This is a genomic window from Ruegeria sp. PrR005, assembly GCF_010500245.1.
Lineage (GTDB): Bacteria > Pseudomonadota > Alphaproteobacteria > Rhodobacterales > Rhodobacteraceae > Ruegeria_B > Ruegeria_B marisflavi.
In genome coordinates this window covers 54,730-110,411 of the sequence record NZ_JAAGOX010000005.1, presented here as the reverse complement: position 1 = coordinate 110,411, position 55,682 = coordinate 54,730, and the positions used below count along the sequence as shown (strand labels likewise).

General features: G+C 62.9%; 53 protein-coding genes, 2 tRNA genes and 1 pseudogene (2 of these 56 only partly in view). 24 read left to right on the top strand and 32 right to left on the bottom strand.

Annotation, left to right across the window (positions count from 1 at the left end; translation table 11 throughout):
- On the top strand, positions 1–1,250 hold the 3' portion of the coding sequence (locus G0P99_RS04050) for a ComEC/Rec2 family competence protein (protein ID WP_164127969.1). The gene continues 781 nt to the left of window position 1, outside the view; 1,250 of the gene's 2,031 nt are visible here — the last part of the coding sequence; its start codon lies off the left edge, out of view; the stop codon is at positions 1,248–1,250.
- On the opposite strand, the gene lexA is transcribed toward G0P99_RS04050, so the two are convergent.
- The 6 genes from lexA to G0P99_RS04020 form a co-directional block, all read right to left on the bottom strand.
- The gene (gene lexA / locus G0P99_RS04045; protein WP_164127967.1) at positions 1,244–1,936 is read right to left on the bottom strand and encodes a transcriptional repressor LexA; all 693 of its coding nucleotides are present in this window, start codon (positions 1,934–1,936) and stop codon (positions 1,244–1,246) included. The two genes, G0P99_RS04050 and lexA, sit on opposite strands and share 7 nt — an antisense overlap.
- Before the next feature lie 78 nt (positions 1,937–2,014).
- The gene (gene glp / locus G0P99_RS04040) at positions 2,015–3,184 is read right to left on the bottom strand and encodes a gephyrin-like molybdotransferase Glp (RefSeq protein ID WP_164127965.1); all 1,170 of its coding nucleotides are present in this window, start codon (positions 3,182–3,184) and stop codon (positions 2,015–2,017) included.
- On the bottom strand, positions 3,181–3,654 hold the full coding sequence (gene moaC, locus G0P99_RS04035; RefSeq protein ID WP_164127963.1) for a cyclic pyranopterin monophosphate synthase MoaC: 474 nt from the start codon (positions 3,652–3,654) through the stop codon (positions 3,181–3,183). The genes glp and moaC overlap by 4 nt, the downstream gene beginning before the upstream one ends.
- Complete coding sequence (gene trpC, locus G0P99_RS04030; RefSeq protein ID WP_164127962.1) at positions 3,654–4,466, bottom strand: indole-3-glycerol phosphate synthase TrpC; 813 nt, start codon at positions 4,464–4,466, stop codon at positions 3,654–3,656. Before trpC ends, moaC begins: the two co-directional genes overlap by 1 nt.
- Positions 4,463–5,482, bottom strand: coding sequence for an anthranilate phosphoribosyltransferase (gene trpD / locus G0P99_RS04025; protein ID WP_164127960.1), 1,020 nt, complete (start codon positions 5,480–5,482; stop codon positions 4,463–4,465). The genes trpC and trpD overlap by 4 nt, the downstream gene beginning before the upstream one ends.
- A complete protein-coding gene (locus G0P99_RS04020) occupies positions 5,479–6,060 on the bottom strand; it encodes an aminodeoxychorismate/anthranilate synthase component II (protein ID WP_164127958.1) in 582 nt (193 codons plus the stop codon). The genes trpD and G0P99_RS04020 overlap by 4 nt, the downstream gene beginning before the upstream one ends.
- A 162-nt stretch (positions 6,061–6,222) precedes the next feature.
- Here G0P99_RS04020 and G0P99_RS04015 point away from each other — a divergent pair, with 162 nt between their 5' ends.
- Positions 6,223–7,662 carry a divergent polysaccharide deacteylase family protein gene (locus tag G0P99_RS04015; RefSeq protein WP_164127956.1) on the top strand — a complete coding sequence of 480 codons (1,440 nt, stop codon included), beginning with the start codon at positions 6,223–6,225 and terminating at the stop codon, positions 7,660–7,662.
- A gap of 60 nt (positions 7,663–7,722) precedes the next feature.
- Here G0P99_RS04015 and G0P99_RS04010 read toward each other — a convergent pair whose 3' ends face one another.
- The 6 genes from G0P99_RS04010 to fabI form a co-directional block, all read right to left on the bottom strand.
- Entirely contained in the window at positions 7,723–8,247 is a 525-nt protein-coding gene (locus G0P99_RS04010; protein WP_164127954.1) for a HutD family protein, read from the bottom strand.
- Positions 8,247–9,758, bottom strand: a complete 1,512-nt coding sequence (gene trpE / locus G0P99_RS04005; RefSeq protein ID WP_164127952.1) for an anthranilate synthase component I — start codon at positions 9,756–9,758, stop codon at positions 8,247–8,249. The genes G0P99_RS04010 and trpE overlap by 1 nt, the downstream gene beginning before the upstream one ends.
- Before the next feature lie 11 nt (positions 9,759–9,769).
- Positions 9,770–11,614, bottom strand: coding sequence for a peptidylprolyl isomerase (locus G0P99_RS04000; RefSeq protein ID WP_164127950.1), 1,845 nt, complete (start codon positions 11,612–11,614; stop codon positions 9,770–9,772).
- A gap of 90 nt (positions 11,615–11,704) precedes the next feature.
- A complete protein-coding gene (locus tag G0P99_RS03995) occupies positions 11,705–12,880 on the bottom strand; it encodes an aminotransferase (protein WP_164127948.1) in 1,176 nt (391 codons plus the stop codon).
- A gap of 69 nt (positions 12,881–12,949) precedes the next feature.
- Entirely contained in the window at positions 12,950–13,465 is a 516-nt protein-coding gene (gene gpt / locus G0P99_RS03990; protein WP_164127946.1) for a xanthine phosphoribosyltransferase, read from the bottom strand.
- Between the two features lie 5 nt (positions 13,466–13,470).
- Entirely contained in the window at positions 13,471–14,277 is an 807-nt protein-coding gene (gene fabI, locus G0P99_RS03985) for an enoyl-ACP reductase FabI (protein WP_164127944.1), read from the bottom strand.
- A 135-nt stretch (positions 14,278–14,412) separates the two neighbouring features.
- On the opposite strand from fabI, the gene pdxH reads away from it, so the two are divergent.
- The 4 genes from pdxH (at position 14,413) to G0P99_RS03965 (ending at position 16,262) form a co-directional block, all read left to right on the top strand.
- A complete protein-coding gene (gene pdxH / locus G0P99_RS03980) occupies positions 14,413–15,018 on the top strand; it encodes a pyridoxamine 5'-phosphate oxidase (protein ID WP_164127941.1) in 606 nt (201 codons plus the stop codon).
- A gap of 119 nt (positions 15,019–15,137) precedes the next feature.
- Complete coding sequence (locus G0P99_RS03975) at positions 15,138–15,665, top strand: cold shock domain-containing protein (RefSeq protein ID WP_164128012.1); 528 nt, start codon at positions 15,138–15,140, stop codon at positions 15,663–15,665.
- Between the two features lie 9 nt (positions 15,666–15,674).
- On the top strand, positions 15,675–16,142 hold the full coding sequence (locus tag G0P99_RS03970) for a DUF192 domain-containing protein (RefSeq protein ID WP_164127940.1): 468 nt from the start codon (positions 15,675–15,677) through the stop codon (positions 16,140–16,142).
- Positions 16,143–16,185: 43 nt separating this feature from the next.
- A tRNA-Pro gene (locus G0P99_RS03965) sits at positions 16,186–16,262 on the top strand.
- 8 nt (positions 16,263–16,270) lie between these two features.
- Here the strand turns inward: G0P99_RS03965 and G0P99_RS03960 are convergent.
- Positions 16,271–16,717, bottom strand: coding sequence for a hypothetical protein (locus G0P99_RS03960; protein WP_164127938.1), 447 nt, complete (start codon positions 16,715–16,717; stop codon positions 16,271–16,273).
- A gap of 529 nt (positions 16,718–17,246) precedes the next feature.
- Here G0P99_RS03960 and G0P99_RS03955 point away from each other — a divergent pair.
- On the top strand, positions 17,247–20,894 hold the full coding sequence (locus G0P99_RS03955) for a vitamin B12-dependent ribonucleotide reductase (RefSeq protein WP_164127936.1): 3,648 nt from the start codon (positions 17,247–17,249) through the stop codon (positions 20,892–20,894).
- A gap of 385 nt (positions 20,895–21,279) precedes the next feature.
- On the opposite strand, the gene G0P99_RS03950 is transcribed toward G0P99_RS03955, so the two are convergent.
- The gene (locus G0P99_RS03950; protein ID WP_164127934.1) at positions 21,280–22,824 is read right to left on the bottom strand and encodes a trimethylamine methyltransferase family protein; all 1,545 of its coding nucleotides are present in this window, start codon (positions 22,822–22,824) and stop codon (positions 21,280–21,282) included.
- A 407-nt stretch (positions 22,825–23,231) separates the two neighbouring features.
- Between G0P99_RS03950 and G0P99_RS03945 the strand changes: the two genes are divergently transcribed.
- The gene (locus G0P99_RS03945; protein ID WP_164127933.1) at positions 23,232–23,750 is read left to right on the top strand and encodes an outer membrane protein; all 519 of its coding nucleotides are present in this window, start codon (positions 23,232–23,234) and stop codon (positions 23,748–23,750) included.
- A 43-nt stretch (positions 23,751–23,793) separates the two neighbouring features.
- Here the strand turns inward: G0P99_RS03945 and G0P99_RS03940 are convergent, their stop codons facing one another.
- Positions 23,794–24,981, bottom strand: a complete 1,188-nt coding sequence (locus G0P99_RS03940; RefSeq protein ID WP_164127931.1) for a pyridoxal phosphate-dependent aminotransferase — start codon at positions 24,979–24,981, stop codon at positions 23,794–23,796.
- A 259-nt stretch (positions 24,982–25,240) separates the two neighbouring features.
- On the opposite strand from G0P99_RS03940, the pseudogene cysS reads away from it, so the two are divergent.
- From cysS to G0P99_RS03925, 3 genes and pseudogenes are all read left to right on the top strand, one after another.
- Positions 25,241–26,617 (top strand): annotated as a pseudogene (gene cysS, locus G0P99_RS03935) (cysteine--tRNA ligase); the annotation flags it as partial.
- Between the two features lie 182 nt (positions 26,618–26,799).
- Positions 26,800–28,434, top strand: a complete 1,635-nt coding sequence (cimA, locus tag G0P99_RS03930; RefSeq protein WP_164127927.1) for a citramalate synthase — start codon at positions 26,800–26,802, stop codon at positions 28,432–28,434.
- The gene (locus tag G0P99_RS03925) at positions 28,431–29,213 is read left to right on the top strand and encodes a squalene/phytoene synthase family protein (protein ID WP_164127925.1); all 783 of its coding nucleotides are present in this window, start codon (positions 28,431–28,433) and stop codon (positions 29,211–29,213) included. Before cimA ends, G0P99_RS03925 begins: the two co-directional genes overlap by 4 nt.
- Positions 29,214–29,345: 132 nt before the next feature.
- Here the strand turns inward: G0P99_RS03925 and G0P99_RS03920 are convergent, their stop codons facing one another.
- Positions 29,346–30,563 carry an MFS transporter gene (locus tag G0P99_RS03920; protein WP_164127924.1) on the bottom strand — a complete coding sequence of 406 codons (1,218 nt, stop codon included), beginning with the start codon at positions 30,561–30,563 and terminating at the stop codon, positions 29,346–29,348.
- A 104-nt stretch (positions 30,564–30,667) separates the two neighbouring features.
- Here G0P99_RS03920 and G0P99_RS03915 point away from each other — a divergent pair, with 104 nt between their 5' ends.
- Genes G0P99_RS03915 through G0P99_RS03905 form a run of 3 tightly spaced genes read left to right on the top strand, consistent with a single transcriptional unit; the run spans position 30,668 to position 32,283 of the window.
- Positions 30,668–31,300 carry a DNA-3-methyladenine glycosylase gene (locus G0P99_RS03915; RefSeq protein WP_164127922.1) on the top strand — a complete coding sequence of 211 codons (633 nt, stop codon included), beginning with the start codon at positions 30,668–30,670 and terminating at the stop codon, positions 31,298–31,300.
- Positions 31,297–31,962: an alpha/beta hydrolase gene (locus G0P99_RS03910; protein WP_164127920.1), complete on the top strand. Its 666-nt coding sequence runs from the start codon at positions 31,297–31,299 to the stop codon at positions 31,960–31,962. Before G0P99_RS03915 ends, G0P99_RS03910 begins: the two co-directional genes overlap by 4 nt.
- Positions 31,963–31,983: 21 nt before the next feature.
- Complete coding sequence (locus G0P99_RS03905; protein ID WP_164127918.1) at positions 31,984–32,283, top strand: putative quinol monooxygenase; 300 nt, start codon at positions 31,984–31,986, stop codon at positions 32,281–32,283.
- Between the two features lie 134 nt (positions 32,284–32,417).
- Here G0P99_RS03905 and G0P99_RS03900 read toward each other — a convergent pair whose 3' ends face one another.
- Entirely contained in the window at positions 32,418–32,990 is a 573-nt protein-coding gene (locus G0P99_RS03900) for a pseudouridine synthase (protein WP_164127916.1), read from the bottom strand.
- 214 nt (positions 32,991–33,204) lie between these two features.
- On the opposite strand from G0P99_RS03900, the gene G0P99_RS03895 reads away from it, so the two are divergent.
- Positions 33,205–33,789: an HNH endonuclease gene (locus G0P99_RS03895; protein ID WP_164127914.1), complete on the top strand. Its 585-nt coding sequence runs from the start codon at positions 33,205–33,207 to the stop codon at positions 33,787–33,789.
- Between the two features lie 59 nt (positions 33,790–33,848).
- On the opposite strand, the gene G0P99_RS03890 is transcribed toward G0P99_RS03895, so the two are convergent.
- From G0P99_RS03890 to rocF, 4 genes are all read right to left on the bottom strand, one after another.
- Positions 33,849–34,184, bottom strand: coding sequence for a zinc ribbon domain-containing protein YjdM (locus G0P99_RS03890; RefSeq protein ID WP_164127912.1), 336 nt, complete (start codon positions 34,182–34,184; stop codon positions 33,849–33,851).
- Between the two features lie 161 nt (positions 34,185–34,345).
- The gene (locus G0P99_RS03885) at positions 34,346–35,413 is read right to left on the bottom strand and encodes an ornithine cyclodeaminase (RefSeq protein ID WP_164127910.1); all 1,068 of its coding nucleotides are present in this window, start codon (positions 35,411–35,413) and stop codon (positions 34,346–34,348) included.
- The gene (ctlX, locus tag G0P99_RS03880; RefSeq protein ID WP_164127908.1) at positions 35,410–36,339 is read right to left on the bottom strand and encodes a citrulline utilization hydrolase CtlX; all 930 of its coding nucleotides are present in this window, start codon (positions 36,337–36,339) and stop codon (positions 35,410–35,412) included. Before ctlX ends, G0P99_RS03885 begins: the two co-directional genes overlap by 4 nt.
- Positions 36,336–37,262 carry an arginase gene (gene rocF, locus G0P99_RS03875; protein WP_164127906.1) on the bottom strand — a complete coding sequence of 309 codons (927 nt, stop codon included), beginning with the start codon at positions 37,260–37,262 and terminating at the stop codon, positions 36,336–36,338. The genes ctlX and rocF overlap by 4 nt, the downstream gene beginning before the upstream one ends.
- Positions 37,263–37,372: 110 nt before the next feature.
- Between rocF and G0P99_RS03870 the strand changes: the two genes are divergently transcribed.
- Positions 37,373–37,798 (top strand): Lrp/AsnC family transcriptional regulator, encoded by a 426-nt coding sequence (locus G0P99_RS03870; protein ID WP_164127904.1) that lies wholly within the window; start codon positions 37,373–37,375, stop codon positions 37,796–37,798.
- An 83-nt stretch (positions 37,799–37,881) separates the two neighbouring features.
- Here G0P99_RS03870 and G0P99_RS03865 read toward each other — a convergent pair whose 3' ends face one another.
- Positions 37,882–38,343, bottom strand: a complete 462-nt coding sequence (locus G0P99_RS03865; RefSeq protein ID WP_164127902.1) for a disulfide bond formation protein B — start codon at positions 38,341–38,343, stop codon at positions 37,882–37,884.
- Positions 38,343–38,921: a YqaA family protein gene (locus G0P99_RS03860; protein ID WP_164127901.1), complete on the bottom strand. Its 579-nt coding sequence runs from the start codon at positions 38,919–38,921 to the stop codon at positions 38,343–38,345. The genes G0P99_RS03865 and G0P99_RS03860 overlap by 1 nt, the downstream gene beginning before the upstream one ends.
- Before the next feature lie 138 nt (positions 38,922–39,059).
- Here G0P99_RS03860 and G0P99_RS03855 point away from each other — a divergent pair.
- Positions 39,060–39,145: transfer RNA gene (locus G0P99_RS03855), tRNA-Leu, on the top strand.
- 166 nt (positions 39,146–39,311) lie between these two features.
- Here G0P99_RS03855 and G0P99_RS03850 read toward each other — a convergent pair.
- A complete protein-coding gene (locus G0P99_RS03850; RefSeq protein WP_164127898.1) occupies positions 39,312–39,881 on the bottom strand; it encodes a DUF882 domain-containing protein in 570 nt (189 codons plus the stop codon).
- Between the two features lie 362 nt (positions 39,882–40,243).
- On the opposite strand from G0P99_RS03850, the gene G0P99_RS03845 reads away from it, so the two are divergent.
- Genes G0P99_RS03845 through G0P99_RS03830 form a run of 4 tightly spaced genes read left to right on the top strand, consistent with a single transcriptional unit; the run spans position 40,244 to position 44,490 of the window.
- Complete coding sequence (locus tag G0P99_RS03845) at positions 40,244–41,857, top strand: L,D-transpeptidase family protein (protein ID WP_164127897.1); 1,614 nt, start codon at positions 40,244–40,246, stop codon at positions 41,855–41,857.
- 36 nt (positions 41,858–41,893) lie between these two features.
- Positions 41,894–42,985, top strand: coding sequence for a UDP-3-O-(3-hydroxymyristoyl)glucosamine N-acyltransferase (gene lpxD / locus G0P99_RS03840; protein ID WP_164127895.1), 1,092 nt, complete (start codon positions 41,894–41,896; stop codon positions 42,983–42,985).
- A gap of 30 nt (positions 42,986–43,015) precedes the next feature.
- Positions 43,016–43,273: an acyl carrier protein gene (locus G0P99_RS03835; RefSeq protein WP_164127893.1), complete on the top strand. Its 258-nt coding sequence runs from the start codon at positions 43,016–43,018 to the stop codon at positions 43,271–43,273.
- A gap of 8 nt (positions 43,274–43,281) precedes the next feature.
- On the top strand, positions 43,282–44,490 hold the full coding sequence (locus G0P99_RS03830) for a beta-ketoacyl synthase (RefSeq protein ID WP_164127890.1): 1,209 nt from the start codon (positions 43,282–43,284) through the stop codon (positions 44,488–44,490).
- A 68-nt stretch (positions 44,491–44,558) separates the two neighbouring features.
- On the opposite strand, the gene G0P99_RS03825 is transcribed toward G0P99_RS03830, so the two are convergent.
- The gene (locus tag G0P99_RS03825) at positions 44,559–45,173 is read right to left on the bottom strand and encodes an invasion associated locus B family protein (RefSeq protein ID WP_164127889.1); all 615 of its coding nucleotides are present in this window, start codon (positions 45,171–45,173) and stop codon (positions 44,559–44,561) included.
- Between the two features lie 434 nt (positions 45,174–45,607).
- Here G0P99_RS03825 and G0P99_RS03820 point away from each other — a divergent pair, with 434 nt between their 5' ends.
- Complete coding sequence (locus G0P99_RS03820; protein WP_164127887.1) at positions 45,608–47,158, top strand: helicase HerA-like domain-containing protein; 1,551 nt, start codon at positions 45,608–45,610, stop codon at positions 47,156–47,158.
- Between the two features lie 6 nt (positions 47,159–47,164).
- On the opposite strand, the gene G0P99_RS03815 is transcribed toward G0P99_RS03820, so the two are convergent.
- From G0P99_RS03815 to G0P99_RS03790, 6 genes are all read right to left on the bottom strand, one after another.
- Positions 47,165–47,770, bottom strand: a complete 606-nt coding sequence (locus tag G0P99_RS03815) for a DUF2306 domain-containing protein (protein ID WP_164127885.1) — start codon at positions 47,768–47,770, stop codon at positions 47,165–47,167.
- A 79-nt stretch (positions 47,771–47,849) separates the two neighbouring features.
- On the bottom strand, positions 47,850–49,154 hold the full coding sequence (locus G0P99_RS03810; RefSeq protein ID WP_164127883.1) for a branched-chain amino acid ABC transporter permease: 1,305 nt from the start codon (positions 49,152–49,154) through the stop codon (positions 47,850–47,852).
- Positions 49,151–50,161, bottom strand: coding sequence for a branched-chain amino acid ABC transporter permease (locus tag G0P99_RS03805; RefSeq protein ID WP_164127881.1), 1,011 nt, complete (start codon positions 50,159–50,161; stop codon positions 49,151–49,153). Before G0P99_RS03805 ends, G0P99_RS03810 begins: the two co-directional genes overlap by 4 nt.
- 3 nt (positions 50,162–50,164) lie before the next feature.
- Positions 50,165–50,995 (bottom strand): ABC transporter ATP-binding protein, encoded by an 831-nt coding sequence (locus tag G0P99_RS03800; protein ID WP_164127879.1) that lies wholly within the window; start codon positions 50,993–50,995, stop codon positions 50,165–50,167.
- Positions 50,992–51,780, bottom strand: coding sequence for an ABC transporter ATP-binding protein (locus G0P99_RS03795; RefSeq protein WP_164127877.1), 789 nt, complete (start codon positions 51,778–51,780; stop codon positions 50,992–50,994). Before G0P99_RS03795 ends, G0P99_RS03800 begins: the two co-directional genes overlap by 4 nt.
- Positions 51,781–51,916: 136 nt before the next feature.
- Positions 51,917–53,110, bottom strand: a complete 1,194-nt coding sequence (locus tag G0P99_RS03790) for an ABC transporter substrate-binding protein (protein ID WP_164127875.1) — start codon at positions 53,108–53,110, stop codon at positions 51,917–51,919.
- Between the two features lie 159 nt (positions 53,111–53,269).
- Between G0P99_RS03790 and G0P99_RS03785 the strand changes: the two genes are divergently transcribed.
- Positions 53,270–54,382 (top strand): PQQ-dependent sugar dehydrogenase, encoded by a 1,113-nt coding sequence (locus G0P99_RS03785; RefSeq protein WP_164127873.1) that lies wholly within the window; start codon positions 53,270–53,272, stop codon positions 54,380–54,382.
- A gap of 33 nt (positions 54,383–54,415) precedes the next feature.
- Positions 54,416–54,826 carry a hypothetical protein gene (locus tag G0P99_RS03780; RefSeq protein WP_164127871.1) on the top strand — a complete coding sequence of 137 codons (411 nt, stop codon included), beginning with the start codon at positions 54,416–54,418 and terminating at the stop codon, positions 54,824–54,826.
- Between the two features lie 96 nt (positions 54,827–54,922).
- Here the strand turns inward: G0P99_RS03780 and G0P99_RS03775 are convergent, their stop codons facing one another.
- Positions 54,923–55,682, bottom strand: the 3' portion of a protein-coding gene (locus G0P99_RS03775) for a GlxA family transcriptional regulator (protein WP_164127869.1). 245 nt of this gene lie beyond the right edge of the window; 760 of the gene's 1,005 nt are visible here — the last part of the coding sequence; its start codon lies off the right edge, out of view; its stop codon occupies positions 54,923–54,925.

The window sequence follows — 55,682 nt, the reverse complement described above, 5'->3', positions numbered from 1 at the left end:
TGGCGATCTCGGGATTGCACATGGGGCTTCTCGCGGGGTTCGTGTTTGCCGCATTGCGGGTTGGCCTGTCGTTGATCCCATCGCTCGCGTTGCGCCTGCCGGTGCGGAAGCTTGCGGCCATTGGCGCTTTGCTGGTCGCGGCGGGGTATCTGGCGCTGTCGGGGGGCAACGTGGCGACGCAAAGGGCTTTTGTCATGGTCGCGGTCATGCTGGGGGCGGTGCTGGTCGACCGACGGGCCTTGTCGCTGCGTGCGGTGGCAGCCGCGGCCACCGGTGTGCTGCTGCTGCGCCCCGAGGCGCTGCTTGGTCCGGGGTTCCAGATGAGTTTCGCCGCGACCGTGGCGCTGGTCGCGGTCTTTGGCTGGATCCGGGACGCAGAGATCAGCCTGGGACCGCGGTGGCTGCATCCGGTGGCGGGGCTAGTGGTGTCTTCGGCAGTGGCCGGATTGGCCACGGCACCGGTCGCAGCCGCGCATTTCAACACCATTGCCCATTACGGGCTGCTGGCAAACCTGGTGTCGGTCCCGCTGATGGGGGTGCTGATCATTCCGGCAGCGGTTCTGGCGCTGGTGTTGGCTCCGATCTCGCTTGATTGGATCGGGTTGGATCTTATGGGGCTGGGGCTCACCTGGATCCTTGAGGTGGCGCATTGGACCGCCGGTATCGAAGGTGCTCAGGGTTTTGTGGCGCGTCCCGGGGCAGAGGTGCTGCCGCTGCTGGCGCTTGGCTGGCTGTGGATTGTCTTGTGGCGCGGGCGGTTACGGTTGGTTGGTGTTCCGGTCATTGCTGCGTCGCTGGTGATGTGGTCCCTGGCAGAGCGGCCGGAGATTCTGGTGGCCGACACCGGCGGGCTGGTCGGGATCATGACGCCAGAGGGGCGCGCGCTGAGCAAACCGCGGGGCTCGGGATTCATCGCCGGAGTCTGGCTGGAGAATGATGGCGACGGTGCCGATCAGCCGACTGCCGCCGCGCGGTGGCCGGGCGAGGGCAGCATCAAACGGATACGGAGCGGGGCGGTCGAAATTGTGCATGTGACCGGCAAGCGCGGGGCGCAGCAACTCTCCGGGTGTACCAAGACGGAGATCGTCATTTCCTCCGTACCACTGGACCTGAACGGTCCGTGCATGGTGTTTGATCCCGCCAGCCTTTCGCGCACGGGGGCTGTCAGCCTGACACAGGATGGCAAGCTGTCCGCCATCGCAGGGCAGGAGCGCCGACTGTGGTCGCCGACAGCGCAGCGGGATCAGTAGGTCCGGATCAACCCGACAAGACGACCCTGAACGCTCACCTTGTCCTCGGGGAACACACGGGTTTCGTAGGCCGGATTGGCCGCCTCAAGCGCGATGGAGCCACCGCGACGGAAGAACCGTTTCAGCGTCGCTTCCTGACCTTCGACAAGGGCCACGACGATATCGCCATTGTCAGCCACCGAAGTTTCGCGGATCACCACGACATCGCCATCGTTGATACCGGCCTCGATCATCGAGTCGCCCTTGACCTCGAGCGCATAATGCTCGCCTCGGCCGATCATGCTGCCGGGTACCGCAACCTGGTGCGAGACGTGGCTGATCGCCTCGATCGGAACGCCAGCGGCAATGCGGCCCATAACGGGAAGCTCGACGACGTGGATACCGACCGGCTCGGCGTTTGCCGGGCGTGAATTGGGCCGGTCTCCGTCGATCACCCGAGGGGTAAAACCTGTCGTCGGCTCGCCGCCCAGGCTTTCAGGAAGTTTCACGATTTCAATTGCCCGGGCCCGGTGGGCCAGTCTGCGGATGAAACCCCGCTCTTCCAGTGCGGTGATCAACCGGTGGATGCCGGATTTGGAGCGCAGATCCAGCGCCAGTTTCATCTCGTCGAAACTGGGCGGAACACCGTCCGCCTGCATCCGCTTGTGAATGAATTCCAGCAAATCCAGTTGCTTCTTGGTCAGCATGGCCCGCACCCCTTTACCCGTGTGTTTACATTTGTTCTACGCATGTTCCTGTTTTGTGTCAACAAGCGTGTCAGCAACCTACAACGGCAAGTAGAGTATCTGGGTACCTTCGGCCAAGGCCGGGTCATCGGGCGGGCGCATCAAGAGGGCGTTTGCTTGCGCCAGGATCGACAGGAGCGAGCTGTCCTGATCGCCGAATGCGATGATCTGGCCATTTTCGACCGTGGCCCGCATGTAATGCTCGCGGGGGCCGTTGGCGGATAACGGGGCCGCCAGCGTTGCCCGGTGGAAGTTCACTTGCGGGTTCAGACCCAGAAGCTTCTGCAACATGGGCAACACGAAGATATGTCCGCAAACCATTGCAGAAACAGGGTTTCCAGGCAGGCCAACCATTGCCGTGCCGTTCAGGCGACCAGCCATCAGGGGCTTGCCCGGCCGCATGCGTACCTTGTAAAAGGCGCGCTCCATCCCAAGCCCAGAGGTGACATCGCCGACCAGGTCGTGGTCGCCGACCGAGGCGCCACCGACGGTGACGACCAGATCCGCGCCTGACGCGAGATCCAGGGCGGTGGCGAGCGATCCGCGGGTATCGCGTGCGATCGGCAACAAACGCACATGCGCGCCCGCCTCCTCAAACATCGCTTTCAGACCGAAGGTATTCGATGCGATGATCTGGTCGGGTCCTGGCTCTTCTCCGGGCATGACCAGTTCATCGCCTGTCGAAATCAAGGCAACAACCGGCTTGCGGCGCACCGGTACCACCGGTGTGTTCATGGCAGCAAGCAGCGCGATGTCTTCGGGTCGCAGTATCCGCGGGGACGAGATGATCTGACCAACCCGGAAATCGGCACCTGCGGGGCGAATGTTTGATTTGTCTCCGGGGTGGTTCCGAATGGTGATCAGGTCGCCCTTTCGCTCCACATCTTCCTGAATGACAACAAAATCCGCGCCGTCGGGAACAGGTGCGCCGGTAAAGATGCGCACGGCCTGTCCGGCGCCTACTTGACCGCCATAGCGATGGCCGGCGGCGGCTTCTCCGATCACCTTGAGCATCGCGTGGCGTTCAACCTCGGCGGATTTCAAGGCATAACCGTCCATCGACGAGGCGGCAAAAGGCGGCTGATCCCGGGTTGCGGCCACATCGGCCGCCAACACGCGCCGGGCCGCCTGGGCCAATGGCACCTGTTCGGTGTCAACCGGGGTGACCAGATCCAGCAGCAGTTTGCGCGCTTCTTCGACGGTGATCATGTCGCCTCATAACGTCCTGATTTTCCGCCATCTTTAAGGGCAACGTGGATCCCGCCGATCTGCATCGCCTTGTCGACGGCCTTGACCATGTCATAGACCGTCAGCGCGGCGGTGGACACGGCTGTCAGCGCCTCCATCTCGACCCCGGTCTGGCCGGTGGTCTTGACCGTTGCTTCGATCTGAACACCGGGAAGGTTCGGGTCGAGCGTCAGTTCGACTGCAACCTTGGTGATCGGAAGCGGATGGCAGAGCGGGATCAGGTCGGGGGTTTTCTTGGCCCCCATGATGCCGGCGAGACGCGCCACGCCCAGGACGTCGCCCTTCTTGGCGCGGCCCTCGGAGATCAGATCAAATGTCGCCTGCGCCATCACGACATGCCCGCGCGCAACCGCAACCCGGTCCGTCACCGCCTTGTCGGAGACATCGACCATATGCGCGTCGCCCTTGGCGTCGAAATGGGTAAGCGCCATCACATCGCTCCGGGCATCAGCGGGTTGGCAAGCAGGTCGCGGGTGGCTTGCGCCACATCGTCCTGCAGCATCAGGCTTTCGCCGATCAGGAAACACCGCGCGCCATAGCGGGCCATGTCCGCCAGATCGGCCGAGGTGTTCAACCCGCTTTCGCACACGATGATCCGGTCCGGAGGCACAAGCTTTGACAGCCGCCGGGTGGTGTCGAGCGAGGTCTCAAAGGTTTTGAGGTTACGGTTGTTGATGCCGATGAGCGGGCTTTTCAGAAGTTGTGCCCGGTCCAGTTCGGCCTCGTCATGCACTTCGATCAGAACATCCATGCCCCAGTCCATGGCGGTCTGTTCCAGCTCTTCTGCCTGCGCGTCCTCGACCGAGGCCATGATGATCAGGATGCAATCCGCCCCAAGCGCGCGCGCCTCGACAACCTGATAGGGGTCGTACATGAAGTCCTTGCGCAAGGCCGGAAGGGTGCAGGCCGCGCGGGCCGCAGACAGGTATTCCTTGGCCCCCTGAAAGCTGGGGGTATCGGTGAGCACCGACAAGCACGTCGCGCCGCCTTCGGCATAGGCTGCTGCCAGAGCGGGTGGATCGAAATCCGGGCGGATCAGGCCTTTTGACGGGCTGGCCTTCTTGATCTCGGCAATCAGGCCATAACCGTCGCGTGTCGCCTGGATCAGTGCGTCGGCAAAGCCGCGTGTCGGTTCGGCCTCGCGCGCATCGGCCTCAAGCGTCGACAGCGGTACGCGGGCCTTGTCGGCGGCGACCTCTTCCAGTTTGTAGGCTTTGATCTTGTCCAGAACAGTCTCGGTCATGCGGGTTCCTGTGTAATGCGGGCAAGCGCCTCGACCTTGGCACGGGCCTTGCCGCTGTCGATGCTTTCGGCGGCCATGGCGACACCTTCGCGCAGGTCGGCGGCGGTGTCAGCCACCACCAGCGCGGCGGCCGCGTTAAGCAGCACCGCGTCGCGATAGGCCGACGGCGCGCCGTCCAGCAGGGCCCGGAATGCGGTTGCGTTTTCTTCGGGTGTGCCGCCGATGATCGCCTCGAACGGATGCACCGGCAGGCCGGCGTCTTCGGGATGCAATTCGACATCCTTGACCGTTCCGTCCTCCAGCGCGGCGACCCAGGTGACGCCGGTGATCGTCATCTCGTCGGTGCCGTCCGAACCATGGACCAGCCAAGCACGATCAGATCCCAGCAGGCCCAGCGTCTCGGCCATGGGCCGGATCAGCGATCGGGTGAACGCCCCGGTCAGTTGCCGTTTGACCCCGGCGGGATTGGTGAGCGGCCCCAGGATGTTAAATATGGTGCGGGTTCCCAGCTCGGTCCGGGTCGGCATCACATGCGCGGTCGCGGGATGATGCATGGGCGCCATCATGAAGCCGATGCCAGCCTCTTTCAGTGCCTTTTCAACGATTTTTGGGCCGACCATCACGTTGATTCCCATCTGCGATTGCAGATCGGCCGTACCGGATTTCGAGCTGAGGTTGCGGTTGCCGTGCTTCGCCACGACAACCCCCGCGCCAGCGGTCACAAAAGCGGTCGCAGTCGAGATGTTGAGCGTGTTCTTGCCGTCACCGCCGGTGCCCACGATATCCATCGCGCCCTCGGGTGCGCGAACCGCGTTGCATTTGGCCCGCATCACGGCGGCGGCGGCTGCAAATTCGTCGACGGTTTCACCGCGCGTGCGCAGCGCCATCAACAGACCGCCGATCTGGCTGGGCGTCGCTTCGCCTTCGAAAAGGATGGTAAAGGCCGCTTCGGCCTCGGCCCGGGTCAGGGGGCGATCGGCTGCGGCACCGATCAACGGTTTCAGCGCGTCGCTCATGCCGCAACCTTCATCGTATCAAGGAAATTCTTCAGCAGGGCGTGCCCGTGTTCCGAGGCGATGGATTCCGGGTGGAACTGAACGCCGTGGATCGGCAGGCTTTTGTGTTGCAGGCCCATGATCGTGCCGTCTTCCAGCTCGGCTGTGATTTCCAGGCACTCGGGCAGGCTCTCGCGGTCCACGACCAAGGAGTGATACCGTGTTGCCTCAAAAGGCGAGGGAAGACCGGCGAACAGGCCCTTGCCGGTGTGATGCATCTTGCCCATCTTGCCATGCACGATCTCGTGGCAGCGCACCACGTTGCCGCCAAAGGCCTGACCGATGGTCTGGTGACCAAGGCAAACACCCATCAACGGCGTGCGCGTTTCAGCGGCAGCTTCGGTCAGGGCAAGGCAAATTCCGGCCTGATCGGGGTCGCAGGGGCCCGGGCTCAGCAGGATACCGGCGGGCCGCATGGCCATCGCTTCCTGCACGTTCAGGGCGTCATTGCGACGCACCTCGATCTCGGCGCCAAGTTCGCCCAGGTAATGCACGAGGTTGTATGTGAAACTGTCGTAGTTGTCGATCAAGAGCAGCATCTTGAGCCTTTTCCTGTCGGGCATTAGGGGCTGGTGGCGCAGGGCCCAGCCAAGCTATAGTGGTCGCGCCCCTACATGTTCAGGCTTGCGCGGCAGCGTCAAGGGCAGACGGGAGCAACAGGCAAAAAGTAGAAACAAGACCAATCAAAGAGGCTTGAGGAGATGGGCGGATATTTCGGAGGTATCCTTACGGGCGCTATCCTGGTGGCAATCGCGGGGGCGTGGCTGTCACTTGCTACGCCTCTGCCGAAACGACCCGATGTAGCAAGCGATGCCCCGTCCTCGCAGGGCGGTGCGGCGCAGCCCGAGACCGGACAAATCGCAGCCCCCGGGCGCGATGCGGACCTGGTGGAACTGGCACCCCGCCAGCCGGATGCCAAGGATGGCGGTGAAACGCTGACGGCCTTGTCCGGGACCGATACGCAACCGCCTGAGAAACCCGTTGTTGGCGCGGCCTCTGATGCGATCACGGAACCGGCCGAGACGGCCAGTGCGGATGTCTCGGTTGACGGCGTCGAACCGGTTGCTCCGGCACCGCTGGCCGAAGCGCCGCTTGCACCGCAAGACAGCACCGAGCCCACGATCAACACCGCCGCTCCGGCACAACCGGCATTGTCGACCACATCCGTACCCGATCAGGCCACCGCACCCAGCGTGCCAGATGTTTCGCCGGAAGTTGCCACCAGCACCGATGCACAACCTTCCAAGGACGAAGTCGCCACCACGACCGCGCCGGACAGGGATGTTGTTCCAACGCCCGATACCCAGGCCGCAGAGGCGCCGGAAACGGAAGAGGAGGAGGCTCCGCGTATCGCCGCGCTGCCGCAGATCGGTTCCGAGGCAGAGGCCGCGGCACCCCGCGTCGGCACGCCAGTCATTCCCCTCACCGAGCGTGACAAGGCAGAGACGGCCGGCGATGCGCCGGACACACGGCCCATCAACTTGTTCGCGGCAGAGTTCGACAACCCCGAAGACAAGCCATTGCTGTCGATCGTCCTGATTGACGACGAAGACGGGTTGGGCGGCGAGGCGCTTCGGGAATTCCCCTATCCGCTGAGTTACGCGCTCGACCCGAACGATCCCGATGCCGCCGAGAAGATGGCGCGCTATCGGTCTGCTGGCGCCGAGGTTCTGATCATCGCCGATCTGGCCCCAGCCTCCACCGCGCAGGATGCCGAGGTGTCGATGTCCGTCTGGCTGGACAAGCTGCCCGAGACTGTGGGCATTCTGGAGGGGACCGAGGCCGGGATCCAGGGTAACCGGGCACTCTCGGATCAAGTCACCGCGATTGCGGCAGGCACCGGGCGCGGGTTGCTGACACAGGACAACGGGCTGAACACGGTCTACAAGCTGGCGGCCCGTGACGGAATACCGGCAGCTGTTGTGTTCCGGGATTTCGACGGTGCCGGACAATCGCCCACGGTGATGCGCCGGTTCCTCGATCAGGCCGCGTTCCGCGCCGGTCAGGAAGGGGCAGTCGTCATGTTGGGCCGGGTCCGGCCGGACACGATTTCGGCGCTGCTGCTCTGGGGCTTGCAGGACCGTGCCGGTCGGGTCGCCTTGGCGCCGATATCGGCGGTCATGACCCGTGGCACGCCATAGCGTATCGCGCCGGCACGGCGCGATGTCTCCGGCGGGAGTATTTTTTGAAAAGATGAAGAATCAGCCGCAGTCCGAGACGGATATACAGATCACCTTGGTCCCTTCGGACAGGTCGAGCGGTGCGGTGCGCTGGAGGATCATCTGGCCGGCTTCCAGATGTCGACCTTGGCAGGTGGCAGAGCCCGTCAGAACATAGACTGCGACTTCGGTGGGACCGGTCGACAGGCTTTGGGCGCCCGCGAAAATCTCGACCGTGCCGTTTACCTGGCGCGGGTCGTAGATCAGGTTCAGATCGCGGATGGGCCCATGGGGCAGTACACCGGTGACCGGGTCGTCGCCCGAGAATCGTAACGGCTCACCCAAGAGCGCATGCCGCACCTGCTGGCCGAAATGCAGCTCCATCCCGGCGCCTTCGATCACCGTCAAAATACGCTCAAGCCCGGAAAACACCGAGAAGGGGCCTTCGCTAGCCACATCAGCCAGGCTAAGCCGCCAGGTCGGCGGACTGCCCGCGATCTCGCGCGTCACGCCACCGCCATTCTTCCAGGGAACAGGCGGGAGTGTGAGCGGATCGAGAACGGTCATCAGCGGTTGCCGTTGCCAGTGAAACGCGCCGCATCCGCCGCCGCCCGCCGGATGGCGTTCGATTTGTGCACGGTCTCCATGAATTCTGCTTCGGGATCGCTGTCATAGACCACGCCGCCACCGGCTTGGATATAGAGCTTGCGGTCCTTGACGATGGCGGTGCGCAGCGCGATGCACATGTCCATGTCGCCACCGGCGCTGAAATAGCCGACACCGCCGCCATAGATGCCGCGTTTCTCGGGCTCCAGTTCGTCGATGATCTGCATCGCGCGCACCTTGGGCGCACCGCTGACCGTTCCGGCAGGCATCCCGGCAAAAAAGGCATCTAACGCGTCCTTGTCCGGGGCCAGTTCGCCCACGACATTCGACACGATATGCATCACATGTGAGTAACGCTCGATGATGAATTTCTCGGTCGGGCGCACGGTGCCGACTTTGCTCACTCGCCCGGCATCGTTGCGGCCAAGGTCGAGCAGCATCAGGTGTTCGGCCAGTTCTTTCTTGTCGGCCAGAAGATCCGCTTCGAGCGCGCGATCCTCCTCGGGCGTGGCCCCGCGCGGGCGGGTTCCGGCGATCGGGCGAATGGTCACCTCTTGCCCGAATACACGCACCAGGATTTCCGGGCTTGCACCCACCACCTGGAAGCCGCCGAAATTGAAATAGAACATGAAGGGCGAGGGGTTCGTGCGCCGGAGCGAGCGGTAGAGCGCAAAGGGTGGCAAGGGAAACTCTTGCGTCCAGCGCTGCGCGGGCACGACCTGGAAGATATCGCCCGCGCGGATGTACTCCTTGGCCTTCTCCACCGCGGCCTTGTAGCCGTCTTTGGTAAAGTTCGACACCGGCGGCGCCACTTCATAGGCTTCGCCCAGGTCTCGGCTCTCGCCGGGCATGGCACGTTCGAGGTCGCGCACCGCGTCCATTACCCGCTCGGCCGCCTGGGCATAGGCTGCGCGCGCCGTCTGGCCTTCGCTGACCCAGGCCGGAGAAACGACCGTGACCTCTCCCTTGACGCCGTCAAGCACGGCAACGACCGAAGGCCGCATCATCAGCGCATCCGGCAGGCCCAGAGGATCGGGGTTAACGTCGGGCAGGTGCTCGACCAGCCGGACCATGTCATAACCAAGATAGCCGAAGAGCCCGGCCGAGGCCTGCGGCATGTCCTCGGGCAACGAAATGCGGCTTTCTGCCAATAGCGCCCGCAGATTGGACAGCGGATTACCGTCCTGCGCGACAAAGGCGTCGGGATCGAACCGGGCCGACCGGTTGAGCGAGGAGGTTTCGCCATGGCAGCGCCAGATCAGGTCCGGCTTCATCCCGATGATCGAATAGCGCCCGCGCACCTCGCCGCCGGTCACGGATTCGAGCATGAAGGCGTCCTTCTGCGCGCCCGTCAGCTTGAGCATCAGGGACACGGGCGTGTCGAGGTCGGCTGCCAGCCGGGTGTGAACCACCTGGTTTTCACCGGCCTCGTAGGCCCGGGCAAAGGTTTCGAAGTCGGGGGTAAGCGCCATGTTGCGGCCCCTTACTGGAAGCTGGTCTGCACCGCAGTCAGAGCCCGCTGGTCCAGCGTCGGCTGGGCACGGGTCTGGGCGTCACGGACATAAAGGTCGAAGATGTTCTGGGCGAGGGCCTGGCTGACCTGGGCGCTTAGCGCCTGTTTCATCTGTGCAAGTTCATCGGTTTCCGCAGGCGGCAAGATCTCGTCCAGCCGCACGATAAAGGCCGCGTCTGTTCCGTTGATCACCTTCAGGTCACCCGGTTGCATGGCAAAGACCTGCTCCATGAAGTCAGCCGGCGTGCCGTCGATAAACGCCGTGCGGGTCAGGCCATTTTCAACCCGATAGGGCAGGCCGGTCGCGGTGAAATCGCCGTCTTTCGCCAGCCCGGTCACGACGCTGGCGGCCTTGTCGGCAAGGGCCTTGGCCGTTTCCTCGGCGATCCAGGCCGCAGCGACACGATCGCCCGCGTTTTCCAGCGGTTCCGGACGCGGCGCCAGTTCCTCGTCCAGGCGCAGGGCAAAGACCGATCCGTCTTCAAGAAAACGGATTTCGGGGAAATCGCCTTCGGTCACTTCGGTCGCGGCATCGCGGAAGCCGGAATAGGCGGCGACCCCTTCGGAACTGTCATCGGTCCAGTCGACCTGGGCCAGTTCCATCGCGGTTTCCTGTGCCAGTTCCTCAAGTGTCGCGCCGCCCGCGAGCATGTCGCTCAGCGCTTCGGCCTGTGCCTCGATCTGGCGGCGTGCCTGTTCACCGGCCAGTTCGTCGCGCAATTCGGCTTCGACGCTCTCGAAACTGGTCAGACGCTCGTCCAGAGTGCCATTCACCCGGAAGAGTGCGGGCCCGAGGTCCGAGGGAAGCGGGCCTACCACCTCGCCGACACCGGCGGCAAAGACCGCCTCGGCGGCGGAACCGAGATCATCGGCCGTCATGTCGCCCAGATCAATGTCGGACAATTGCAGCCCTCGGTCCTGCACCAGTTGCTCGAACGTGGCGGAGCCGACCTCGAGCTGTGCTTTTGCACTGGCGGCTGCGTCGTCATCGGCAAACACCAGGCGTTCGACAAGGCGGCGCTCGGGCTGATGATATTCGCTTTCGCGGCTTTCATAGAGTTGCCGAACCGCGCTGTCCTCAAGCGCCACGCTGTCCAGCAGCATTTCCGGCGACAGGATGGCATAGGTGATCCGTTTCGTCTGCGGCAGCATGAACCGGTCGGTATTTTCAGAGTAATAGGCCGCGACCTGCGCGTCAGTGGGTTCCGCCACCGGTTCGTCCAGCGAAGCCGGGGCAACTGTTGCCATGGTAAAGCTGCGGCGGGCGCCGACGAACTGCGCAAGCGTCTCGGCAAAGGTATCGGGCATGGAAAGCCCGCCCATGATCGCGCCCTGTACCAGCGTGCGCGCCGATTCCCGGCGCAGGTCGGCCTCGAATTCGGCCTCGCTCAGCCCTGCGTTATCCAACGCATAGCGATAGCCCTCGGGGTCGAACTTGCCATCGACGCCCTGAAAAGCCGGAATCTGGACGATCTCCTTGCTCAGGTTCTCGTCTCCGATCGACACGCCAAGGCCCGCGACCTCGTTATCCAGGGCGGCAATCGCCACCAAACGAGCCAAAACGTTTTGGTCAATGCCCAGATCGCGCACCTGGCTCATTTGTAGGGGTTGGCCAGTCTGTGCCTCGACGGCGCGAATCTCGCGTTGCAGCTCGCGGGCATAATCATCGACGCTGATCGTCTCGTCTCCCACCGTGGCCACGGTGCGGATCGTCCCGCTCAGGTTCACGGCGCCGAACCCCGCAAGGCCAGCCATCAGCAGACCCATGAGAATCCAGACGAAGGTTTTCGATAAGCTTTTGACGCGTGCGGCCATGTCGCCCCCTTGCTGCGGCTTGATCTGGCTTTTCTGCCATGCCTCTTTGATTGCCGCCCTGAATACGCCGGGCAGCACCGGTGGGCAAGGTCAGATACGGACGGTGGAAAGCCGGTCGAACAACTGCCCGATTCCAGCCCGGTCGAGATTGGCGAAGGCGATGCGCAACTGCCGCGCCCCGGCCGGGTCTCCTTCGGGCATGAACATCGTTCCGGGAAGCAGCAGAACACCGGCCTCGCTCACCAGACGTTTGGCCAATTCGTCCGAGGAGATGTCGAACGGATGTTCGACATAGGCGAAATAGGCCCCGAGCCCGAGCAGTTTCCAGCCCTTCGCTTCGAGCGCCGGCATGCCGTCCTCGATCGCGGCGCGGCGGTCGAGGATTTCGTCCCGTTCACCGGCAACCCATTGGCCAAGGTTCTGCATACCCCACAGCGCGGCATGCTGGCCGATCTGGCCGGGGCAGATGGCGACTGTGTCGAGGAATTTCTCGATCTCGGCCAACAGGTCGGGGTGGCTTGCCAGCGCGCCGACCCGGTGCCCGGTCAACCGATAGGCCTTGGAGAAGGAATAGAGATGTACCAGCGTCTGGTCCCAGTCAGGCCGGGTGAACAGATCATGCGGCGCGCCTGACCGGCTGTCGAAATCGCGATAGGTCTCGTCGACCATCAGCCTCAGACCGTGTTCGACGGCCAGATCGTAAAATGCACCGACCAGATCGGCCGGGTATTCCACGCCGCCGGGGTTGTTCGGTGTCACCAGTGCGATGGCGCGGGTGCGCGGCGTGATCAGGGCGCGGGCAGCGTCCACATCGGGCAAAAGACCGGGTCCGGTGGCCAGCGGCACCGCCCTGACGCCTGCCATGTCGAGCCACATTTTATGATTGAAATACCATGGCGTGGGAAGCATGACCTCATCCCCTTCGCCGGTAATCGCCGAGATGGCGGCGGCAAAGGCCTGGTTACAGCCCGAGGTGATTGCCACCTGTTCCGGCCTGACAGTGCCGCCATAGTGGCGGCTGATCTGGTCGGCCAGTTCGGCGCGCAGATCGGGGTTGCCCAGCACCGGGCCATAAAGATGCGCGCTGTCCTCGGTCAGGGCGAAATCGGCCATCGCTTGGCGCAGCGCCTGCGGCGGTGGGTCGACGGGGGCCGCCTGGCTGACATTGATCAAGGGGCGGTCAGCGGGAAAGACCACCCCATCCAGCCAGCGCCGCGCCTCCATCACCGGTGGAGCAAAGGTGGTCGCGGTGCGGGGCAGGGTCATCGGGCGTGCTCTGTTTTTGATCTGAACGAGGAAACGCGCCCCGCAGGGCGCGTGTTTACTTGGCAGGGATCAATCCGTGCCGCGATAGGGTTCGACATATTGCAATGCCATGTCCCAAGGGAAAAAGATCCAGGTGTCCTGGCTGACCTCGGTGATAAAGGTATCGACCATCGGTCGCCCCTTGGGCTTGGCGTAGACAGTGGCAAAATGCGCCTTGGGATACATCTCGCGCACCAGTTCCAGCGTCTTGCCGCTGTCGACCAGATCGTCGATGACCAGTATCCCGGTGCCATCGCCCATCAGACTCGCATCGGGTGCCTTCAGCACCTGTGCCTGTCCCTGAGACTGATGGTGATAGGATTTCACGCTGATCGTGTCGACGGTGCGAATGTCCAGCTCGCGGCTGACGATCATGGCGGGGGCCATGCCGCCGCGGGTGATTGCCACCACGGCGCGCCATGCGCCTTCGTCGGGCCCCTGACCATCCAGCCGCCAGGCCAACGCCCGGCTGTCGCGGTGGATCTGGTCCCAGCTGATGTGAAAGCCCTTTTCGTGCGGCAGCCGATGCGGGTCCTTGGTGCTCATCTCGATTATCCCTTGTCGATATCGGGGGCGTCGACCGCTTTCATCCCGACGATATGATAGCCGCTGTCGACATGCAGGTTCTCGCCCGTGACACCCGAGCTGAGGTCGCTCAGCAGGTAGAGGGCCGATTTGCCCACATCTTCGATGGTCACGTTGCGGCGGAGCGGCGAGTTGTACTCGTTCCACTTCATGATGTAGCGGAAATCGCCGATGCCGCTGGCGGCCAGCGTCTTGATCGGGCCGGCACTGATGGCGTTTACGCGGATACCGTCCTTGCCCAGATCTTCGGCGAGGTATTTGACCGATGCTTCCAGCGCCGCCTTGGCGACCCCCATCACATTGTAATGAGGCATGACCTGTTCGGCACCGTAATAGGTGAGGGTGACGGCGCTGCCACCGTCGGTCATCAGTTTCTCGGCACGTTTCATCACGGCGGTGAAGGAAAAGACCGAGATGTCCATGGTCAGTTTGAAGTTCGCCCGGCTGGTATCGACGTAGCGGCCGCGCAATTCGTTCTTGTCGGAAAAGCCGATGGCATGCACGACAAAGTCGAGTTTGCCCCATTTTTCGTCCAGAGCCTCGAACAACGCATCTATGGATGCCTCGTCCCCCACATCGCAGGGCAGAACGATTTCGCTGCCCAACTGAGCCGCCAAAGGATCGACCCGTTTCTTCAATGCGTCTCCCTGATAGGAAAAGGCAAGTTCGGCCCCCGCGTCGGACAGTGCCTTGGCGATCCCCCATGCGATGGATTTATCGTTGGCCAGCCCCATGATGAGGCCGCGTTTGCCCGCCATCAACTGATTTGACATCTTCGGTTCTCCGCCTGTCTTCGCGTCATGAGAAAGTGGTGTATGCGATTGGACATATCGCTTCAAGGGCGCGCGCTCTTGCTGAGAGGGACAAGAGCGCATAGGGTTCGAATTAACTTGTTCAGGGGGATGGACATGAGCGACCGAACTGGCATTTTTGCCGGCGATGACCCATTTGCCATTGCGCGAAGCTGGTTGGCAGAGGCCGAGACCACCGAAATCAATGACCCCAATGCAATCGCGTTGGCGACGGTGAACGCTGACGGCCTGCCGAATGTCCGGATGGTTCTGCTCAAGGACATCGAAGCGGACGCTTTTGTGTTTTACACAAATTACGAAAGCGCAAAGGCCCAGGAACTGGATGCGGCCGGCAAGGCTGCGTTTGTGATGCATTGGAAATCGCTTCGCCGACAAATCCGCGTGCGTGGACTGATCAGCCGCGAAGAGGGGGCGCAGGCGGATGCCTATTATGCATCCCGGTCGCTCAAGAGCCGGTTGGGTGCCTGGGCTTCAAAGCAGTCGCGGCCGCTTTCCAGTCGTGCCTCGCTGATGGCCGAGGTCGCAAAGGTCACCGCAGCCAAGGGAACAAATCCGCCGCGCCCGCCGTTCTGGGGCGGGTTCCGTCTGCGACCCGTCGAAATCGAGTTCTGGGCGGACGGGGCGTTCAGGCTGCACGACCGCTTTGTTTGGCGCTGCAAGAAACCCGGCGATAGCTGGGAAATTCAGCGACTAAATCCTTGATATTCGCGTGACGTGAAATGCAATCATCTGAAAAAAAAGAACTTTTTTCACTTGAAAACCAGGGTGAAAATCCTGCACATCAGAGGTCTGAAAACGCATCCAACGACAATGGAAATGAAGTGGCCGAAGATCTGAGCAGTGTCTATCAAGTACGGGGTCGGGTAAAATGGTTCGACCCTGCCAAAGGCTACGGGTTCGTGGTCTCTGATGCGGGGGGGCCAGACATACTTCTGCATGTCAATGTTCTGCGTAATTTCGGCCAGAGCTCGGTTGCGGATGGCGCGCTGATCGAGATTTCCACCCACCGTACGGAACGGGGTGTTCAGGCCGTCGAGGTCATCTCCATCGTTCCGCCGGAACGTCCCGAGAATCCCGTGCTTTCTGATTTTGCGGAACTCGACCAGGACGCCATCCGCATGGCGCCGATGGAGCCTGCACGCGTCAAGTGGTTCGACAAGGGCAAGGGTTTTGGCTTCGCCAATGTCTTTGGGCGCAGCGAAGATGTCTTTTTGCATATCGAAGTGTTGCGCCAATCCGGCTTGTCCGACCTGCAACCGGGTGAGGCTCTGGCCATGCGGGTTATTGATGGGAAACGCGGCCGCATGGCGGCCGAGGTACTGGCATGGGAATCGGCCATCAAGGACTGAGGCATCAACATGTTGCGGGCGGCACTCCTTCTTCTTGCATTACTTCTGAGCGCGCCGGCGTTGGCGCTCGAAGCCTGCCGTGACGACGTTGTTTTCATCAAGAGCGAAAGCGCCGAGTTGCGCTTTGCTGTCGAACTGGCCGCGACCCCGCAAGACCGGTCACGCGGGTTGATGTTTCGCGAACACCTGCCCAGAAGTGCCGGAATGCTCTTTGTATTCGAGCGTCCTCAACGGGTGGCGTTCTGGATGAAGAACACTCTTATCCCGCTCGACATGATCTTTGTCGATCAGTTTGGGGAAGTTACCCGTGTTCATTCCAATGCTGTGCCGCATGACGAAACCGCGATTCCCGGAGGCGATGATGTGTTCGCCGTACTCGAAATAAATGGTGGCCTTGCGACAAGTTATGGAATCTCGGCTGGAAGCAAACTGCGTCATCCGGTTTTTTTGCAAGGTTCCGCAGTTTGGCCGTGTTAGGCCTTTTCAAATCAGCGACATATCGCTAGGAAGGCGCACGGTCCGGGGCGTGGCGCAGTCTGGTAGCGCACCTGTTTTGGGTACAGGGGGTCGTGAGTTCGAATCTCGCCGCCCCGACCATCCCTTTCTCATTCCCTGATCGGCTCTCCGCCCAATTCGTCCAGCATTCGCGAGATGCTGCGCTGGGTGGCTTCGTCCTTGTAGACAATCTGCACGTCGGGTCCGTTCGGCCGCGGAATGTTGATGTAGTTCTCAATATCAGCGCGATAGCGTTGATCCGTTTGCCGCATGACGCGCAGCTGAAGAACGAGTTGGGGCAGGTCCTCGTGCGTACCGTCGTGAACCAGAATCAGGGCGGCCGTGACATCTGGTGGCAGATAAACCCAACATTGCGCGGTTTCCGCATCTGGGCGCCGAAACGTCTCGGTCTGATCCGAGCACGCGGATTCGAATCCTTCGATCAACGCAACCGGACGTTCTGGAAACACTGCCGCAGTATGATACCGCGCTACATCTTGTGTGCAGGATGCAACAATCATCGGAACGCAAAGCAGAATTGCACGAAATGTGGTCACGTCCGAGACTCGTTCTTCCAGCGGGCAGCTGCGCCACCTCTACGCCAATTCTCTGACGGGTGCGAGGGCCATTGATGTTCGCTGCGATGCAGAATTTCTCGTGTTGTTTCTGAGGAAGCGTCGCTAAACAGGCCAGAAAACGTGGCAAAATTCTAAGGTGCGTCTTTTGCTGTCGCAGCAGTCTCCTGTGGACGATGTGTGGAGGAATCGGAGCGCCGCTCCGGGCGGGTTCAAACAGGTATCAGGTCAACAAAAAAGAATCCCCGAAACGGCGAAAAATGCCGTTGACCTTGTATGTCCGTATACGTCAGATTGTGTGAGCCGAGCGTTAGGCCACTAAATCTGGTAGTTTATAATCAGGGGCCGCGCGCGGATGGGACGACCGCAAGCCAGCTAATCCTCATGGATGTCGAATGCCGATCCGGATCGGCTTGCGAGCTTTGTGCTTCTTTTCGCTTCGGGTTCAAGGCCCGAAAACGGGACGAGGTCGGGCGGCCACATTTGAACCAAAGGACCAGGGGCTGGGGACATGAAGATCGAAAGAAAGTTCACGATTGCGGGGCAGGATGCCTATGCGGAGCTGGAGTTTGTCACTGCGACCTCCGAGATTCGCAATCCCGATGGCAGTATCGTGTTTCGGTTGGACGATATCGAGGTCCCCGAGGACTGGAGCCAGGTGGCAAGCGACGTCATCGCGCAGAAGTACTTTCGCAAGGCAGGCGTTCCCAGCCGTCTGAAGAAAGTGCGCGAGAAGGGCGTGCCCGAGTTCCTGTGGCGGTCGGTTGCCGATGACGGTGCCCAGATGGGGGGAGAAACCTCATCCAAGCAGGTGTTCGACCGACTGGCCGGCGCCTGGGCCTATTGGGGATGGAAGGGCGGCTATTTCTCCACCGAGGAGGACGCGCGCGCTTATTATGACGAAATGCGGTTTATGCTGGCGACCCAGCGGGCCGCACCCAACAGCCCTCAGTGGTTCAACACCGGCCTGCATTGGGCCTATGGCATCGACGGCCCCGCGCAGGGCCACCACTATGTCGACTACAAGACCGGCAAGCTGACCAAGTCCGACAGTGCCTATGAGCACCCCCAGCCGCACGCCTGTTTCATTCAGTCGGTCAGCGACGATCTGGTAAACGAGGGCGGCATCATGGACCTGTGGGTGCGCGAGGCGCGCCTGTTCAAATACGGGTCCGGCACCGGCACCAACTTCAGCCACCTGCGCGGCGAGGGCGAGAAACTCTCGGGCGGCGGCAAGTCCTCGGGCCTGATGGGCTTCCTCAAGATCGGCGACCGCGCGGCGGGCGCGATCAAGTCGGGCGGCACCACGCGCCGCGCTGCCAAGATGGTGATCGTCGACGCCGATCACCCCGATATCGAACAGTTCATCCAGTGGAAAGTCATCGAAGAGCAGAAGGTCGCCAGCATCGTGGCCGGCTCGAAGATGCATGAAAAGATGCTGAACGGCATCTTTGCGGCCATCCGCTCCTGGGACGGGGTGGAGGCGGACGCCTATGATCCGGCGGTGAACGACAGCCTGAAAGTCGCTATCCGCGAGGCCAAAAAGGTCGCGATCCCAGAAACCTATATCAAACGGGTTCTGGATTACGCCAAGCAGGGCCACACCAGCATCGAATTTCCGACCTATGACACAGATTGGGACAGCGAGGCCTACAGCTCGGTCTCGGGCCAGAACTCGAACAACTCGATCCGGGTGACCAACGCCTTCCTGAAGGCGGTCGAAAAGGATGCGGACTGGGAGCTGATCAACCGCGTCGACGGCAAGGTGGCCAAGACGGTCAAGGCGCGCGACCTATGGGAAAAGGTCGGGCATGCCGCCTGGGCCTGCGCCGATCCGGGCATCCAGTTCCACGACACCGTCAACGAATGGCACACCTGCCCCGAAGACGGGCAAATCCGCGGCTCGAACCCGTGCTCGGAATACATGTTCCTTGACGATACCGCCTGCAACCTGGCGTCGATGAACCTGCTGACCTTCCTCAAGGATGGCGAGTTCCAGGCCGACGACTATATGCATGCGATCCGCCTGTGGACGCTGACGCTGGAAGTCTCGGTGATGATGGCGCAGTTCCCGTCCAAGGAAATCGCGCAGCTCAGCTATGATTTCCGCACGCTGGGCCTGGGCTATGCCAACATCGGCGGTCTGCTGATGAACATGGGTTATGGTTATGACAGCGACGAGGGCCGCGCGCTCTGCGGTGCGCTGACCGCGATCATGACCGGTGTCGCCTATGCCACCTCGGCCGAGATCGCCGGAGAGCTGGGGCCGTTTTCCGGATACCAGCGCAATGCCGACCATATGCTGCGCGTCATTCGCAACCACCGTGCCGCTGCTTATGGCAAGGCCAACGGCTATGAAAAGCTGAGCGTCAAGCCGGTGCCGCTGGATCACGCCAATTGCCCCGACAACCGGTTGGTCGAACTGGCGATGACAGCCTGGGACGAGGCGCTGAGCCTGGGCGAGAAGAACGGCTATCGCAACGCGCAGACCACGGTGATCGCGCCGACTGGCACCATCGGTCTGGTGATGGATTGCGACACCACCGGGATCGAACCCGATTTCGCGCTGGTGAAGTTCAAGAAACTGGCCGGTGGCGGCTATTTCAAGATCATCAACCGCTCGGTCCCGGCCGCGCTGGAGCATCTGGGCTATTCCAGCTCGCAAATCGAAGAGATTGTGTCTTATGCGGTCGGCCACGGCTCGATCGGCAATGCACCGGGGATCAACCATACTTCTCTTACCGGCCATGGGTTCGGTCCGAATGAGCTGAGCAAGATCGAAGCGGCGCTCGAGTCGGCCTTTGACATCCGCTTTGTGTTCAACCAGTGGACCCTGGGCCAGGAATTCTGCACGCAGGTTCTGGGCATCCCGGATACCAAGCTGAACGATCCCACCTTTGACCTGCTGCGCCATCTTGGCTTCTCGAAAAAGGATATCGAGTTGGCCAACGACCATGTCTGCGGGACCATGACGCTGGAAGGCGCGCCGCACCTGGCCAAGGAGCATTACGCGATCTTCGACTGCGCCAATCCCTGTGGCAAGAAAGGCAAGCGGTTCCTGGGCGTGGACAGCCATATCACCATGATGGCGGCGGCGCAGAGCTTCATCTCCGGCGCGATCTCGAAGACGATCAACATGCCCAACAACGCCACCATCGAGGATTGTCAGAAGGCGTACGAGCTGAGCTGGTCGCTGGGGGTCAAGGCCAATGCGCTCTACCGCGATGGATCCAAGCTGAGCCAGCCTCTGGCCACCGCTCTGGTCGAGGATGACGACGAAGCCGCTGAAATCCTGGAAAGCGGCGCGCCGATGGAAAAGGCCGCTGTGCTGGCCGAGAAGGTGATCGAAAAGGTCGTGGTCAAGGAAGTGATCCGCAGCCACCGCGAAAAGCTGCCGCACCGCCGCAAGGGTTACACCCAAAAGGCGATCGTAGGCGGTCACAAGGTGTATCTGCGCACCGGCGAATATGGTGATGGCAGCCTTGGCGAGATCTTCATCGACATGCACAAGGAAGGTGCCGGTTTCCGCGCGATGATGAACAACTTTGCCATCGCCGTGTCCGTGGGCCTGCAATACGGTGTGCCGCTGGAAGAGTTCGTCGACGCCTTTACCTTCACCAAGTTCGAACCGGCGGGCATGGTGCAGGGCAACGACTCGATCAAGAACGCCACCTCGATCCTTGACTATGTGTTCCGGGAACTGGCGGTCAGCTATCTGGACCGGACCGACCTGGCGCATGTCAAACCCGAAGGCGCGAGCTTCGATGATATCGGCCGGGGTGAGGAAGAGGGCGTCTCGAACGTCGCGCCGGTAACGGAAACGGCGGCGTCGAAATCGCTCGAAGTGCTGAAACAGATCAGCTCCACCGGCTATCTGCGCAAGCGCCTGCCGCAGGAACTCGTGGTGCTGAACGGTGGCGCCGTGAACGGGGCGGACCCGCTGGCAGCGCTTCAGACCCTGGTGCCCGAAACTGGTTCGGCTTCGGTGACAGTGACCTCGCTGACCACCGGTACGGTCACCGGCATGGATGCCCGGACAAAGGCCCGCATGCAGGGTTATGAGGGCGAAGCCTGTGGCGAATGCGGCAACTATACGCTGGTGCGCAACGGCACCTGCATGAAGTGCAACACCTGTGGCTCGACGAGCGGCTGCTCGTAACCACAGGGCGACAATCGCGCCCCCGCCGGGGCGTGTAGGGGCCGGGGCTTCCCTCGGAAATCCGGCCCCGCCGAAATCCGGAACCGGCGGCGTGGTCTATCCGCGCCCGGCGTTCCAGCCGATGGCCCCTCTGCTGGGGCTGCCGGGTCCCGGGTGGGGCGGGGTGACCAGCCCCCTCACTCGATCACGGGGCGGGTGCGCTCGCCCCCGACGCGTCCAGGCCGCAGGCAGAAAAACCGGGCGGTCAACGAAGTGAGCCTGGATGGCGAAACTCAAAGGGGGCCCCGGCCCCCTTTTTCTTTTCTTTGGAAATAACGCGACCCATTCCCGAATGGTCAGCTGAACTGGCCATTTTTGGATAGTATTACGACGCTATTTCAACGTTTTATGCGCGGAGGAAAATGTTGAACTGTGCCCGGATCGCGGCATCGGTGACCGGGTCAAACCGGGCCGGCGAGCGGTCTGCCAGAATCTGATCCTTGCGCGCCTTTGCCTTGGCCACAAGGTCGGGCTTGCCGATCTCGGCCCATTCCTTGGGCGAGGTGCGGTCGCCATAGGTCGGATAGACGTGGTCCATCTGCATCCGGCTCAGCGTCGCATCAGTTCCAAGGTAATGGCCAGAACCGCCGAGGCAGACTTGTGCGATCTGATCCAGCGCCAGGGTTTCATCGTTGACCTCGATGCCGCGCACGCAGCGCAGCGCCTGGCCGATAAGATCGTCGGACAGGATCAGGCTTTCATGGCAGAAACCCAGAAGCGAAGCATGCATGCCTGCGGCCTCGTAGACCATGTTCAACCCAGACAGACCCGCCATCACGTTGGAACACATCTGCTCCCACCCGGCCTGCATGTCGGGCAGTTTGCTGTCTGCGATCCCAGCCGCGGCGCCGCCGGGCAGGTCGTAAAACCGGTGCATCTGGGCGCAGCCCGCAGTCAGCAGTGCCTGTTCGCCTGAACCGCCGGTCATCGCGCCGGTGCGCAGGTCCAGCCCAAAGGGCCAGGTGCCAAAAATCGCAGGCGCACCGGGTTTTACGGCGTTTACGTAAACCAGCCCCGCCAGACATTCGGCCACCGCCTGCACGATCGCACCCGCCACGGTCGAGGGCGCAGTCGCCCCGGCCATTCCGGCTGACAGCAGAAGCACGGGCATGCCGTATTTGATGCATTCCTCCATCACCAGGCAGGATTCGGTGGCGAATTTCATCGGCGGGACAACGAAACAGTTGGAGTTCGACACAAAAGGCCGCTCCCGCCATTTGTCTTCGCCTCCGGCAATCAGATGCAGCATCTCGATGGCCGGTTTCACAAAAGACGGGTCGGTGAACGAGGTGCCGACATGTTTGAACGTGCCCGCGCAGCAGGCATAGACCGTGTTCAGGTCCATGTCGCGGTTGTCGGGGATATCCCGACAGACCATCGGGCGCTGAACGAAATGGATGTTGTCCAGCTGCTCGCAAATGCGCGCGGCGTCATGCAGGTCCTGAACGGTCGAATCCCGGTATTCGCGGCCTTCCACATCCACCATATGCACGGCCGCGCCAGCAGTACCATAGTGGACGCGGCTGCCGGACAGGTCGAGATCGGTTTTGCCATCGCGGCTGTAGAGCGTGACCGAGCGGTTCGCGCGGGCCAGCGTATCCTCGACCAAGGCGCGCGGGAACCGGATGCGGCGATCCTCGCCCAGGATACAGCCAGCGCCGACCAGATAGTCGATGCCGCTTTGCGGCGCATCGGCCAGGCCGATCCGCTCCAGCGCGTCAAGCGCGGCGTTGTGAATCCGCTCCATGTCCTGCTGGCTGAGGACGTTGAGTGTCCCGCCGCTCATGCCAGGGCGAATGGGGCGCAGATGGTCGGGCAGGGCTGATGCGCGGGCGGCGCGACGGGCGGCACGGCCGCCGGAGCGGGCGGAATTACGGTTCTGGTCGTTCATTTCTAGTTATCCGGTTTGATGTGGTCCGAGGGTCTGATTTCAGTTCAGACCTGGACCGGCCGACCACGCGCCGCACGACCGCGATCAGCACCGATGGTGCGACTGACCAGACAGATCTTGCTGCGTTCGCCTTGCATGTGGCCTCTCTCCCGAATGAAGTGACCGTACATTGCATGCCGACGTATTCTGTTCTGTTTGCGACCAGAAGGTCGCAGACGCGATGCGCGGAAAACCGCAATCGTCCAAGGGTGTCCGGGCAGATTTCAGCGCATGCCTCGAACTGCGGCTGGCGCCGCGTTGTAACCCCTGCCTCGTGGTCACATCTGCATCAAGCGTCGGGCAAACAGACGGGCAGAGCAGTCGTGGCCCGTTCCGAAACTGGCGCGTCAATGACAAGGAGTCAAAAAATGAAACTCTTGGTATCCGCCGCAGCGATCATCTCGGTCCTGTCCCTTCCCGCCTTGGCCGGTGAGTTCAACGGCCCGTATCTTGGTCTGGGGGTCGGTTACACCGACGCCGACGGACCGGGCGCGCGCGACGGCGACAACACCAGCTTTGGCGGCCATGTCGGGTATGACTATTCCTTTGGCAGCGGGTTCGTGCTGGGCGGCGAGGTCGAATATGACCGCGTGAATGCCGATCTGGGCGGCGCCGGGGGAACGATCGACAATATCGGCCGGTTCAAGGTCAAGGCCGGGTACGATTTCGGGCCGATGCTGGGCTATGGTGTGGTGGGCGCCGCGCGGGCAACCACGTCGTTCGGAAATGACACCGGGCTCGTCTATGGGGTCGGGTTGGCCTATCCCGTGACGGAACAATGGGCCGTCAGCGGCGAGGTGTTGCGCCACGAATTCAACGATCTGGGCGGCGTGGGCAGCGACTTCAACGTCGATACCTTCAACCTGCGGGCTTCGTTCCGGTTCTGACGCGACCGAAATCAAGGGCGGGCGGCCTGCGGGCCGCCCGATATCAGTCCCCAGACAGGCTGGACGCCTGTTGCGCCGCAAAATGACAGAGTGTCTTGAGCGCCTTGGCAAAGGCATCGTCGGCAACGGTCATTGCAACCCGGACATGGCCCGCCGCCGCCTTGCCAAAACTTTCCCCCGGCATCACGGCGATGAGATGGGTTTCGAGCAAGGCCGCGGCAAAGGCCTCGCCCGACAGGCCGGTCGCCCGAACATCCAGCATCAGATACATCGCCCCCTGGGTCGGGCTGAGACGGACCGCATTCTGGCCCGCCAGAATGTGCCGCGCCATCTCTCGACGCCTGCGAAAGGGGGCTGCGATCTCCTCTTCCAGGTCCCGTCCTTCGCCCAGGGCGAACACCGCCGCGTCCTGGACAAACCCGGGCACGCCATAGGTGGTATGGGTGGCCAGCGTGATCAGATGCGATATCGCCTCTTCCGGTCCCACGATCCAGCCGCAGCGCGACCCGGTCATGGCGTGGGACTTGGACATCGAGCCGACAACCAGCGTGCGATGGGCCATTCCGGGCAGCGCCCGGGGGGACAAATGCGCGCCTTCCCAGATCTGGGTGTCATAGACCTCGTCCGAGATCAGCCACAAGTCGCGGTCCTGGCAGACACGGGCGATCCCCTCCAGCGTTTCACGGCCATAGACCACCCCTGTCGGGTTGTTGGGAGTGTTGATCAGGAGAGACACCGCGCCATCTGCTTCCGTCCCGATTGCTTCGGCGCGCGGCTGGAACCCGTCCTCGGCCCTCGCAATCACGGCGCGGGGCAGGGCGCCGACTCCGCGAATCGTGCCTGGATAGGTGGCGTAATAGGGATCGACAAACAGCGCCGTATCCCCGGGATCACAAGCGGCACTATGCGCCGCGAACAGGGCCGCCTGACCTCCGGGCGTGATCAGCACGTTGTCGCGGGTGGTGCGCTGGCCGGTCCGCTCCTGCACGCGCGCGGCCACCGTATCGCGCAACAGGGCAGTGCCCGGCACCATGGCATAGCCGGTGTGGCCGCCGCGCGCGGAGCGGTCCATGGCATCGAGAATCGAGCTGCGCGTCCGCGTGTCATGTTCGCCAATGGTCAGTTCGGTCACGGCGATGCCTTCGGCGATCATCTGCCGCGCCCGCAGAAACAGGTCCCATCCATCCGATTCACCCCCGGTGAGGCCGGTTATCCGCCGTGACAGTCTCATGTCGCTTCCCTTGCCTGCGTTCCAGGCGGAGAGGGGCAGAGGTGGTTCCGCTTGTCAATCGCCGTCCGGATTTTCATGTTGGAGAAGCAGGCCCCGCGTGCTAGACGATATGCCATGACCCGCACCATTCGTTTCATTATCTGCTGCATTACCCGCTGATCCAATCGCGGGCTGGTCATTCGTCGTTTCCTTCACAAAGACAAGTTGCTAAGCCCGCGCTGACAAGCGCCTGCCGCATGCTGTTGAGGAACAAGACCCGATGACGACGATCAAGCTGCACAACACAAGGACGCGAACAAAGGAAGAGTTTGTCCCGATCGACCCCCGGAACGTGCGCATGTATGTCTGCGGTCCCACGGTCTATGACCGGGCGCATCTGGGCAATGCGCGGCCCGTGGTGGTGTTCGACGTGCTCTACCGGCTGCTGCGCCATGTCTATGGCGCGGATCACGTGACCTATGCGCGTAACTTCACTGACGTGGACGACAAGATCAACGCGCGCGCGGCCGAAAGCGGGCGGCCCATCGGCGACATCACCGCCGAGACGACGCAGTGGTTTCTGGACGACATGGGCGCGTTGGGCGCGCTGGAGCCCGACCACATGCCGCGCGCCACAGAGTATATCCTGCAGATGGTGGCGATGATCGCCGACCTGATCGCCAAGGGACACGCTTATGAGGCCGAGGGCCATGTGCTGTTCGCGGTGGATTCGTGGAAAGAGCATTACGGCAAGCTTTCGGGCCGCTCGGTCGATGACATGATCGCGGGCGCCCGGGTCGAGGTCGCGCCCTACAAGAAGAACCCGATGGATTTCGTGCTGTGGAAACCCTCGACCCCCGATCTGCCCGGCTGGGACAGCCCCTGGGGCCGGGGGCGGCCGGGCTGGCATATCGAATGCTCGGCCATGAGCTACGAGCTCTTGGGTGAAAGTTTCGACATTCACGGCGGTGGCAACGACCTGATGTTCCCGCATCACGAGAACGAAATCGCGCAAAGCTGCTGCGCCCATCCCGAGGGTCGTTTTGCAAACGTCTGGCTCCATAACGAGATGTTGCAGGTCGAGGGCAAGAAGATGTCCAAGTCGCTGGGCAACTTCTTTACCGTGCGCGACCTGCTGGATCAGGGCATCCCGGGCGAGGTGATCCGGTTCGTGTTCCTATCAACGCATTACCGCAAGCCGATGGACTGGACGGCGGAGAAGGCGCACGAGGCGGAGAAACTGTTGCGGCAATGTGCAAAAATACTCGATGATTGGTTTGAGGGAGGTGATTCAGTCGGACCTCGAAAAAGAGAACCTTCTGAACCGAGCCATCAACTTGTCGCGGCCTTGGCTGACGACTTGAATACCTCAAAAGCCTTATTCGAGTTAAGGCGTCAAGTTTCTATAGCTGCTGCGTCCCCATGGACCTTCGGAGGTCAATTATATCGCGATCTTGAGTTTTTGGGATTTCTCGGACGCCATTGGTCGGAATGGTTTGAAAACGTTTCTGACGATCTGATGCCTTTAGCTCAGCACTTGGAAAATGTGCGCTCTGTAGCTTTAAAAACAAAGGATTTCGGAGAGGTCGATAGACTCAAAGCAGCCTTCGTCGCAGCCGGTCTTGAGGTGCAAATATCTAAGACCGGAATTAAGTTATTACGCAAACAGCTGGAAAGCATTGGCACTGCTTATGCTCGGGCCAATAGAGCTGTGGCAACGGACAGTGATGACGAAGCCGAATATTGGTATTCAATCGCAGATCAAATGAGAACTGGCATTATTCCGTGCAAGGAAAACCAAGAGCAGAAAATCCGGATGCTAATCGAGGGATTGAGATTGTGACGGCTGACCGCCTCTACCTCTACGACACCACCCTGCGCGACGGGCAGCAGACCCAGGGCGTGCAGTTCTCGACCCCGGAAAAACTGCGCATCGCCAGCGGGCTCGACAGCCTCGGCGTCGACTATATCGAGGGCGGCTGGCCTGGCGCCAACCCCACGGACAGCGCGTTTTTCGACTCTGCTCCGGCGACCCGCGCGCGGCTGACCGCCTTTGGCATGACCAAACGATCTGGCCGCTCGGCGGAAAATGACGATGTGCTGGCCGCCGTGATGAATGCGGGCACCGGCACCGTCTGTCTGGTGGGCAAGGCGCATGATTACCACGTGACCCAGGCGCTGGGGATCGAACTGGCCGAGAACACCGAGAACATCCGCGCCTCGATGGCCCATATCGTGGCGCAGGGGCGCGAGGCGCTGTTTGATGCCGAGCATTTCTTTGACGGTTATCGCGACAATCCCGCCTATGCGCTGGAGGTCTGCCGCGCGGCGCTGGACGCGGGCGCGCGCTGGATCGTGCTCTGTGACACCAATGGTGGCGCCATGCCCGCCGATGTGGCCCGCGTGGTGGGCGAGGTGATCGCCGCCGGTATTCCCGGCGACCGTCTGGGCATCCATTGCCACAACGACACCGATCAGGCGGTGGCCTGTTCGCTGGCCGCCGTGATGGCGGGCGCGCGCCAGATCCAGGGCACGCTGAACGGGCTGGGCGAGCGTTGTGGCAATGCCAACCTGACCTCGCTGATCCCGACGCTATTGTTGAAGGAACCTTTTGCCAGCCGGTTCGAGACCGGAGTCAGTGCCGAGGCGCTGGCCGATCTGACCCGGATCAGCCGCATGCTGGACGATATCCTGAACCGGGTGCCGGTGAAACAGGCGCCCTATGTCGGCTCGTCTGCCTTTGCCCACAAGGCCGGTCTGCATGCCAGCGCCATCCTAAAGGATCCGTCGACATATGAGCATATCGACCCGAGGCTGGTAGGGAACGAGCGCATCATCCCGATGTCGAACCAAGCCGGCCAGTCGAACCTGCGCAAGCGGCTGACCGATGCGGGGCTGAGCGTGCCGCCGGGCGACCCGTCGCTGGGGCATATCCTGGAGCGGATCAAGGCGCGCGAGGACGAGGGCTATTCCTATGACACCGCGCAGGCCAGTTTCGAACTGCTGGCGCGACGCGAACTGGGGCAGATGCCCGCATTCTTCGAGGTCAAGCGCTACAAGGTCACGGTCGAGCGGCGCAAGAACAAGTATGACCGCATGGTCAGCCTCTCCGAGGCGGTCGTGGTGGTCAAGGTGGATGGCGAAAAGCTGCTTTCGGTCAGCGAGTCGCTGGACGAGACCGGCAGCGACCGCGGCCCGGTCAACGCGCTTTACAAGGCGCTGGCCAAGGATCTGGGGCGCTATTCGGCGATCCTCAGCGACATGCGGCTGGTGGATTTCAAGGTGCGTATCACGCAAGGTGGCACCGAGGCGGTGACCCGCGTCATCATCGACAGCGAGGATGGCAAGGGGCGGCGCTGGTCCACCGTGGGCGTCAGCGCCAACATAGTCGACGCCTCGTTCGAGGCGCTTCTGGACGCGATCAACTGGAAACTGCTGCGCGATTGTGCGGATCAAGGGGTGGCGGCGGAGTGAGCGACGTCTTTGACGCCGACCTGACCGCCTGTGCCGAGCTGGTGCAGCGCGCCGATCCTGACCGGTTCGCGGCGGCGATGGCGGCGCCGGTGGCGGCGCGGCGGGTGCTGTTCCCGCTCTATGCGCTGGCGGTCGAGGTGGCGCGCGCGCCCTGGGCCTCGGCCGAGCCGATGATTGCCGAGATGCGGCTGCAATGGTGGCGCGACGCGCTGGAGGAGCTTGCCCTCAGCAAGCCCGCGCGCCGTCATCCGGTGGTGACGCCGCTGGCGGGCATTCTCAGCCCGCAGATGGCGGCCCGGCTGGACGCGTTTGTGGCTGCGCGGCGCTGGGACATCTACCGCGATCCGTTCGAGGATGAAGCCCACCTGACCCGCTATCTGGAGGAGAGCAGCGGCAGCCTGCTTTGCGCCGCCGCGGCCGCTCTGGGGCAGGCAGACGAGGGCGCCTTGCGCGATTACGGCTATGCGATGGGTCTGGCCAACTGGTTCCGTGCCATCCCGGAACTGGAGGCGCGTGGGCGCATCCCGTTGCTCGACGGTACCCCGGCGGGTATCCGGCGCCTGGCCGAAGAGGGGCTCGACCGGTTGTCGCGCGCCCGCGCAAAGCGCTCATTGGTCTCACCCGCCGCGCGACCCGCGCTTTTGGCGGGATGGCAGAGCGACGCGCTACTGCGCCAGGCGCACAAAGACCCTGCGCGCGTTGCAACTGGCCAGCTTGGCCTTAGCCCATTCGCGCGACATCTGCGTCTGAGCCTTCAGGCTGCGACGGGCCGCTGGTGACGGTCTTGCGAGGCTCCGACTCGCGCGCTGGAGTATATACAGCGAAATGAAGAGGCAGGTTTGTTAGCTCTTTCCTCTTGCTGAAAATATCCCGGGGGAGTCGCCTTCAGGCGACGGGGGCAGCGCTCCCGCTTACGCGTCCTTGGGGCGCAGCATCAGCCAGATCAGCGCGCCACCCGCCAGTGTCAGGAAGGGCACCATCGCCAGGTTGACGGCAGTCCAGCCTTCGACCGGGGAACCCCCCGAGCAGTTCATCAACCCGCCCGAGGCCAGCGAGGCCATGGTGACACCGCCAAAGACCAGAAGGTCGTTGAGCCCCTGCATGCGGCCACGCTCATGCGGCTCATGGGCGCCTGCCAACATGGTGGTGGCGCCGATAAAGCCGAAGTTCCAGCCAAGTCCCAAGAGGATCAGCGCGATGAAGAAGTTGTTCAGATCCACGCCTTGCAGCGCCACTACTCCGGCGGCGGCCAGCACCACCAGACCGGCAGCCACGACCTTTTCCACTCCGAACCGGGCGATCAGGTGGCCAGTGAAAAAGCTCGGTACATACATGGCCAGCACATGGCTGGTCACAACATCGGCGGCATCGGCGCGGTCATAGCCGCAGCCCACCACTGCCAGCGGGGTCGAGGTCATCACCAGGTTCATCAGAGCATAGGAGACCATGGCGCAGATCACAGCCACCGCGATACGTGGGGTCTTGAGCAATTCCATCCGGCTGCGCCCGCGCGGGCTGTCGGCGGCAGGCGGGATCGGGCGCGGAATGTCGAGGAAAAAGAACAGCATCGCGCCCAGCAGGTTGACCGCGATCACCGCATAATAGGTGCCGAGGAAGGGGATGACATAGGCGTCCGAGGTGGCCTTGACGGCCTGCGGCCCGATGATCGCCGCCGCCAGACCGCCCGCCATGACATAGGAAATCGCCTTGGGCCGGAACGCGTCCGAGGCGGTATCGGCGGCGGCAAAGCGGTAAAATCCATGCGCGCTCATATAGAAGCCGGTCAGCAGGCTGCCTGCCAGAAAGATCGGGAAAGAGGAGAGATAGAGCCCGTAGGCGCCGACCGCGCCACCCAGCGCACCCGCCAGGGCACCGATCAGAAACCCGGCCCGGCGGCCCCATTTCTGCATGATGGCCGAGATCGGCGTTGCCGCCAGCATCGAGCCCAGCACAATGAGCGAAATAGGCAGCGTCGCGAGACAGGGATTGCTGGCCAGCGACTGGCCTGCCAGCCCGCCTATGGTAAAGATCATCGGCATCTGCGCGCCCAGGATGGCCTGGGCGGCGACGAGAACGGCGACATTGCGCTTGGCGCGGCTGTCGTTTGAGTGGCTATCGGCGAGCGTCATGGACGCATGCGTATCGGTGAATGCATGCGGCGGCAAGCCGGTTGAAACCATTTGTGAACAGATTAACCTTTGCCATGTGACGGAATCGGATTGAAAGGGTCAGCATGACGGTTGGACGCATCATAGAGACCCCCGATTGCGTGGCCGAAGGCGCGGCGTGGCTGGCCACGGCCTGCCCGCGCATGGCCCATGCGTTGACGTTGACGGGCCCTTTGCCACTGCGCCGGAGACCGGACGGATTTGCCGAACTGCTTAGCGCCATCGTTAGCCAGCAGGTGAGCGTCGCCTCGGCCAACGCGATCTGGTCCCGGATGAAGGACGCGCAGCTGACCGACCCGACAGAGATCCGGAACGCCAGCGACGACGATTTGCGCGCGGTGGGGTTGAGCCGACAAAAGATCCGTTATGCCCGCGAATTGACGGCCGCCCGTATCGATTTCGTCGGGCTGCGCACCGCTGCGGATCAGGACGTGATCGCCGAATTGGTGCGGGTGCCGGGGATCGGGGTCTGGACCGCCGAAATCTATGCCATGTTCAGCCTGGGTCGTGCCGATGTCTTTGCGCCCGGCGATCTTGCCTTGCAGGAGGCCGCCCGGGTGCTCTACGACTTGCCCGAGCGCCCAAAGGAACGCGCCCTGCGACAGATGGCGCTGGCCTGGTCGCCCTGGCGCTCGGTTGCGGCGCGGGTTCTGTGGGCCTATTACCGGGTGGCAAAGGACAGGGAAGGGATCAGATGACACGGGTTTTGAAGGCCGGGCGCAAGGCACCGGTATCGGGCGATACCCGCTCGGCGGTGGTGTTCGTGCATGGCTATGGCGCCAATGGTGCGGACCTTTTGGGGCTGGCCGATGTGCTGGGAGAGTATCTGCCTGACACTCTGTTCGTCGCTCCCGATGCGCCCGAGACCATTCCGGGTATGCCCTTTGGGTTCCAGTGGTTTCCCATCCCCTGGCTGGACGGCTCGTCCGAGGAAGCGGCCCGGCGCGGCATGGCCGCGGCCGTCGAGGACTTCAACGCTTTTCTCGACGCTTTGATGGTGGACGAGGATCTGCTGCCTGAGCAGGTCGTGCTGTTCGGCTTTAGCCAGGGCACCATGATGAGCCTGCATGTGGCCCCCCGGCGCGACGATCCGATTGCCGGCGTCGTCGCCTTTTCGGGGCGGCTGTTGGAGCCGGAACTGCTGGCGGACGAGGTGGTCAGCCGCATGCCGATCCTGCTGGTTCATGGCGACGCTGACGACGTGGTGCCGCCGCAATCCTTGCCGCAAGCGGCCGAAGCGCTGCAAGGCGCGGGGTTCAAGGAAATCTATGCCCATGTGATGAAGGGCACCGGCCACGGGATCGACCAGGACGGTCTGGGGGTGGCGCTGGCCTTTATGCGCGACAAGCTGAGCCTGTAAGGCTGATTGGGGGAGAGACGCATGCTGATCGTGACAGGTGTGATCGAAGTTGCCGCAGACGGGGTGGAGCTTGCCCGCGGGGCGACGGCAGACATGGTTGCCGAGACGCTGAAGGAGCCTGGCTGTATTCAATACGAATTCAGCCAGGTCATCGGCCAGGAAACCCGCTTTCGCGTCTATGAGGAATGGCAGGACCTGGCGGCGCTGGAAGCGCATTTCGCGACCCCGCACATGGCCCGGTTCCGCACGGCGCTGGCCCAGGCAGGCGTGATCTCGCGCGATGTCTATCGGCGTGAGGGCGGCGAGAAGATTTCGCTCTGATCGGGCCGATCCAGTCCGTGTGACGGCTGCCTCGTCAAAACCCCGGGCCTTAGGCGCAGGTGGTTGGGTCAGATGCCTCCGGCGGGAGTATTTTTGACCAGAAAGAAGCAGGTTCGCGCCGAGGCGATGATCCGTCAGCGGCGCGGTTTGACGGGCGGGCAAAGGGTGTCCCAGTGTCCGGGGGCAAGGCCGTCGATCGTCCAGTCACCGATGCGCGCACGGATCAGGCGCAGGGTCGGGTGGCCGACGGCGGCCGTCATGCGCCGGACCTGCCGGTTGCGGCCTTCGCGGATGGTCAGCTCGATCCAGCTGTCGGGCACCGATTTGCGCACCCGGATCGGCGGGGTGCGCGGCCACAGATCCGCTGGCGTGTCGATCAGCCGGGCCTGCGCGGGCCGGGTTAGACCATCGTTCAGCTCAACGCCTTTTGCCAGGGCGCGCAGGTCGGCTTCGTCAGGAATGCCTTCGACCTGAGCCCAATAAGTCTTGGGCATCTTGTGCCTGGGGTCGGCGATGCGCGCTTGCAGGCGTCCGTCGTCGGTCAGCAGCATCAGGCCCTCACTGTCGCGATCCAGGCGTCCAGCGGGGTAGACGCCCGGCAAGTCGATGAAATCGGACAGGGTCTGGCGCGGCGAGCCGGCCGTGCCGGGGTCGGTGAACTGCGACAGCACGTCATAGGGTTTGTTGAAGCGGATGAACCATGTCATAGAAAGGGCCATAGCTGTCTGGACCGGCTGCGACAAGCCTGTGGATAACCGTCATGTGCCTGTTACCTGTGCACGCAATAACCAGGGCGACATGTAGTGGATAATCAGGACTTGCCAGAGGCCGACCACGATATATAGTCAGAGTCAAGCTGGGGCGGGTGCTCCCCGCTCCGGGTCAGGCAAGAGGCAGTCCGGGGCGAGGAGAGAGTCCAGAATGGATGGCGATTTCAGAACGGAGTTTGTACGGGAGCCCGGGGTGTTGAAACACCACCCGGCGCTGGTTCTGAACGCGGATTACCGGCCATTGTCCTACTACCCGCTGTCGCTGTGGCCCTGGCAAGAGGCGATCAAGGCGGCCTGGCTCGACAGGGTGGATATCGTCGCCGAATATGACGAGGTCGTCCGCAGCCCGAGCGTGGTGATCCGAATACCTTCGGTGGTGGTTCTTAAGGACTATGTGAAACCTCAGAAGCGCGTGGCCTTCACGCGCTTCAATTTGTTTTTAAGGGACGAATTCCGCTGTCAGTACTGTGGCGGCAAGGGAGATCTGACCTTTGACCACGTGGTGCCGCGCGCCGCCGGGGGGGTTACCAGCTGGGAAAACGTGGTCGCCGCATGCGCCCCCTGCAACCTGCGCAAAGGGTCGAAATCCTTGCGTCAGGCAGGCATGGCCTTGCGTCGGCCGCCGCGGCGGCCGCAGGCCGAAGAGCTGCGCAATGTGGGCCGCAAGTTCCCGCCCAACCACCTGCATGACAGCTGGATCGACTATCTCTACTGGGATGCCGTTCTGGACGCGTAAGCGCCGGTTTTGACCGTTTTGTACAGCGTTCCGGGCCCCGATTGACCGTTTTGTACCGGTCAGTCCGCGACCTTTTTCACGAATTGCGACTTGAGCCCCATCTGGCCGATGCCAGGCACCTTGCAGTCGATGTCATGATCGCCATCCACCAGGCGGATGTTGCGCACCTTGGTGCCGACCTTGACCACCGCCGAGGAGCCCTTGACCTTGAGATCCTTGATCACGGTCACGGTGTCGCCATCGGCCAGCAGGTTGCCGACACTGTCGCGGATCGCGGTTCCGGTCTCTTCCCCGACCTGCCATTCATGACCGCATTCGGGGCAGTTCAGCAGCGCGTCCACCTGATAGGTGAAAGCTGAGCCGCAGTCGGGGCAGGGGGGCAGTGTATCTGTCATGCCCCCGCCTTACCGGCCCGTCCGGCCTCTGGCAAGGGACCGGTTCGCGCGGGACGCGCGATGCCTCCGGCGGGGATATTTGCAGCAAGAGGAAAGACAGGGGTCCGCTCTTTCATTTCGCCGCAAATACTCCGGAGCGCGAGGCAGAGCCTCGCATGCCCTCAGCCCTTGGCAGGCGCCGCCCGTTGCAGCATGCCGAACAGGTCGCGCGGGTCGTCGGGGTCGGCCAGCAGGTCGAGTGCGTGATAAAGGCCGGTCTCCTGCAACTGGTCGCGCACGTAACGTAGGGCCGAGAAATCCTCGATGGCGAAGCCCACGCTGTCAAACAGGGTGATCTGGCGGTCCGAGGTGCGGCCGGGCGCCTTGCCGGTGATCACCTGCCACATCTCGATCACCGGATGGTCCGGCGCCAGTTGCTGGATCTCGCCTTCGATCCGGGTTTGCGGCGGGTATTCGACGAAAATGTCCGAGCGGTGCAGGATCGCCTCGGCCAGTTCGGTCTTGCCCGGGCAGTCGCCGCCGATGGCGTTGATATGCACGCCCGATCCCACCATGTTGTCGGTCAGGATAGTGGCATATTGCTTGTCGGCGGTGCAGGTGGTCAGGATCTGGGCACCTTCGATCGCCTCTTCGGGGCTGGTACAGCTCACCACCTCCATCCCCTGTCCGGCCAGGTTGCGGGCGGCCTTGGCGGTAGCGGCGGGATCGGTATCGTAGAGACGTACGGATTTCAGGCCGCAGATCGCCTTCATCGCCAGGGTCTGGAATTCCGATTGCGCGCCATTGCCGATCATCGCCATCGTATGCGCGCCCTTGGGGGCGAGGTATTTGGCGACCAGGGCCGAGGTGGCGGCGGTGCGCAGCGCGGTCAGCATGGTCATCTCGCTCAGCAGCACCGGATAGCCGGTCTCGACCGCCGCCAGAAGGCCAAAGGCGGTGACGGTCTGAAGCCCCTCCTTGGTGTTCTTGGGGTGGCCGTTGACGTATTTGAAACCGTAAAGCTCGCCATCCGAGGTTGGCATCAGCTCGATCACGCCGACGGGTGAATGGCTGGCCACGCGCGGGGTCTTGTCGAAGCTTTCCCAGCGGCGGAAGTCGGCCTCGATATAGGCGGCGATGCCGCGCATCATCTCTTCGACGCCGATATGGTGGATCAGGCGCATCATGTGGTCGACGGAAACGAAAGGGACAAGCGCCTTGTCGGACGGGATGGTGGAAGAGAGGGTCATGCGGCGGTCCTTTGCGGGCGACGTGTCAGGTGGATGCCGGCGATCATGCAGCGGACGGATCCGCCGGCGGTTTCTATGGTGGGGATCGCGAGCGGCAGCAATTGTGCCGAGCGTTCGATCACCGCGATCTGATCCGGGGTCAGCGCCCTGTGGGCGCGGGCCGACAGGGCCAGCAAGCGGCGATGACCGGTCAGTTCGATGGCGTTTCCGGCAAACTCGCCGATTTGCTCCGGCGTCAGGTCGATGACGGTACGCCCGGTTTCAGCCAGCCGTTCGGCGACGGTACGGCGCCGCTCGGGATCCGGGATCATCGACAGGCAGATCAGCGCATAGTCGGTGCCGATCCCCATCAGCACATTGGTGTGATAGACCGGGCAGCCCTGTGCATCGGCCGCGTCGAAACAGATGGGTTCATAGTTGAAATGGGCGCAGAACCGCTCCAGCAGCACCGGGTCGGCGCGGTGCGAGCGGGCGACATAGGCGATGCGGCCGATATGGTCGAGCACCATGGCGCCGGTGCCTTCGAGCGCAAGCCCGTCCTGTTCCAGCCCGCTATAGTCGATCACGTCCGAAACGCGGTATTCGCGTTTCAGAAGCTCGATTACGTCCGGGCGGCGTTCGCGGCGGCGGTTCTCTGTATACATCGGATAAAGCGCCACATGGCCGCCGGTATGGGTCGAGAACCAGTTGTTGGGGAACACGCTGTCGGGCGTGTCCTGTGTGCCGGTATCATCGAACACATGCACCCGGACGCCCGCCGCGCGCAGGGTGGCGACGGCGGCGTCAAACTCGGCCAGGGCGCGCGGCGCGGTATCACCCGTGGCGCTGTCGGTCTGGAACGCGTTGTCGGCGCGGGTTTCCGGGTTGGAGCGGAACGCATGCGGGCGGATCATAACCACCGCCTGGGGAGCCTGGATCGTGGTCATGAAAAGCTCCGCGTTGGGCGGTCGAAGACCCGGCGGCCGAGCGCCGAGGCAGCCAGATCGACCATCAGCTGTGCGGTGCGGCCACGTTCGTCGAGGAAGGGGTTGAGTTCGACCAGGTCGAGCGAGGTCATCAGACCGCTGTCGCAGATCATCTCCATCACCAGATGACCCTCGCGGATGGTGGCGCCGCCGGGCACGGTGGTGCCGACGGCGGGTGCGATGGCGGGGTCGAGGAAATCGACGTCGAGCGAGACATGCAGCAGGCCGTTCGCGGCCGCGACGGTATCGAGGAAGGCCTGGAGCGGTTTTGCGATTCCGGTCTCGTCGATCTGGCGCATGTCGTGAAAGCGGATCTTGGTCTGTTGCAGCGCCTCGCGCTCGGCCCGGTCGACCGAGCGCAGGCCGAGGATGCAGATGTTGCGTTGCTTCACCGGGTTGGTGATCACCGGGAAACCGGCAAAGCCGCCGCGCCCGGTGACATAGCCCAGGGGCGTGCCGTGCAGGTTGCCCGAGGCGGAGGTTTCCGGCGTGTGATAGTCGCTGTGGGCATCGAGCCAGAGCACGAATTGCGGGCGGCCGACACGGGCGGCATGGTTGGTCACGCCCGCCACGCTGCCTAGGGCCAGCGCATGATCGCCGCCCAGAAAGATCGGCAGACCGCGCGGCATCGCCTGTTCGGCGGCGCGGATCAGGCGGTTGGTCCAGCCGATGGTGCGGTTGGGTTGATGAACATGGGTGTCGTTCGGCTCGGGCGCGTGTTCGGCGGGCGAGAGATTGCCCAGGTCCTCGACGATATGGCCGAGATCGGAGAGCGCCTCGGCAAGGCCGGCGGTGCGGTAGGCGTCGGGGCCCATCAGGCAACCGGTGCGGCGCTTGCCGCTGTCCACGGGGGCGCCGATCAGGATACAACGTTTGGGGGTCATCTGTTCGCTATTGTTTTTTCAAGGTCGCGCCAATTTCTGGTCGATTTGCGTTGAAACCAAGAGGGATATTTGGTCATATCGTCGTTGGATTGATCAAATCGGACGCAAAGATGGACAAAACGGATGAACGCCTGATCGCCGCGCTGAGGCATGACGCGCGCGCGTCGCTGTCGGACCTGGCATTGCAGCTGGATCTGTCGCGCACCACGGTGCGGGCGCGGATCGAGCGGCTGGTGCAGCGGGGGGATATCCTGGGGTTTTCGGTGGTCCTGAAAGAGGATGTGCTGAACGATCCGGTGCGCGGGCTGATGATGATCGAGATCGAGGGGCGCGGCGCGGCGCGGGTAACGCGGCAGTTGCAGGGGCTCAAGGAGGTACGGGCGATCCACTCGACCAACGGGCGCTGGGATCTGATCGTCGAGCTGGGTACCGAGACGCTGGAAGACCTGGACACGGCGCTGGCCAAGATCCGGATGTTCGAAGGGGTGCAGGCGAGCGAGACGAACCTGCTGCTGTCGACCAAAAAATCGACGTGAGGAAGGGGGCGCTGCCCCCGTCGCGCGGACGCGCGACTCCCCCGGAGTATTTTGAGCGAAATGAAGGACTTGTGGGGGAAGGGTCAGGCGCGGCGGGTTGCGGCCACGATCCAGATGAGCGCCAGCGCCAGCGAGATCAGGCCGTTCCACCCGGCCATGGAGATGCCCAGCATCTCCCAGGGGATCTCGTCGCAGCGCACCAGCGGCGCGGCCATGATCTGCTCCATCAGTTGTTCGGCGCTGAGCCCGCCGATCGGGCCGGAGGTGCAGGTTGTGGGGCCTTCCCACCAGCCCTGTTCGACCCCGGCGTGAAAGAAGCCGATGATGGAGGTGGTCAGCGCCGCGAGTGCCCCGGCCCAGGGCAGCAACCGCCAGCCGGCGGCCAGCGCCAGTGCGCCGATCAGCACCGCCGCGCCATGCGGGTACCGCTGCCAGATGCACATCTTGCAGGGTGCCAGCCCGCCGACATACTGGAAGCCCCAGGCGCCCAGGAGAAGTGCGGCGGACCCGCCAGCGGCCAGCAGGATCAGGGTTTTGCGGGACATCACAGATACCTCACCAGAAGAAAGCCGCCGATCAGCAGCGCCATGAAGACGGTCAGCACAAGACCCAGGCGTCTTTCGATGAAATCGCGGACCGGGGCGCCGAATTTCCACAGGAGCGCCGCGACCAGGAAGAAGCGCAGCGCGCGAGCCAGAACCGAGGTGGCGATGAAGGTGCCGAGCGGCATGCCGGTCCAGCCCGACATGATGGTGATCACTTTGTAGGGGAAGGGGGTCACCCCCGCCGTCAGCACCGCCCAGAAACCGAAATCGTTGAAGCGGGTGTTGAACGCCTCCATCGCCTCGGCCTTGCCCATGGCCTGAAGGATCGGAGCACCGATACTGTCATAGAAGAAGGCGCCGATGGCATAGCCCAGAAGCCCGCCCAGCACCGAGGCGACCAGCGCCACCAGCGCGATGGCCCAGGCGCGCGAGGGGCGGGCCAGAATCATCGGAATCATCAAGAGGTCGGGCGGGATGGGAAAGACCGAGCTTTCCAGAAAGGCGACCAGCGCCAGCGCCCACATCGCCTGTGGGTGATCGGCCAGAGCCATGGTTCTGTCGTAGAGTGATTTCAGCATTTTGCCCGCGTCCAAGCCTGAACGGCTGCAAATCACGACCGCAAACCGGGGTCAACCGCCTTGCCTTGCGAAAGCGGGCGGTCGACGCTTTTTCGCTCTGGACCTTCGCTGCGGCTGCGGATAATTCAGGGGCAGGTGGCCCAAGTGGCGGAATGGTAGACGCAGGGGATTCAAAATCCCCCGCCTTCACGGGCGTGAGAGTTCGAGTCTCTCCTTGGGCACCACTATCCAGTTCAGACGCGTTGATTTCGTTCGATGGGTCAGTCGGCCGGTGTCGGCTTGCGGTTCATGTCGCCGTCGCGTCCAGCCCCCCTGGATGCGGGCATGCAGCAACACAAAACCCCCGCACGGGTGTACGGGGGCGCAAGCCTGATAGACCTGAATGCGGTGTCAGCCGCCCCAGGTGCGGATGTCGCCGCAATCCATATGCACGAAATTCGACCGGTAGTATTTGCCGACACCACCCGCCCGGCAGGAGGCCGCCGCGTTGGCGATCTGGCTCACGGAACGCGACGCCAGCCGCAGGTCCGCGGCCTGACCCTGCATATGCAGGGAGTTACGTGCCACGCCGCGCGACTTGCTGCGCAGCATCGCGTTGGTTTGCGGGCTGCGGTAGCCCGACAGCAGCATGTAGGGTTCGCTTACGTCAAGAAGGTTGTGCGATGCGGCCATGATGTCGATCGTGCGCAGATCCATGGTCTTGACCTGATCGACACGCCAGTCGCGCATGAAGAAGTTGATCTCCTTGACCGCGTCCTTGATGTAATCGCCGTCGATCCAGTAGACCATGTCCAGCCGCTCGCCGGTGCGGCCGGAGTACATGCGGATGCGGCGGATGTCGCCGCCGCCGCGCAGGAACCCTGCGGCCATGGAGTAGGTTGGGGCGGCTGTAACGGCTGTCGCGGCAAAGGCCCGTAAAAGTGCGCGCCTTGTTAGGCCCGAAGAACTGGTTTCCGTCATCTGACTTTCTGTCCCGTGCGTGTCCTGCCTGCGCACGATGTTACGTGCACATTGTTAATTTCCATCCCCCAGATGGCCGGTTTTATGGCACAGAGGGATTCGTTCGCCAAGAATTCTTTCAGAAACTTGAGGTTGAAGGGGAATTTTCGGCAGTTTTTCGCCCAAACAGGTGATGCAGACTCCTCTATTCTCGGCCAGGGCGACGAGGCGGCCGGGCTGTTGCGATGCATCCGCGCATCAGCCGGAATGAGATTTGGGGACCTGAAAAGATTGTGAATGGACTTTGTCACCCGGTTCTTAGGAGAATTTCCGAACCTCCTTCGGCTATTGAAAATAACGACTTGGTTTCAGGGAAACACCACATGCCTTCGACGTTTCGAATTCGCTTTCGCCCCTTGATGGCTGCCACGGTCCTGGCCGGTGCGCTGGCTGTGTGGCCGGTGTCGGGCGCCATGGCGCAGGTGACCGCCTATAAGCAGGCTTTGGCCGAGGCGAGTTACGGTGACGAGGCGATCGGGGCCTATTACCGGCAGAGCGGGTATCAACCGGTTTGGACCGGCGAGGGCGACGTGTTCCGGGCCCGCCGCGCGGCTCTGATCGAGGCACTGTCGATGGCGGATATCCACGGGCTGCCTGCGGCGCGCTACGACGTCGACGGGCTGATGGCGAAAATGGCGGCCGCGCGTACGGTACGGGACATGGGCCTGCTCGAGGTCGAGATGAGCCGTGTCTTTGCCCGGTTTGCCAGCGAAATCCAAAGCGGGTTCCTGACGCCGTCGAAGATCGACGAGGGCATGGTGCGGGTGGTCGAACGGCGCAGCGCGCAGGAGTATCTGACAGAAATACAGGCCGCCGACCCGGGCCGGTACCTGCGCAGCCTGGCGCCGGCGACAACACAGTACCGCGCGCTTCTGAAACTCAAGCTGGGTCTGGAGCAGGATCTGGCCACCGGCGGCTGGGGGCCGGCGGTGCCGGGCGGCAAGCTGTCGCCGGGCGACACGGGAACCCGGGTCGTGCAATTGCGCAACCGGCTGATCGCGATGGGATACATGGAGCGCAGCGCCGCGGCGAGCTATGACGGGACGCTTCAGAAGGCGGTGCAGGCGTTTCAGGTGGCGCATGGGCTGGAGCCGGACGGGGTGGCGGGCGAGGCCACGCTGGAAGAGATCAACAAGTCGGTCGCGGACCGGCTGAAATCGGTGATCGTGGCGCTGGAGCGCGAGCGCTGGCTGCCACGCGACCGGGGCGAACGGCATATCCTGGTCAACCAGACAGATTTTACCGCCAAGATCGTCGATCACGGGCGCGTAACGTTCGAGACTCGTTCCGTTATCGGGATGAATACATCCGACCGCCGCAGTCCTGAATTCTCTGACGAGATGGAGCATATGGTGATCAATCCGAGCTGGTATGTGCCGCGCTCGATTATTACCAAAGAGTATCTGCCCAAGCTGCGGGCAAACCCGAACGCGGTCCGGCATCTGGAAATCACCGACAGCCGGGGCCGTCAGGTCAATCGCGGTGCGGTGGATTTCAGCCAGTTTTCGACGCGCAGCTTTCCTTTTGCCATGCGCCAGCCGCCGGGTAAGGGCAATGCGCTGGGGTTGGTGAAATTCATGTTCCCCAACAAGTACAATATCTATCTGCACGACACGCCGCAGAAACACCTGTTCGCGCGCGAGGTGCGGGCGTTTTCGCATGGCTGTATCCGGCTGGCGCAGCCGTTTGAATTCGCCTATGCGCTGCTGGCCGCACAAGAGGCCGACCCCAAGAGCTTTTTCCACAACGTGCTGAACACCGGCAGGGAAACCAAGGTGGACCTGACCCAGCATGTGCCGGTGCATATCATCTATCGCACGGCCTATGTGGACGACCGGGGGCATGCCGGCTATCGCCGCGACGTCTATGGTCGGGACGCGAAGATTTGGGATGCGATGAGCCGCGCAGGGGTGGTCCTGTCGGCCGTTCAGGGGTAAGTCTGCGGGGCACCAACAGCTGACGGGCCCCTTTCCATGCGCTTTACCATCTCACAGATCGCTGCTGCCATCGGAATGGAGGCGGAGGGCGATCTTGACCTGACCATTCTGCGTGCCACCGAACCGGCGGATGCGGGACCCGACGATCTGGCGCTGGCAATGTCGCCGAAATATGCCGAGGCGCTGGGGCAGGGCAAGGCCCGGGCGGCACTGTTGTGGCCGGGGGCCGATTGGCAGGGCCTGGGGCTGAAGGCCGCGATCCTGGTGCCAAGACCGCGCCTGGCGATGGCGGGGCTGACGGCGATGCTGGATCCGGGGCAGGGGGTGGAACCGGGGATTCACCCGTCGGCGGTGATCGATCCCAGTGCCGTGATCGGCGCCGATGTGCGCATCGGGCCGCTGAGCGTGGTGGGCGCCCGGGCGCGGATCGGCGACGGGTCGGTGATCGGGCCGCATTGCTCCATCGGAATGGATGCTGTCCTGGGCCAGGGCGCCTGGCTGCGCGAGATGGTCAGCATCGGCGCGCGCGTCACCATCGGTGACAGGTTCATCGCGCAACCCGGCGCGCGGATCGGTGGCGATGGCTTTTCGTTCGTCACGCCCGAGGTGTCGGGGGCGGAGAACGCCCGCAAGACGCTGGGTGATCAGGGCGAGGCCAAGGCGCAGGCCTGGGTGCGGATCCATTCGCTGGGTTCGGTCGAGATCGGCGACGATGTCGAGGTGGGCGCCAACTGCACCGTCGACAACGGCACCATCCGCAACACCCGGATCGGAGATGGCAGCAAGCTCGATAACCTCGTGCATGTGGGTCACAACACCCGGGTAGGGCGCGACTGTCTGCTGTGCGGCCAGACCGGCGTGTCGGGCTCGGTCGAGATCGGCAACAACGTGGTTCTGGGCGGCCAGACCGGGGTGGTCGACAATATCTTTATCGGCGACGGGGTGATTTCGGGCGGCGGCACCAAGATCTTGTCCAACGTGCCCGCAGGCCGGGTGATCATGGGCTATCCCGGTGTAAAGATGGAAACACACACGGAAATCTACAAGGCGCAGCGGCGTCTGCCCCGCCTGATGCGGGATCTGGATGCGCTGAAAAAGGCAGTTTTCAAACCCGGTTCCAGCGATTAAATCAGCCCCAAGCCACCACAGGGGACCCAAATGAGCATCAGCGACCGCGTCATCGCCATCATCGCAGAGCAGGCCGTTCTGGAACCGTCGGACGTCAGCCCGGACAGCACATTGGAAGACCTGGGAATCGACAGTCTGGGCCTGGTCGAGAGCATCTTTGCCATCGAGGAAGAGTTCGACATCTCGATCCCGTTCAACGCCAACGAACCGACGCAGAGCGATTTCGACATTTCGAACGTGGCCGCGATCATCGCGGGCATCGAAAAGCTCGTGTCAGAAAAGGCCTGATCACGCCGATGAAACGGGTCGTCATCACCGGGGCGGGAACAATCAACGCACTGGGACATTCGGTGCCCGAAACGCTGGAAGCGATGCGCGAGGGGCGGTGCGGCATTGCCGAGCTGGAGTTTCGCGATGTGGAACGGCTGGCCATCCGGATCGGCGGCCAGGTGCGCGGGTTCGAGGCCGAGGGCCGGTTCAATCGGCAGCAGATGTCCCTGTATGACCGATTCACCCAGTTCACCCTGACCGCTGCCAAGGAGGCGATAACGCAGTCGGGGCTGGAGTTTCACGGCGAGCTGTCGGCGAAGTCGGGCGTGGTTCTGGGCACCGCCGGAGGCGGTGTCAGCACCTGGGACGAGAATTACCGGTCTGTCTATGAAGAGGGCAAGAACCGGGTCCATCCCTTTGTCGTGCCCAAGCTGATGAACAACGCGGCCGCCAGCCACGTGTCGATGGAGCACAATCTGAAAGGGCCGTCATTCACGGTGTCGACGGCCTGCGCCTCGTCCAACCATGCAATGGCGCAGGCCTTTGCCATGGTGCGCAGCGGCATGGCGCCGGTGATGATCACCGGCGGATCGGAATCGATGCTGTGTTTCGGCGGGGTCAAGGCCTGGGAAGGGTTGCGGGTGATGTCCAAGGACGCCTGCCGCCCGTTCAGCGCCAACCGCAACGGCATGGTGCAGGGCGAGGGCGCGGGCATTTTCGTTTTCGAGGAATACGAGCACGCCAAGAAACGCGGTGCCGAGATCCTGTGCGAGGTTTCGGGATTCGCCATGTCCTCGGACGCATCCGACATCGTGATGCCGTCGAAACAAGGGGCGGCGCGGGCCATGGCAGGGGCCCTGGCCGATGCCCGGATCGACCCGGGCGAGGTGGGCTATATCAACGCCCATGGCACCGGGACCGCGGCCAATGACAAGACCGAATGCGCCGCGGTGGCGGATGTGTTCGGGCGCCATGCCGACAGCCTGATGATCTCTTCGACCAAGTCGATGCATGGCCATCTGATCGGCGGCACCGGCGCGGTGGAACTGCTGGCCTGTATCATGGCGCTGCGCGACGGGGTGATTGCACCCACCATCGGCTACGAGGAGCCCGATCCGGAATGCGCACTGGACGTGGTGCCGAACGTGGCGCGCGAGGCCAAGGTCGAGGTGGCGCTGAGCAATGCCTTTGCCTTTGGCGGGTTGAACGCGGTGTTGGCGCTGCGTCGGGTCTGATCATCCGCAAGCAAAGAAAAAGGCCGCCGGGGTCCAACCTCGGCGGCCTTTTTAGGTGTAAACCCGCGTCAGTTCGAAACGACGTCGACCTTTTCATAACCGGCGGTGAAGCCCTTGAGTGACATCTTCAGGCGCACCACCTGGTCCGGTGCCGGGGCCGGGACCAGCGAGACAACCGCCTCGGCCCCTTTGCGCATCGCGTCGATATCGCCCTGCGTCAGACCGATCTGTGCCACGCAACCGATCGGGTTGCAGAAGGAATAGTTGTAGCGTTTTCCCGGGGCGCCGTTGATCGAGATGGTCAGCTGCGCCGGCAACAGGGTTTCCAGCGGCACGATGACGGTGGCACCCGCCACGGCAACGCCGCCTTCCTCAAGCCGGAACATCGAGAATTCGGCCATCGGGTTGCCCTGGTCGTCGGTCAGGATCTGCAACAGCGAACAGGGATCGGTTTCTTCCTCGGTCTTGATGCAGGCGAGGTCCCAGTCACCGGATTTTTCCTTGGAGTACCGCTGCCCGAGTTGCGGCTCGGCCCCGACCGGTTGTCCCAGGTCGAGAAGCTGATCGGCGGTCTTTTCCTGAGCCGCCGGGGCCGCTTCGCCGGATTGGGCGGTGTCCTGCGCCGAAACGGCGGTGGCCAGCGCAAAAAGGGCGGCGGAAAGCGAAAACAGGGTCTTGGTCATGAATGCCTCATCAGGAGAATGGCTGCTCAATGTCCGTCTATCATGCGCGATCAGGACTGTCAGGCGCAAACACGCGGCCAAGCAGGGAAATGCTGATGCCTGCCGAAAGCAAGAAAGGGAACCCGCAGTCGGGTTCCCTTTCCTATTTTGCTCCCCGTCGGACTGGCCGACTTAGTGTTATGGCGGGACGTTACGAAAGCCGTGCCATTGGGTCAACAGCTAAGACGGAGTTTTGGGCGAAATACAGCCAAATACCTGTCTCTGCACCGTTTTTGACCATCCAGTCGAAAAAAGCCGTGCCCGAAGGCACGGCCAGTCTGACAGGGAGGAAGCCCCCGTCCGGCACAAGGCCAAAGGGGCAATTGGGACTATCGCAGCCAAAGGTTAAGTTTGTATGGTCTGGGTGAAACGATAGAATTTGAGGCAAGAACCCGATGGACGGAAAGATTTTTCTTGGCGGCGGCGGACCCGATTACGAGGTCGGCCAATGGCTGGATCTGAAATACGCGAACCGGCACGGCCTGATCGCGGGGGCAACCGGGACCGGCAAGACGGTGACGCTGCAAATTTTGGCCGAGGGGTTTTCGGACGCGGGCGTGCCGGTGTTCATGGCGGACGTGAAGGGCGACCTGTCGGGGATGGCGAAGTCGGGGTCGGCGGCACACAAGCTGCATGGGCCGTTCACGGAACGGGCGGAAAAGATCGGGTTCGAGGGCTATGACTATCGCGCCTGCCCGGTGACCTTCTGGGATCTCTTCGGAGAGCAGGGGCATCCGGTGCGGACCACGGTGGCCGAGATGGGGCCGCTGTTGCTGTCGCAACTGCTGGAGCTGAGCGAGGCGCAGGAAGGGATCCTGAATATAGCGTTCCGGCTGTCGGATGAGGAGGGACTGCCGCTCCTCGACCTCAAGGATTTGCAGGCGCTTTTGGTCTGGATCGGTGAGAACGCCAAGTCGCTGTCGCTGCGCTATGGCAATATCTCGACCGCCTCGGTGGGGGCGATCCAGCGGCGTTTGCTAGTTATCGAGAACCAGGGTGGCGACCGCCTTTTCGGCGAACCGGCGCTGGATCTTGCCGACCTGATGCGCACCGATTCCGAGGGGCGCGGCATGGTCAATATCCTGGCCTCGGACAAGCTGATGGCCTCGCCCAAGCTCTATGCCACTTTCCTGTTGTGGCTCTTGAGCGAGCTGTTCGAGGAACTGCCCGAGGTGGGCGATCCGGACAAGCCGAAACTGGTGTTCTTCTTTGACGAGGCTCATTTGCTGTTCGATGACGCGCCCAAGGCGCTGATCGACAAGGTGGAACAGGTGGCGCGGCTGATCCGGTCCAAGGGGGTGGGGGTCTATTTCATCACCCAGAACCCCGCCGATGTGCCCGAGGATATCCTTGGCCAGCTGGGCAACCGCATCCAGCACGCGCTGCGCGCCTTTACCGCCAAGGATCGCAAGAACCTGCGGCTGGCGGCGGAAACCTATCGCGAGAACCCCGCCTTCGATACCGAGGATGCGATCCGGGACGTGGGCGTGGGCGAGGCGGTGACCTCGCTGTTGCAGAAGAAAGGCGTGCCCGGGATCGTCGAGCGCACGCTGATCCGGCCGCCCTCGTCCCAGTTGGGGCCGATCGGTCCGGCTGAGCGCCGGGCGATCCTGAACAGTTCCGACATGGCAGGGAAATACGACACGCCGCTCGATCGCAAGTCGGCCTTCGAGATCCTTGCCAAACGGGCCGAAATGGCGGCACGGGAAGCGGAGGACGCCGAGGTGAAGGCAGAGGAGGCAAGCCCCTGGGAGCGCGAATACAACTCGGCCCGCCGTTATTCCGGCAGCCGGGTGAGCCGGTCGTCGTCGCGGGCGCCGAAGCGCACCAAGAAAGAGGATACACTGACCAGCGCCATGGGCGAGGCGGTGATCAAGGAGCTGAAGGGCACCACCGGCCGCCGCATCGTGCGCGGCATCCTGGGCAGCCTGTTCAAGGGGCGGTGATGGGGGCTAGTGGCGCTGTTGTTTGAACAGGATGAGTTCGAGCAGGGCCAGCCAGGGCAGGTAGAAGCCGAAGTTCATGAACAGATCGAAGGCGCCGGAGAAGTCCGGCGTCGACGCCAGCCCGTCGGTGGCAATGTACCAGATCGTGTATTGTACCCGGTAGAGCCATGATCCGATGGCAAGAACGAACAGGCGCAAGGCCCAGCGCCTGTGGTGTTCGATGTCGCGCGCGATGGCAAAGCGAAACGCCTGTACGGCCGCCAGGCCGGTCAGGCCACCGTACAAGGCAAAGCCCGCATCCATGGCCGTGCCGCCGACCGTTCCGCGCAGGGCGATGTAGATCAGCCCGGCCAGGGCCGTGAGAATGGCGCACAGGATCAGCAATCTGCCGGTGGCCCGGTGCACAGCGGGCCAGTTTCGGCGGAGCCAGGGGAACAATTGCAGCGGCGCAAGGAAAGACAGGAGCGACCCGGCCAGCATATGAACAAACACGGATATGTTGGTTAGCCAGGCGCCGGCCTGGACCAGATAGGTCTCGCCGGACAGATCTTGGATCAGGCCCGCCAGGCCGAACCGGGCTGCGTAGATTGCAAAAGGCAGGATTGCCAGCATCAGGAGCAGAAGGCCGGCGGCGTAGGCCGCCGGCCTGGATTTTTCGCGCCAAGTTGGCGGGGCTACCCCATCACGCGGCTCATTTCTCGGGGATCAGCCCGCGCGGGCTGAACCTGAGCACCAAGAGGAGGATGACCCCCATGGTCAGCAGGCGCATATGGGCGGCGCTGTCGATCAGGTGCGATTTCAGCGCGCTGCCCTCGGGCAGGCCGAAGGTGATCACGTTCATCAGCCAGAGGCCCAGCGGCTCGACCTGGACCCAGAGGAACCAGATCAGCATCGCCCCCAGCACGGCGCCGAAGTTGTTGCCCGAGCCGCCGACGATGACCATCACCCAGATCAGGAAGGTGAAGCGCAGCGGCTGGTAGGTGCCCGGTGTCAGCTGGCCGTCGAGCGTGGTCATCATCGCTCCAGCGATGCCACAGACGGCAGAGCCCAGAACAAAGACTTGCAGGTGGCGGCGGGTGACATCCTTGCCCATCGCCTCGGCCGCGACCTCGTTGTCGCGGATTGCGCGCATCATCCGGCCCCAGGGGCTTTTCAGTGCCATTTGCGCCATCCAAAGGAGGACCAGCAGCACCACGGTGAAGAGGACCGAGTAGCCGAGCTTGACATAGAGGGTCGAGGCGGTCACCGGGTCGAGGCCAAGAGAGGCCGCGCTTTCCACGAAACCGGGATCGTTTTGGAGGTCGATCTCGTAGGGGACGGGGCGGGGCAGGCCGATCACGTTCTTGACACCGCGTGCCAGCCAGTCCTCGTTCTTCATCACCGCGATGATGATCTCGGCGATGCCCAGCGTGGCGATGGCGAGGTAATCGGAGCGCAGACCGAGTGCCGTCTTGCCGATGAGCCAGGCCGCGCCCGCGGCCAGCAGGCCACCGGCGGGCCAGGCCAGGAGCACAGGAAGGCCCAGGCCGCCGATATTGCCGGCGGCGGCCGGGTTGATCGCCTCGACCGCCATGACGTTGGGATCGAACACGGCGCGGTAGATCACGAAACCCGCGATCAGCACCACCAGGACGGTCAGCGCCCGGTTGCGTCCCTTGGGCATCCGTTTCGTCGCCATAACGGCGGCGAACACGGTGGCGGCACCCAGCAGCAGCGCCAGAACGATGCCCCAGCCACCCGCGGACCAGGCCTCGGGCGAGAGCGGTTCGGACACCAGCACCACAGCAAGGCCGCCCAGCGCCACAAAGCCCATGACGCCGACGTTGAAGAGGCCGGCAAAGCCCCATTGCAGGTTGACGCCAATCGCCATGATGGCCGAGATCAGCCCCATGTTGACGATCAGGATGGCCGAGTTCCAGCTTTGCATGAAGCCGGTGATCACGACCAGGGCGGCTACGCCCAGGAACAGGGCGGTATTTTTCACTGTCTCGGTCATACCGCTTTCCCCTTGAAGAGGCCCGTAGGCTTGAACAGCAGCACGATCAGCAGGATGACGAAGCTGACCGCGAACTTGTAATCGGTGCTCAGGAGCTGGACGAGGCCGTCTGGCTCCATCCCGGCGGGGGCGAAGTAGCCCAGCACCTTTTTCCAGGCATAGGTCACGGTGACCTCGGAAAAGGCGATGACAAATCCGCCCGCGATGGCGCCCAGCGGGCTGCCCAGACCGCCCACGATGGCCGAGGCAAAGATCGGCAGCAGAAGCTGGAAGTAGACGAAGGGCTTGAAGCTCTTGTCGAGGCCATAGAGCACGCCCGCCGTGGTGGCGAGTGCCGCCACGATCAGCCAGGTGTACATCACCACACGTTCCGGGTTGATGCCCGACAGAAGCGCCAGATCCTCGTTATCGGAATAGGCGCGCATCGACTTGCCGGTGCGGGTCTTGTTGAGGAACCAGAACAGAAGCGCGACACAGATCACCGCCACGACAACGGTCAGCGCCTGGGTGGACTTGATCGCCAGCCCCTCTTCCAGCCCGGTCATCTTCTTGAAGTCGCGGGCCGAGATCAGGAACCGCTCGCCATCGGCGAAGTTCTGGTCGTTGGGGCCGATGATGAAGCGGACAAGCCCGTTCATGATGAACATCACGCCCATCGACACGATGACCAGGATCACCGGCTTGGCCTTTTGTTCGCGGTAGAAGCGATAGACCATGCGGTCGGTGACCAGAACCAGGGCCATGCAGCCGAGGATGCCAAAGGGCAGGGCCAAAAGCGCGGTCGGCAGCGGGCCAAGGCCGACGCCCATGGATTGCAGCCACCAGGTCACCAGCACGGTGATCATGGCGCCGAACGCCATGGTGTCGCCATGGGCGAAGTTCGAGAACCGCAGGATGCCATAGATCAGCGTCACCCCCAGCGCGCCCAGCGCCAATTGGCTGCCATAGGCGATGGCGGGGATCAGCACGAAGTTCGAAAGCGCCACGAAGGCGTTGAGAAGGTCCATGTCTCAGCCTCCCAGGAAAGATTTGCGCACTTCGGGATCTTCGAGCAGTTCCTTGCCGGTGCCGGTAAAGGCATTGCGGCCCTGAACCAGCACATATCCCTTGTCGGCGATGGCGAGCGCCTGTTTGGCGTTCTGCTCGACCATCAGGATCGGCAGGCCGGTGCGGCTGACCTCGATGATGCGGTCGAACAGCTCGTCCATCACGATGGGGCTGACGCCTGCGGTCGGTTCGTCGAGCATCAGCACCTTGGGCTTGGTCATCAGCGCCCGGCCCACGGCGACCTGCTGGCGCTGGCCGCCGGAAAGCTCGCCCGCCGCCTGATAGCGCTTCTCGCGCAGGATCGGGAACAGGTCATAGACCTGTTCCATGGTCTCGCGGATGTCGTCGCGGCGGATGAAGGCGCCCATTTCTAGGTTCTCTTCGACCGTCATCGAAGTGAAGATGTTGTTGGTCTGCGGCACGAACCCCATGCCCTTGACCACACGGTCCTGTGGCGTGAGCTTGGTGATATCCTCGCCATCCAGCCGCACCGAGCCTGAGCGCACGTCGAGCATGCCGAACACCGCCTTCATTGCGGTCGATTTGCCGGCGCCGTTGGGGCCGACGATGACGGCGATCTCGCCCGGGTTCACCGCGATGGTGCATTCATGCAGGATATCGGGGCCCTTGCCATAACCGCCGGTCATGGTGTCGCCGATCAGGAACGGACCGCCGTCGACCTTGGTCGTGGGGCCGCTCTTGCGATGGGCGGGGGTCATGGTGCCGATGCCGTGAGGGTTGGTGATCGAGGCGTCCTTGTTGCCGCGACCGTCCTGATAGGGATTGCCGCTCATGCGCCTGCCTCCAACTTTTCCTTGTTCTTCAGGCCGGTGCCCAGATAGGCCTCGATCACCTGCTCGTTGGCCTTGATCTCGTCAAGCGTGCCCTTGGCCAGAACCCGGCCTTCGGCCATGCAGATGACGGGATCGCAGATCTTGCCGATGAAATCCATGTCGTGCTCGATCACGACAAAGGTATAGCCACGTTCCTTGTTGAGCCGCAGGATGGTGTCGGCGATGGTCATCAGCAGGGTGCGGTTCACACCGGCGCCGACCTCGTCCAGGAACACGATCTTGGCATCCACCATCATGGTGCGGCCCAGTTCCAGCAGTTTCTTCTGTCCGCCCGAGACCTGGCCCGCCTTGTGATCGGCCAAGTGGCTGATGGTCAGGAACTCCAGCACCTCGTCGGCCTTGGCCCTGAGTGCGCGCTCCTGGTCGGCAATGCGCTTGCGCCCGAACCAGGTGTTCCACAGCGTTTCGCCGATCTGCCCGCCGGGCACCATCATCAGGTTCTCGCGGCAGCTCATCGAGCTGAATTCATGCGCGATCTGAAAGGTCCGGAGCAGCCCCTTGTGGAACAGGTCGTGCGGCGGCAGGCCGGTGATATCCTCGCCATCCATGGTGACCTTGCCGCTGGTGGGCGGAAGGACTCCGGCGATCACGTTGAACAGAGTGGTCTTACCGGCTCCGTTCGGCCCGATCAGGCCGGTGATGGAGCCCTTGGCGATTTCCAGCGATGCACCATCCACCGCATGGAACCCGCCGAAGTGCTTGTGCACGTCTTCGACGACGATCATGTTATCCCCCGAGGCCGCATACAATGCGCAGCCCTGTTGTTGTTGCCTCATCCCCCGTGCGAGGTGCGGCCTTTTGTCATTGAAACAGCCCGGACACAAGGCCCGGGCTGCTCTTCAGTACATCATCGCAGGGCGATCAACGGAATTTGGCCGTGGTGATCTTGCCGCCATCAACCTTGATCTGGCGGTAGTTGCCGGCGCTTTCGCCGGGTCCGATCAGCTCGACCGCGGTTGCGCCGACATAGTCGACATCGCCGCCGTCCTTGATGATCTGCAATGCCTTGGCCAGTTCGCCGGGATAGATTTTCTCACCCGGTGCGTTGGCGACATGCATGACGTGCTCTTTGTAGTCGGCCGAGTCCTTGGAGTTTGCCGCCTGCATGGCGAGCAGGATCAGGGCCGCGGCGTCATACGCTTCGGGAGTGAAGGGCGAGGTGGCGTCGAAGGCGCCGGCCACGATCTCTTCGTACTTGGACACGCCCGGGCTGTCGGTGCCGGGATGCTGGCCGGTCGAGCCGTCGATCTCGTCGCCGAAGTTCTCTTCGAGCTTGGCGCCGATCATGCCGTCGGGGAAGTGGAAGGTGTCAAACGCGCCCGAGTCGATGGCGGAGCGCACGATGCCCGAACCGCCCTGGTCGACGTAACCGGCAACCACCAGACGCTCGCCACCGGCGGCGGCCAACGCGCCGACTTCGGCCGAGTAGTCGGCCTTGCCGTCTTCATGCGCGGCCGAGATGGTCACCTTGCCGCCGGCGGCTTCGAATGCCCCCTGGAAGCTGTCGGCCAGACCTTTGCCATAGTCGTTGTTGGTATAGGTCAGCGCGACTTCCTTGATGCCTTCTTCCATCAGGATCTCGGTCATCACGACGCCCTGGCGGGCATCCGACGGCGCGGTGCGGAAGAACAGGCCGTTGTCTTCGGCGGTCGACAGAGCGGGCGAGGTGGCCGAGGGCGAGATCATCACGACGCCGTTCGGAACGGCGACGTTCGACAGGATCGCACCGGTCACGCCCGAGCAGTCGGCGCCCATGATGCCGTCAACCTTGTCCGAGGTCACCAGACGTTCGGCGGCGGCGGTAGCGGCAGCAGCGTCGACGCAGGTCGAGTCGGCGCGGACCGAGGTCACGGTGGCGCCGTCCAGCAGCAGACCGGAGTCGCTGACTTCCTTCATCGCCAGTTCAGCGCCGTCGGCCATCGACGGGGTCAGCGATTCGATCGGGCCGGTGAAGCCCAGGATCACGCCGATCTTGACTTCCTTGGCGTGACCACCGGCAAACGCGGCGCTGGCCATCAGTGCGGAGGCCGCAGTGGCCGTAAGCAGTTTTTTCATGAGTTACTCCCTTGTTGGAACGCAATCGTTCTGCAACGAAATTAGGCAAGCTGCGGGAAAAAGGAAAGTCCTAACGAAAAAGTGGTTTTGCAGGGGAAATCGCCTAGGTTTTGTTGGGAAACCTGCGGTGATGGTACCGCTGCCACAAGAGGTTGGAGCATGTTTTCCCGTTCTTTCGCCGCGTTGATTCTGGCCCTTTCCTTCTTTGGTTCCATCGCTGCTGCGCAATCGGTTCTGACCACATCTGCGGGACAGGTGCGGCTGGAGATCATGGCCGAGGGGCTGGATACGCCCTGGGCGGTTGCACCGCTGCCAGAGGGGGGGGCGCTGGTCACCGAACGCGGCGGACGGCTGGTTCTTGCGCGAGACGGACGGCTTGACCCGGTGGCGGGCGTGCCGCGTGTACGGGCATCGGGGCAGGGCGGATTGCTCGACATAACTCTGGCGCGGGATTTCACGCAAAGCCGCAGGCTGTACCTGACCTATGCCCGGCCGCAGCCGGGTGGCGGCGCCGGAACCGCCGTGGCCGTAGCCCGACTGAGCCCCGACAACCGGCGGCTGGAACAGGTGCGCACGATCTTCGAGGCCGCGCCGGTCAGCAAGGGGGGGCGGCACTTTGGCAGCCGCGTGGTCGAGGCCGCCGATGGCACGCTCTTCGTCACGTTGGGCGACCGGGGCGAGGGCGCCACGGCGCAGGACCGGTCAAATCACAATGGCAGCGTGATCCGCATTCGACCGGATGGCAGCGTGCCGGGCGACAATCCGTTCGTCGGTCAATCGGGTGTGCGACCCGAGATCTGGTCCTGGGGGCATCGCAATCCGCAAGGTGCGGGGCTGGACGGGCAGGGGCAGCTCTGGATCTCGGAACATGGGGCCAAAGGCGGCGACGAGATCAACCTGATCCGCAAGGGCACGAACTACGGCTGGCCGGTGATTTCCTACGGGGTCGAGTATTCGGGCAAGAAGATCGGCGAGGGCACGCACAAGGCGGGGATGGAGCAGCCGCGTTTCTATTGGGACCCGTCAATCGCGCCCTCGGGCCTGCTGGTCTATTCCGGCAAGCTGTGGCCCCGCTGGCGCGGTCATATCCTTGTCGGGTCGCTGAAGTTCGACCATATCGCCCGCCTGTCCGGGGCGCCATTGCGCGCGCCAGAGCAGATCAAGAGCCCTGAGACCGAGCGCGTGCGCGACATCGTCGAGGCGCCCGACGGCACGATCTGGTTCATTTCCGAAGGGCGCGGCACGGTTTACAGGATGCGCCCCGCTTCCTAGGCTGGTCCTGACGCGTCAATGCGGGAGGGCACCATGTGGCGATTGATCTTGGTTCTGATGTTCTTGACCCCTGGCACGGCCAGTGCCGAGGATCGGGTATTCGGCACCTATGCCGAATATGCCCGGTTCGTCGATGACAAGATCATGTCGCGGGATTTCGTATCGCTGATCAACAGCCTGGGCGGTGAGGACGAATACACCGAGGCAGAGCTGAAGGCGACCAATGCGCAGCTGTTGAACGCCATGCCTTTCGATTTCACCAACAGCGCGGTGCTGAAACGGGTGGAGCTGACACCGGACTTCAGCCAGGAAATGCGGGTCTACTGGAACCGGCAGAAGTCCTATGTGTATTTCTATGCCTTCCTGCATCGCCGGGAAGAGGGGCTGGTTGCCCTGAGATTCAACCTTAACACCAACGCCGACAAGATCTTTGACAAGTTCTGATCCGAAACGCCTCCCGCATCTTCACTTTGCCAAAAATACTCCGGGGGAGTCGCCCTGAAAGGGCGGCGGGGGCAGCGCCCCCTCTGCCGTCCCGGTTCAGACCGACAGCCGGGTGCTTTGCGCGCCGCGTTCGCGGTAAGGCGTGGTGTTGTAATGTGCCCGGTAGCATTTCGAGAAATGGCTGGGCGAGGCAAAGCCGCAGGCCAGCGCCACGTTGATCACGCTCATATCGGTCTGCATGAGCAGGTTGCGGGCCTTTTGCAGGCGCAGTTCCATGTAATAGCGTTTCGGGCTGCGGCTGAGATAGCGGCGGAACAGCCGCTCCAGCTGCCGCGTCGACATGCCCACATCCTTGGCCAGCGCGGCGGGCGAGATCGGCTCTTCGATATTGCGCTCCATCATCTGGATGACCTGGCTCAGCTTGGGGTGGCGTACGCCGATGCGGGTCGGCGTCGACAGGCGCTGGGTGTCCTGGTCGGTGCGGATCGAGGAATAGATCAGCTGGTCGGCCACCGCATTGGCCAGTTCCTCGCCATGCTGGTTGGCGATCAGCTTGAGCATGAGGTCGATCGAGGCGGTGCCGCCCGCGGTGGTGATCCGGTTGCCGTCGACCACAAAGACCGATTTGGTCAGGGTGACCTCTTCGAATTCCTCGACAAAGCTGTCCTGGTTTTCCCAGTGGATGGTGGCGCGCTTGCCATCCAGAAGCCCGGCCTTGGCCAGGGTGTAACCAGCGGTGCAGAGCCCGCCGATGACCGGACCGCGCCGCGCCTCGCGGCGCAGCCAGCTGACCACCTTGCGGGTGGTGGCCTTTTGCACGTCGATGCCGCCGCAGACCATCAGCATGTCCTCGCGG

What these genes read in the sequence shown, in the direction of transcription:
- lexA (WP_164127967.1), bottom strand. Translation starts at nt 1,936, where the DNA reads ATGCTGACCAAGAAGCAACTGGATTTGCTGGAATTCATTCACAAGCGG.
- glp (WP_164127965.1), bottom strand. Translation starts at nt 3,184, where the DNA reads ATGATCACCGTCGAAGAAGCGCGCAAACTGCTGCTGGATCTGGTCACC.
- moaC (WP_164127963.1), bottom strand. Translation starts at nt 3,654, where the DNA reads ATGGCGCTTACCCATTTCGACGCCAAGGGCGACGCGCATATGGTCGAT.
- trpC (WP_164127962.1), bottom strand. Translation starts at nt 4,466, where the DNA reads ATGACCGAGACTGTTCTGGACAAGATCAAAGCCTACAAACTGGAAGAG.
- trpD (WP_164127960.1), bottom strand. Translation starts at nt 5,482, where the DNA reads ATGAGCGACGCGCTGAAACCGTTGATCGGTGCCGCAGCCGATCGCCCC.
- G0P99_RS04020 (WP_164127958.1), bottom strand. Translation starts at nt 6,060, where the DNA reads ATGCTGCTCTTGATCGACAACTACGACAGTTTCACATACAACCTCGTG.
- G0P99_RS04015 (WP_164127956.1), top strand. Translation starts at nt 6,223, where the DNA reads ATGGGCGGATATTTCGGAGGTATCCTTACGGGCGCTATCCTGGTGGCA.
- G0P99_RS04010 (WP_164127954.1), bottom strand. Translation starts at nt 8,247, where the DNA reads ATGACCGTTCTCGATCCGCTCACACTCCCGCCTGTTCCCTGGAAGAAT.
- trpE (WP_164127952.1), bottom strand. Translation starts at nt 9,758, where the DNA reads ATGGCGCTTACCCCCGACTTCGAAACCTTTGCCCGGGCCTACGAGGCC.
- G0P99_RS04000 (WP_164127950.1), bottom strand. Translation starts at nt 11,614, where the DNA reads ATGGCCGCACGCGTCAAAAGCTTATCGAAAACCTTCGTCTGGATTCTC.
- G0P99_RS03995 (WP_164127948.1), bottom strand. Translation starts at nt 12,880, where the DNA reads ATGACCCTGCCCCGCACCGCGACCACCTTTGCTCCACCGGTGATGGAG.
- gpt (WP_164127946.1), bottom strand. Translation starts at nt 13,465, where the DNA reads ATGAGCACCAAGGACCCGCATCGGCTGCCGCACGAAAAGGGCTTTCAC.
- fabI (WP_164127944.1), bottom strand. Translation starts at nt 14,277, where the DNA reads ATGTCAAATCAGTTGATGGCGGGCAAACGCGGCCTCATCATGGGGCTG.
- pdxH (WP_164127941.1), top strand. Translation starts at nt 14,413, where the DNA reads ATGAGCGACCGAACTGGCATTTTTGCCGGCGATGACCCATTTGCCATT.
- G0P99_RS03970 (WP_164127940.1), top strand. Translation starts at nt 15,675, where the DNA reads ATGTTGCGGGCGGCACTCCTTCTTCTTGCATTACTTCTGAGCGCGCCG.
- G0P99_RS03955 (WP_164127936.1), top strand. Translation starts at nt 17,247, where the DNA reads ATGAAGATCGAAAGAAAGTTCACGATTGCGGGGCAGGATGCCTATGCG.
- G0P99_RS03950 (WP_164127934.1), bottom strand. Translation starts at nt 22,824, where the DNA reads ATGAACGACCAGAACCGTAATTCCGCCCGCTCCGGCGGCCGTGCCGCC.
- G0P99_RS03945 (WP_164127933.1), top strand. Translation starts at nt 23,232, where the DNA reads ATGAAACTCTTGGTATCCGCCGCAGCGATCATCTCGGTCCTGTCCCTT.
- G0P99_RS03940 (WP_164127931.1), bottom strand. Translation starts at nt 24,981, where the DNA reads ATGAGACTGTCACGGCGGATAACCGGCCTCACCGGGGGTGAATCGGAT.
- G0P99_RS03920 (WP_164127924.1), bottom strand. Translation starts at nt 30,563, where the DNA reads ATGACGCTCGCCGATAGCCACTCAAACGACAGCCGCGCCAAGCGCAAT.
- G0P99_RS03915 (WP_164127922.1), top strand. Translation starts at nt 30,668, where the DNA reads ATGACGGTTGGACGCATCATAGAGACCCCCGATTGCGTGGCCGAAGGC.
- G0P99_RS03910 (WP_164127920.1), top strand. Translation starts at nt 31,297, where the DNA reads ATGACACGGGTTTTGAAGGCCGGGCGCAAGGCACCGGTATCGGGCGAT.
- G0P99_RS03905 (WP_164127918.1), top strand. Translation starts at nt 31,984, where the DNA reads ATGCTGATCGTGACAGGTGTGATCGAAGTTGCCGCAGACGGGGTGGAG.
- G0P99_RS03900 (WP_164127916.1), bottom strand. Translation starts at nt 32,990, where the DNA reads ATGACATGGTTCATCCGCTTCAACAAACCCTATGACGTGCTGTCGCAG.
- G0P99_RS03895 (WP_164127914.1), top strand. Translation starts at nt 33,205, where the DNA reads ATGGATGGCGATTTCAGAACGGAGTTTGTACGGGAGCCCGGGGTGTTG.
- G0P99_RS03890 (WP_164127912.1), bottom strand. Translation starts at nt 34,184, where the DNA reads ATGACAGATACACTGCCCCCCTGCCCCGACTGCGGCTCAGCTTTCACC.
- G0P99_RS03885 (WP_164127910.1), bottom strand. Translation starts at nt 35,413, where the DNA reads ATGACCCTCTCTTCCACCATCCCGTCCGACAAGGCGCTTGTCCCTTTC.
- ctlX (WP_164127908.1), bottom strand. Translation starts at nt 36,339, where the DNA reads ATGACCACGATCCAGGCTCCCCAGGCGGTGGTTATGATCCGCCCGCAT.
- rocF (WP_164127906.1), bottom strand. Translation starts at nt 37,262, where the DNA reads ATGACCCCCAAACGTTGTATCCTGATCGGCGCCCCCGTGGACAGCGGC.
- G0P99_RS03870 (WP_164127904.1), top strand. Translation starts at nt 37,373, where the DNA reads ATGGACAAAACGGATGAACGCCTGATCGCCGCGCTGAGGCATGACGCG.
- G0P99_RS03865 (WP_164127902.1), bottom strand. Translation starts at nt 38,343, where the DNA reads ATGTCCCGCAAAACCCTGATCCTGCTGGCCGCTGGCGGGTCCGCCGCA.
- G0P99_RS03860 (WP_164127901.1), bottom strand. Translation starts at nt 38,921, where the DNA reads ATGCTGAAATCACTCTACGACAGAACCATGGCTCTGGCCGATCACCCA.
- G0P99_RS03850 (WP_164127898.1), bottom strand. Translation starts at nt 39,881, where the DNA reads ATGACGGAAACCAGTTCTTCGGGCCTAACAAGGCGCGCACTTTTACGG.
- G0P99_RS03845 (WP_164127897.1), top strand. Translation starts at nt 40,244, where the DNA reads ATGCCTTCGACGTTTCGAATTCGCTTTCGCCCCTTGATGGCTGCCACG.
- lpxD (WP_164127895.1), top strand. Translation starts at nt 41,894, where the DNA reads ATGCGCTTTACCATCTCACAGATCGCTGCTGCCATCGGAATGGAGGCG.
- G0P99_RS03835 (WP_164127893.1), top strand. Translation starts at nt 43,016, where the DNA reads ATGAGCATCAGCGACCGCGTCATCGCCATCATCGCAGAGCAGGCCGTT.
- G0P99_RS03830 (WP_164127890.1), top strand. Translation starts at nt 43,282, where the DNA reads ATGAAACGGGTCGTCATCACCGGGGCGGGAACAATCAACGCACTGGGA.
- G0P99_RS03825 (WP_164127889.1), bottom strand. Translation starts at nt 45,173, where the DNA reads ATGACCAAGACCCTGTTTTCGCTTTCCGCCGCCCTTTTTGCGCTGGCC.
- G0P99_RS03820 (WP_164127887.1), top strand. Translation starts at nt 45,608, where the DNA reads ATGGACGGAAAGATTTTTCTTGGCGGCGGCGGACCCGATTACGAGGTC.
- G0P99_RS03815 (WP_164127885.1), bottom strand. Translation starts at nt 47,770, where the DNA reads ATGCTGGCAATCCTGCCTTTTGCAATCTACGCAGCCCGGTTCGGCCTG.
- G0P99_RS03810 (WP_164127883.1), bottom strand. Translation starts at nt 49,154, where the DNA reads ATGACCGAGACAGTGAAAAATACCGCCCTGTTCCTGGGCGTAGCCGCC.
- G0P99_RS03805 (WP_164127881.1), bottom strand. Translation starts at nt 50,161, where the DNA reads ATGGACCTTCTCAACGCCTTCGTGGCGCTTTCGAACTTCGTGCTGATC.
- G0P99_RS03800 (WP_164127879.1), bottom strand. Translation starts at nt 50,995, where the DNA reads ATGAGCGGCAATCCCTATCAGGACGGTCGCGGCAACAAGGACGCCTCG.
- G0P99_RS03795 (WP_164127877.1), bottom strand. Translation starts at nt 51,780, where the DNA reads ATGATCGTCGTCGAAGACGTGCACAAGCACTTCGGCGGGTTCCATGCG.
- G0P99_RS03790 (WP_164127875.1), bottom strand. Translation starts at nt 53,110, where the DNA reads ATGAAAAAACTGCTTACGGCCACTGCGGCCTCCGCACTGATGGCCAGC.
- G0P99_RS03785 (WP_164127873.1), top strand. Translation starts at nt 53,270, where the DNA reads ATGTTTTCCCGTTCTTTCGCCGCGTTGATTCTGGCCCTTTCCTTCTTT.
- G0P99_RS03780 (WP_164127871.1), top strand. Translation starts at nt 54,416, where the DNA reads ATGTGGCGATTGATCTTGGTTCTGATGTTCTTGACCCCTGGCACGGCC.